Annotated in this window: 57 protein-coding genes and 1 pseudogene (1 of these 58 cut by a window edge); 29 read left to right on the top strand and 29 right to left on the bottom strand. The window is 72.6% G+C overall.

Annotation, left to right across the window (positions count from 1 at the left end):
* On the top strand, positions 1-1,015 hold the 3' portion of the coding sequence (locus tag ACZ3IL_RS24465) for a PP2C family protein-serine/threonine phosphatase (protein WP_467393405.1). 221 nt of this gene lie to the left of the window's left edge; only the last 1,015 of its 1,236 coding nucleotides appear in the window; its start codon lies off the left edge, out of view; the stop codon is at positions 1,013-1,015.
* Between the two features lie 55 nt (positions 1,016-1,070).
* Here the strand turns inward: ACZ3IL_RS24465 and ACZ3IL_RS24460 are convergent, their stop codons facing one another.
* From ACZ3IL_RS24460 to ACZ3IL_RS24445, 4 genes are all read right to left on the bottom strand, one after another.
* A complete protein-coding gene (locus tag ACZ3IL_RS24460; RefSeq protein WP_467393404.1) occupies positions 1,071-1,409 on the bottom strand; it encodes a DUF2516 family protein in 339 nt (112 codons plus the stop codon).
* A 91-nt stretch (positions 1,410-1,500) separates the two neighbouring features.
* Positions 1,501-2,154, bottom strand: a complete 654-nt coding sequence (locus ACZ3IL_RS24455) for a hypothetical protein (RefSeq protein WP_467393403.1) — start codon at positions 2,152-2,154, stop codon at positions 1,501-1,503.
* A gap of 27 nt (positions 2,155-2,181) precedes the next feature.
* Entirely contained in the window at positions 2,182-2,643 is a 462-nt protein-coding gene (locus ACZ3IL_RS24450) for a helix-turn-helix domain-containing protein (RefSeq protein ID WP_467393401.1), read from the bottom strand.
* A gap of 74 nt (positions 2,644-2,717) precedes the next feature.
* Positions 2,718-3,248 carry a GNAT family N-acetyltransferase gene (locus ACZ3IL_RS24445; RefSeq protein WP_467393399.1) on the bottom strand — a complete coding sequence of 177 codons (531 nt, stop codon included), beginning with the start codon at positions 3,246-3,248 and terminating at the stop codon, positions 2,718-2,720.
* 429 nt (positions 3,249-3,677) lie between these two features.
* On the opposite strand from ACZ3IL_RS24445, the pseudogene ACZ3IL_RS24440 reads away from it, so the two are divergent.
* From ACZ3IL_RS24440 to ACZ3IL_RS24430, 3 genes and pseudogenes are all read left to right on the top strand, one after another.
* A pseudogene (locus ACZ3IL_RS24440) lies at positions 3,678-4,580 on the top strand (endonuclease/exonuclease/phosphatase family protein); the annotation flags it as partial.
* Between the two features lie 155 nt (positions 4,581-4,735).
* Complete coding sequence (locus ACZ3IL_RS24435) at positions 4,736-5,131, top strand: helix-turn-helix domain-containing protein (protein WP_467393397.1); 396 nt, start codon at positions 4,736-4,738, stop codon at positions 5,129-5,131.
* 46 nt (positions 5,132-5,177) lie between these two features.
* Positions 5,178-5,912 carry a DUF5710 domain-containing protein gene (locus ACZ3IL_RS24430; RefSeq protein ID WP_467393395.1) on the top strand — a complete coding sequence of 245 codons (735 nt, stop codon included), beginning with the start codon at positions 5,178-5,180 and terminating at the stop codon, positions 5,910-5,912.
* 47 nt (positions 5,913-5,959) lie between these two features.
* Here ACZ3IL_RS24430 and ACZ3IL_RS24425 read toward each other — a convergent pair whose 3' ends face one another.
* Positions 5,960-7,204: a GNAT family N-acetyltransferase gene (locus ACZ3IL_RS24425; protein ID WP_467393393.1), complete on the bottom strand. Its 1,245-nt coding sequence runs from the start codon at positions 7,202-7,204 to the stop codon at positions 5,960-5,962.
* Positions 7,205-7,433: 229 nt separating this feature from the next.
* The gene (locus tag ACZ3IL_RS24420; protein ID WP_467393391.1) at positions 7,434-8,033 is read right to left on the bottom strand and encodes an RsiG family protein; all 600 of its coding nucleotides are present in this window, start codon (positions 8,031-8,033) and stop codon (positions 7,434-7,436) included.
* A gap of 128 nt (positions 8,034-8,161) precedes the next feature.
* Here ACZ3IL_RS24420 and dtd point away from each other — a divergent pair, with 128 nt between their 5' ends.
* Positions 8,162-8,587: a D-aminoacyl-tRNA deacylase gene (dtd, locus tag ACZ3IL_RS24415; RefSeq protein ID WP_467393389.1), complete on the top strand. Its 426-nt coding sequence runs from the start codon at positions 8,162-8,164 to the stop codon at positions 8,585-8,587.
* Between the two features lie 35 nt (positions 8,588-8,622).
* On the opposite strand, the gene ygfZ is transcribed toward dtd, so the two are convergent.
* The 6 genes from ygfZ to ACZ3IL_RS24385 all read right to left on the bottom strand — a co-directional run bounded on the left by ygfZ (position 8,623) and on the right by ACZ3IL_RS24385 (position 14,072).
* A complete protein-coding gene (gene ygfZ / locus ACZ3IL_RS24410) occupies positions 8,623-9,603 on the bottom strand; it encodes a CAF17-like 4Fe-4S cluster assembly/insertion protein YgfZ (RefSeq protein WP_467393387.1) in 981 nt (326 codons plus the stop codon).
* A gap of 10 nt (positions 9,604-9,613) precedes the next feature.
* On the bottom strand, positions 9,614-10,111 hold the full coding sequence (locus ACZ3IL_RS24405) for a Fur family transcriptional regulator (RefSeq protein ID WP_467393385.1): 498 nt from the start codon (positions 10,109-10,111) through the stop codon (positions 9,614-9,616).
* A gap of 82 nt (positions 10,112-10,193) precedes the next feature.
* Complete coding sequence (locus tag ACZ3IL_RS24400) at positions 10,194-10,781, bottom strand: restriction endonuclease subunit S (RefSeq protein ID WP_467393383.1); 588 nt, start codon at positions 10,779-10,781, stop codon at positions 10,194-10,196.
* Between the two features lie 23 nt (positions 10,782-10,804).
* The gene (locus ACZ3IL_RS24395) at positions 10,805-12,460 is read right to left on the bottom strand and encodes an N-6 DNA methylase (RefSeq protein WP_467393381.1); all 1,656 of its coding nucleotides are present in this window, start codon (positions 12,458-12,460) and stop codon (positions 10,805-10,807) included.
* Between the two features lie 11 nt (positions 12,461-12,471).
* Entirely contained in the window at positions 12,472-13,134 is a 663-nt protein-coding gene (locus ACZ3IL_RS24390) for a hypothetical protein (protein ID WP_467393379.1), read from the bottom strand.
* A 365-nt stretch (positions 13,135-13,499) separates the two neighbouring features.
* A complete protein-coding gene (locus ACZ3IL_RS24385) occupies positions 13,500-14,072 on the bottom strand; it encodes a heme-binding beta-barrel domain-containing protein (protein ID WP_467393378.1) in 573 nt (190 codons plus the stop codon).
* Between the two features lie 687 nt (positions 14,073-14,759).
* Between ACZ3IL_RS24385 and ACZ3IL_RS24380 the strand changes: the two genes are divergently transcribed.
* The 3 genes from ACZ3IL_RS24380 (at position 14,760) to ACZ3IL_RS24370 (ending at position 16,653) form a co-directional block, all read left to right on the top strand.
* Positions 14,760-15,122, top strand: coding sequence for a DsrE family protein (locus tag ACZ3IL_RS24380; RefSeq protein ID WP_388688707.1), 363 nt, complete (start codon positions 14,760-14,762; stop codon positions 15,120-15,122).
* Between the two features lie 87 nt (positions 15,123-15,209).
* Positions 15,210-15,413, top strand: a complete 204-nt coding sequence (locus ACZ3IL_RS24375; RefSeq protein WP_467393376.1) for a hypothetical protein — start codon at positions 15,210-15,212, stop codon at positions 15,411-15,413.
* Positions 15,414-15,957: 544 nt separating this feature from the next.
* The gene (locus ACZ3IL_RS24370; protein ID WP_467393374.1) at positions 15,958-16,653 is read left to right on the top strand and encodes a DUF4232 domain-containing protein; all 696 of its coding nucleotides are present in this window, start codon (positions 15,958-15,960) and stop codon (positions 16,651-16,653) included.
* Between the two features lie 315 nt (positions 16,654-16,968).
* On the opposite strand, the gene ACZ3IL_RS24365 is transcribed toward ACZ3IL_RS24370, so the two are convergent.
* The 7 genes from ACZ3IL_RS24365 to ACZ3IL_RS24335 form a co-directional block, all read right to left on the bottom strand.
* On the bottom strand, positions 16,969-17,232 hold the full coding sequence (locus ACZ3IL_RS24365; RefSeq protein ID WP_467393372.1) for a DUF3099 domain-containing protein: 264 nt from the start codon (positions 17,230-17,232) through the stop codon (positions 16,969-16,971).
* A gap of 225 nt (positions 17,233-17,457) precedes the next feature.
* Positions 17,458-17,745: a DUF1416 domain-containing protein gene (locus tag ACZ3IL_RS24360; RefSeq protein ID WP_017242395.1), complete on the bottom strand. Its 288-nt coding sequence runs from the start codon at positions 17,743-17,745 to the stop codon at positions 17,458-17,460.
* Between the two features lie 53 nt (positions 17,746-17,798).
* Positions 17,799-18,644, bottom strand: a complete 846-nt coding sequence (locus ACZ3IL_RS24355) for a sulfurtransferase (RefSeq protein ID WP_467393369.1) — start codon at positions 18,642-18,644, stop codon at positions 17,799-17,801.
* Between the two features lie 146 nt (positions 18,645-18,790).
* Complete coding sequence (locus ACZ3IL_RS24350; RefSeq protein ID WP_467393681.1) at positions 18,791-18,871, bottom strand: putative leader peptide; 81 nt, start codon at positions 18,869-18,871, stop codon at positions 18,791-18,793.
* 376 nt (positions 18,872-19,247) lie between these two features.
* On the bottom strand, positions 19,248-19,934 hold the full coding sequence (locus ACZ3IL_RS24345) for an LmeA family phospholipid-binding protein (RefSeq protein WP_467393367.1): 687 nt from the start codon (positions 19,932-19,934) through the stop codon (positions 19,248-19,250).
* A gap of 110 nt (positions 19,935-20,044) precedes the next feature.
* Complete coding sequence (locus ACZ3IL_RS24340; RefSeq protein WP_467393365.1) at positions 20,045-21,490, bottom strand: hypothetical protein; 1,446 nt, start codon at positions 21,488-21,490, stop codon at positions 20,045-20,047.
* Between the two features lie 10 nt (positions 21,491-21,500).
* The gene (locus tag ACZ3IL_RS24335) at positions 21,501-21,755 is read right to left on the bottom strand and encodes a MoaD/ThiS family protein (protein ID WP_467393363.1); all 255 of its coding nucleotides are present in this window, start codon (positions 21,753-21,755) and stop codon (positions 21,501-21,503) included.
* Positions 21,756-22,216: 461 nt separating this feature from the next.
* Between ACZ3IL_RS24335 and ACZ3IL_RS24330 the strand changes: the two genes are divergently transcribed.
* From ACZ3IL_RS24330 to ACZ3IL_RS24310, 5 genes are all read left to right on the top strand, one after another.
* Entirely contained in the window at positions 22,217-23,038 is an 822-nt protein-coding gene (locus ACZ3IL_RS24330) for a response regulator transcription factor (RefSeq protein ID WP_467393361.1), read from the top strand.
* 24 nt (positions 23,039-23,062) lie between these two features.
* Positions 23,063-24,091, top strand: coding sequence for a LacI family DNA-binding transcriptional regulator (locus tag ACZ3IL_RS24325; protein ID WP_467393359.1), 1,029 nt, complete (start codon positions 23,063-23,065; stop codon positions 24,089-24,091).
* A 200-nt stretch (positions 24,092-24,291) separates the two neighbouring features.
* Positions 24,292-25,293: a S1C family serine protease gene (locus ACZ3IL_RS24320; protein WP_467393357.1), complete on the top strand. Its 1,002-nt coding sequence runs from the start codon at positions 24,292-24,294 to the stop codon at positions 25,291-25,293.
* Between the two features lie 20 nt (positions 25,294-25,313).
* Positions 25,314-26,057, top strand: coding sequence for a response regulator transcription factor (locus tag ACZ3IL_RS24315; RefSeq protein WP_467393355.1), 744 nt, complete (start codon positions 25,314-25,316; stop codon positions 26,055-26,057).
* A 53-nt stretch (positions 26,058-26,110) separates the two neighbouring features.
* Complete coding sequence (locus ACZ3IL_RS24310; RefSeq protein WP_467393679.1) at positions 26,111-27,526, top strand: HAMP domain-containing sensor histidine kinase; 1,416 nt, start codon at positions 26,111-26,113, stop codon at positions 27,524-27,526.
* Here ACZ3IL_RS24310 and ACZ3IL_RS24305 read toward each other — a convergent pair.
* Both ACZ3IL_RS24305 and ACZ3IL_RS24300 read right to left on the bottom strand, forming a co-directional pair.
* The gene (locus tag ACZ3IL_RS24305; protein WP_467393353.1) at positions 27,491-28,345 is read right to left on the bottom strand and encodes a phosphatidylinositol-specific phospholipase C; all 855 of its coding nucleotides are present in this window, start codon (positions 28,343-28,345) and stop codon (positions 27,491-27,493) included. The genes ACZ3IL_RS24310 and ACZ3IL_RS24305 overlap by 36 nt on opposite strands.
* Before the next feature lie 107 nt (positions 28,346-28,452).
* Positions 28,453-30,279 carry a bifunctional metallophosphatase/5'-nucleotidase gene (locus ACZ3IL_RS24300; RefSeq protein WP_467393351.1) on the bottom strand — a complete coding sequence of 609 codons (1,827 nt, stop codon included), beginning with the start codon at positions 30,277-30,279 and terminating at the stop codon, positions 28,453-28,455.
* Between the two features lie 153 nt (positions 30,280-30,432).
* Here ACZ3IL_RS24300 and mshD point away from each other — a divergent pair, with 153 nt between their 5' ends.
* From mshD to pstB, 7 genes are all read left to right on the top strand, one after another.
* A complete protein-coding gene (mshD, locus tag ACZ3IL_RS24295) occupies positions 30,433-31,359 on the top strand; it encodes a mycothiol synthase (RefSeq protein ID WP_467393349.1) in 927 nt (308 codons plus the stop codon).
* A gap of 204 nt (positions 31,360-31,563) precedes the next feature.
* Positions 31,564-33,798 (top strand): RNA degradosome polyphosphate kinase, encoded by a 2,235-nt coding sequence (locus tag ACZ3IL_RS24290; protein ID WP_467393347.1) that lies wholly within the window; start codon positions 31,564-31,566, stop codon positions 33,796-33,798.
* Positions 33,785-34,774: a CHAD domain-containing protein gene (locus tag ACZ3IL_RS24285; protein ID WP_467393345.1), complete on the top strand. Its 990-nt coding sequence runs from the start codon at positions 33,785-33,787 to the stop codon at positions 34,772-34,774. Before ACZ3IL_RS24290 ends, ACZ3IL_RS24285 begins: the two co-directional genes overlap by 14 nt.
* Positions 34,775-35,221: 447 nt before the next feature.
* Positions 35,222-36,364: a phosphate ABC transporter substrate-binding protein PstS gene (pstS, locus tag ACZ3IL_RS24280; protein ID WP_467393343.1), complete on the top strand. Its 1,143-nt coding sequence runs from the start codon at positions 35,222-35,224 to the stop codon at positions 36,362-36,364.
* A gap of 108 nt (positions 36,365-36,472) precedes the next feature.
* Positions 36,473-37,447, top strand: a complete 975-nt coding sequence (pstC, locus tag ACZ3IL_RS24275) for a phosphate ABC transporter permease subunit PstC (RefSeq protein WP_467393341.1) — start codon at positions 36,473-36,475, stop codon at positions 37,445-37,447.
* The gene (pstA, locus tag ACZ3IL_RS24270) at positions 37,444-38,517 is read left to right on the top strand and encodes a phosphate ABC transporter permease PstA (protein ID WP_467393339.1); all 1,074 of its coding nucleotides are present in this window, start codon (positions 37,444-37,446) and stop codon (positions 38,515-38,517) included. Before pstC ends, pstA begins: the two co-directional genes overlap by 4 nt.
* A 25-nt stretch (positions 38,518-38,542) precedes the next feature.
* Complete coding sequence (pstB, locus tag ACZ3IL_RS24265; protein ID WP_388688741.1) at positions 38,543-39,319, top strand: phosphate ABC transporter ATP-binding protein PstB; 777 nt, start codon at positions 38,543-38,545, stop codon at positions 39,317-39,319.
* A gap of 121 nt (positions 39,320-39,440) precedes the next feature.
* Here the strand turns inward: pstB and ACZ3IL_RS24260 are convergent, their stop codons facing one another.
* Entirely contained in the window at positions 39,441-40,439 is a 999-nt protein-coding gene (locus ACZ3IL_RS24260) for an inorganic phosphate transporter (protein ID WP_467393336.1), read from the bottom strand.
* Positions 40,440-40,445: 6 nt separating this feature from the next.
* Entirely contained in the window at positions 40,446-41,066 is a 621-nt protein-coding gene (locus ACZ3IL_RS24255; protein WP_467393333.1) for a DUF47 domain-containing protein, read from the bottom strand.
* A 202-nt stretch (positions 41,067-41,268) separates the two neighbouring features.
* Here ACZ3IL_RS24255 and ACZ3IL_RS24250 point away from each other — a divergent pair, with 202 nt between their 5' ends.
* Positions 41,269-41,616 (top strand): metal-sensitive transcriptional regulator, encoded by a 348-nt coding sequence (locus ACZ3IL_RS24250; protein WP_467393331.1) that lies wholly within the window; start codon positions 41,269-41,271, stop codon positions 41,614-41,616.
* 185 nt (positions 41,617-41,801) lie between these two features.
* On the opposite strand, the gene ACZ3IL_RS24245 is transcribed toward ACZ3IL_RS24250, so the two are convergent.
* Both ACZ3IL_RS24245 and ACZ3IL_RS24240 read right to left on the bottom strand, forming a co-directional pair.
* Positions 41,802-41,999 (bottom strand): hypothetical protein, encoded by a 198-nt coding sequence (locus tag ACZ3IL_RS24245; RefSeq protein WP_467393330.1) that lies wholly within the window; start codon positions 41,997-41,999, stop codon positions 41,802-41,804.
* 117 nt (positions 42,000-42,116) lie between these two features.
* Positions 42,117-42,959 carry an SCO4651 family lipoprotein gene (locus tag ACZ3IL_RS24240; protein ID WP_467393329.1) on the bottom strand — a complete coding sequence of 281 codons (843 nt, stop codon included), beginning with the start codon at positions 42,957-42,959 and terminating at the stop codon, positions 42,117-42,119.
* 118 nt (positions 42,960-43,077) lie between these two features.
* Between ACZ3IL_RS24240 and ACZ3IL_RS24235 the strand changes: the two genes are divergently transcribed.
* Positions 43,078-43,248, top strand: coding sequence for a hypothetical protein (locus tag ACZ3IL_RS24235; protein ID WP_467393328.1), 171 nt, complete (start codon positions 43,078-43,080; stop codon positions 43,246-43,248).
* A gap of 59 nt (positions 43,249-43,307) precedes the next feature.
* On the opposite strand, the gene ACZ3IL_RS24230 is transcribed toward ACZ3IL_RS24235, so the two are convergent.
* Positions 43,308-44,030: a phosphatase PAP2 family protein gene (locus ACZ3IL_RS24230; protein ID WP_467393327.1), complete on the bottom strand. Its 723-nt coding sequence runs from the start codon at positions 44,028-44,030 to the stop codon at positions 43,308-43,310.
* Between the two features lie 214 nt (positions 44,031-44,244).
* Positions 44,245-45,279, bottom strand: coding sequence for a C40 family peptidase (locus ACZ3IL_RS24225; protein WP_467393326.1), 1,035 nt, complete (start codon positions 45,277-45,279; stop codon positions 44,245-44,247).
* Positions 45,280-45,587: 308 nt separating this feature from the next.
* Here ACZ3IL_RS24225 and ACZ3IL_RS24220 point away from each other — a divergent pair, with 308 nt between their 5' ends.
* From ACZ3IL_RS24220 to ACZ3IL_RS24195, 6 genes are all read left to right on the top strand, one after another.
* The gene (locus ACZ3IL_RS24220) at positions 45,588-45,896 is read left to right on the top strand and encodes a hypothetical protein (protein WP_024757447.1); all 309 of its coding nucleotides are present in this window, start codon (positions 45,588-45,590) and stop codon (positions 45,894-45,896) included.
* Between the two features lie 99 nt (positions 45,897-45,995).
* Entirely contained in the window at positions 45,996-46,823 is an 828-nt protein-coding gene (locus ACZ3IL_RS24215; RefSeq protein ID WP_467393325.1) for a DUF8175 domain-containg protein, read from the top strand.
* Positions 46,813-48,135, top strand: a complete 1,323-nt coding sequence (locus tag ACZ3IL_RS24210; RefSeq protein ID WP_467393324.1) for a hypothetical protein — start codon at positions 46,813-46,815, stop codon at positions 48,133-48,135. Before ACZ3IL_RS24215 ends, ACZ3IL_RS24210 begins: the two co-directional genes overlap by 11 nt.
* On the top strand, positions 48,132-49,685 hold the full coding sequence (locus ACZ3IL_RS24205; RefSeq protein ID WP_467393322.1) for an SCO6880 family protein: 1,554 nt from the start codon (positions 48,132-48,134) through the stop codon (positions 49,683-49,685). Before ACZ3IL_RS24210 ends, ACZ3IL_RS24205 begins: the two co-directional genes overlap by 4 nt.
* Before the next feature lie 20 nt (positions 49,686-49,705).
* The gene (locus ACZ3IL_RS24200) at positions 49,706-51,100 is read left to right on the top strand and encodes an ATP-binding protein (RefSeq protein WP_467393320.1); all 1,395 of its coding nucleotides are present in this window, start codon (positions 49,706-49,708) and stop codon (positions 51,098-51,100) included.
* Positions 51,101-51,109: 9 nt separating this feature from the next.
* The gene (locus ACZ3IL_RS24195; protein ID WP_467393318.1) at positions 51,110-52,738 is read left to right on the top strand and encodes a type IV secretory system conjugative DNA transfer family protein; all 1,629 of its coding nucleotides are present in this window, start codon (positions 51,110-51,112) and stop codon (positions 52,736-52,738) included.
* A gap of 10 nt (positions 52,739-52,748) precedes the next feature.
* Here the strand turns inward: ACZ3IL_RS24195 and ACZ3IL_RS24190 are convergent, their stop codons facing one another.
* Positions 52,749-53,222 (bottom strand): MarR family transcriptional regulator, encoded by a 474-nt coding sequence (locus ACZ3IL_RS24190; protein ID WP_467393316.1) that lies wholly within the window; start codon positions 53,220-53,222, stop codon positions 52,749-52,751.
* 98 nt (positions 53,223-53,320) lie between these two features.
* Here ACZ3IL_RS24190 and ACZ3IL_RS24185 point away from each other — a divergent pair, with 98 nt between their 5' ends.
* Positions 53,321-53,752: an HGxxPAAW family protein gene (locus tag ACZ3IL_RS24185; RefSeq protein ID WP_467393314.1), complete on the top strand. Its 432-nt coding sequence runs from the start codon at positions 53,321-53,323 to the stop codon at positions 53,750-53,752.
* On the opposite strand, the gene ACZ3IL_RS24180 is transcribed toward ACZ3IL_RS24185, so the two are convergent.
* Positions 53,638-54,213, bottom strand: coding sequence for a GNAT family N-acetyltransferase (locus tag ACZ3IL_RS24180; RefSeq protein ID WP_467393313.1), 576 nt, complete (start codon positions 54,211-54,213; stop codon positions 53,638-53,640). The genes ACZ3IL_RS24185 and ACZ3IL_RS24180 overlap by 115 nt on opposite strands.
* Between the last annotated feature and the right edge of the window lie 217 nt (positions 54,214-54,430).

The raw sequence follows: 54,430 nt of genomic DNA, 5'->3' as shown, positions 1-54,430 counted from the left end.
CTCCCTGCCCGCTCCCCGGGCCGCCGGGGACGACCCGCTCGCCCCGCTCCGCCACATCCTGCGCCTGGCCCCCCACCACGCCGTCCTCGCCCTGGCGGCCTCGGCCGACGCGGAACTGGCGGCCGAGGCGGTGCGGGTCGGAGCCCAGGACCACCTCTTCCGCGAGGAGCTGGACGGGCGGCTGCTCACCCGGGCCATCCGGTACGCCGTGGAGCGCAAGCGGGCCGACGCCGTCCAGGTGAAACTGGCCGAGTCCCGGCTGCGGGCCCAGGAGAACGCCCGCCTGGAACGCGGCCTGCTCCCGACGCCGCTCCTGGAGGGCTCCGACCTGCGGTTCGCGGCCCACTACCGGCCGGGCCGGTCCCGCGCGCTGCTCGGCGGCGACTTCTACGACGTCGTCCGCACCCCGGACGGCACCGTCCACGCCATGATCGGCGACGTCTGCGGGCACGGCCCCGACGAGGCGGCGCTCGGGGTCGAACTGCGGATCGCCTGGCGGGCCCTGACCTTCGCGGGCCTGTGCGGGGACGAACTCCTCTCGACCCTCCAGCGGGTCCTGGAGCACGAACGGGAGAGCGAGGAGATCTTCGCGACCCTCTGCACCGTGGACATCGCGCCCGACGGGCGCCGGGCGGGCCTGTGCCTGGCCGGCCACCCCTCGCCCCTGATCGCCCGGCGGGGACAGGCCGCACGGCTCCTTCCGTACGAGGACGGCGGCCCGGCCCTGGGACTGCTGCCCCTCGCGCGCTGGCCGCGCCGCCAGGTGGAGCTGGGCGGGGTGTGGAGCCTGTTCCTGTACACGGACGGCCTGATCGAGGGCCGTTCGGCGGGGCCCGGCTCGCCGCGGCTCGGCCAGGAGGGGATGGTCGGCATGATGAACCGGCAGCTGGAGGCGGGACTGCGGGGCGAGGAACTCCTGGAGGCGGCCGTGACGGAGGTCCGCTCCCTGAACGGCGGCGAACTGACGGACGACGTGGCCGTCCTGGCCCTGGAAAGGGAGAAGGCCCGGGGGTGACCCCCGGGCCCTCGTCCACCGCCGTCCCCCGCCGGGCGGGCGGGACTCACACGCCCTAGCGGCCGCCGTTGTAGGGGCCGTACGGTCCGTCGCTGCTGGAACCGCCGCCCCGGCGTCCGCCGCCCGAGACCTGCGCGAGCGCGGGGCGCACGTCCACCATGAAGACGATGGCGGCGATCACTCCGGCGATCTGCAGGAACAGCATCGGCAGGAGCAGGTTCAGGACGAGGTTGACGCCCAGGATGACCAGCCAGAACTTCTTCGTCTGCTTCTCCGCCGCGCGGTAGGCGTCCTCGCGCGCCATGGCGGCGAAGACGAGCGCCGCGACGGCGAATCCGGTGAAGACGAGGAACGTCACCAGGGAGAGAAGGGAATCGAATCCCGCGCGCAACATGCTGGGCACCGCCTAAAGGGGGAGGGGGAGAGAGCGCCTCTCGGTCAAGGTACCCGGTACGGCTTCCCGGCTACCCGCTTCGGTACCCGCCCTACTCCTTCTCGGCGGTGACGGACACCTTCTTGGCGGCCGCCTTGCGGGCGGAGGTCTTCTTCGCGGGCGCCTTGCCGGCCCCGTCTCCGGCCTCGGCCTCGGCCTCGGCCTCGGCGATGATCGTCCCGACCGTCTTGGCCCCGCCGGTCTCCGCCCCGTCCCGCTCCGCCTCCGCGGCGGACGCGGCCTTCCCGGCCGCGGGAGCCTCCGGCTCCGGGTCGGGCTCGACGACGATGGCGATCTCGGTGATCTCCTCGGCGGCCTCGCCGCGCCAGGCGCGGACGGCCTCCTCGCCGTGGGCGGCGACCTCCTCGTACTTCTCGCGCGCCTTGACGGCGTACTCGGCGGCGACGCCGACCCCCCGCAGGGCGAGGTCCTGGGCGGTCTCGCCGAGCTTCTTGAAGTCGGCGTCGAAGCCTCCGACGACCTCGGCGAACTTCGTGCGGGCGGTGGCCTGGGCCTCCTTGGCCTGGGCGGCCACCTTCTCCTGCACGGCCTTCGGGTCCGTCTTCCGGACGGCCTCGATCCGCGCGGGCGCCTCGGTGGCGATCTGCTCGATCAGGCCGGGAACCTTCCTGGCCTGGCGCACGGCGAGATCGGCGGTGCCGGCGGCGAAGTAGAGGGGGGTACGCAGTTCGTCGATGATGGCCATGCTGATGGTCCTCCCGGATGTGGCGTACTAGCGCGAAGGCGGTTCTTCGGCATCGGGCGCCGCGACGGGCGCGGGGGCCCCTTCGGAAACCGCCCCGGAGGCGTCTCCGGCGGTGTTCCCGTCGGCGCTCCCGGCGGTGCTCTCGGCGGCGTTCTCCTTGCGGAACGAGTCGTAGATCTGGAGCAGCACCTGCTTCTGCCGCTCGCTGATCGAGGGATCGGCCAGGATGACGGCCCGCGTCTCCAGCTCCTCCCGCTCCTTCTCGTCGAGGATTCCGGCCCGCACGTAAAGCGTCTCGGCGGAGATCCGCAGCGCCTTCGCGACCTGCTGCAGCACTTCGGCGCTGGGCTTCCGCAGCCCCCGCTCGATCTGGCTCAGGTACGGGTTCGACACCCCGGCGGCGTCGGCGAGCTGCCGCAGGGACAACTGCGCGCTCCTCCGCTGCTCGCGGAGGTACTCACCGAGATTGCCGACGTTGAGCGATGCCATGCTCCGACCATGCCAGCCTTTGCTAACTATTGCAAGCGACTGCTTGCAATAGTCGCGCCGTGTCGCGCCTGGCGTCATGCGCGCCGGAAAACCTCGAGGGGCCGGTGGTACCGGGTGTAGGTCCCGAAGACCTCGACCGCCTCGAAGCCGAGGCGGGCCAGCACGGCGACGCTCCTGTCGTTCCCGTGGGTGACGCCCGCGAACACGTCGGTGACGCCCCGCGCGGTGGCTCCGTGCGCGAGCAGCGCGCGGCAGGCCGCCGTGGCGTACCCGTGTCCCGTCGCCCCGTGGTCGAGCCAGTAACCGAATCCGTACCCGGGCGGGTTCACGGCCACGAGGTCCACGCGGCCGACGAGGGCGCCGTGGAGGAGGATGCCGCAGCGGAGGGACGGGTGGGGGTCGGTGAGCAGTTCGGCGCGCATCGCCTCGCGGGTCGCCGCGACCGTCTCCCGGTAGTCGCCGTACCGGGTGAGGTGTTCGCGGTTGCGGGCGACGAGCGCCTCGTACGCGTCGGCCCGGTCGGCGGTGAGCCCGCACAGGGTCAACCCGGGTACACCCGTGCCGAGTTCGGGGAAGGCGTGCGGGTCGCGGTGGCTGCCGGTCATGCCGGCCGACCCTACGACGGGGCCGGGCCCCTCGCCACGGCTTTCCGGAGGCCGTACGACGACCGCGTGCACCGGTCGCGTGCGCCGGCCCCGCCCCGAACGAAAGCGACCGGCCCAGGTGAAAGGCCCCGCCCGGATCGAAAGGGACCGCGCCGGGCGAAAAAGCCCGTCCTGCGGGCAGCGGCGCCGGTGCCGGTGGGACGGCCGCCGTGGCGGCCCGGCACCATGGCGGCGGAGGAGCCGGGGAGGGGAGCGCGGATGAGCGGTGGGACGAGGGCGACGGTGCGGCGGTGGATACGGGCCCGGGGGCGCGGCGACCGGGAATCGGCGTGGACGCGGGGGCGGGGCAGCGAGGGCCGGACGAGGACGCCAACGCGGGCATGGAGGCGAGGTGGCGAGGGGACGGCGGGGGTGTGGGCGCGGGGCCGGGTGCTCGCCGGGTGCGCGGTGGTGACGGCCGGGCTGCTGGTCTTCCACCGGGCGGTGCCCACCTCCCCCCTGCGGGTGGGGAGTCTGCTGGAGTCGTTCCTGCCCTGGCTCGGCGCGGTGGCCGCGGTGCTGTTCGTCCTGGCGTTGCTGCGCCGTTCCGCGACCGCGCTGGTGGCCCTGCTGCTGCCGGCGGCGGCCTGGGCGCACGCGTTCGGCGGGCTGCTGCTGCCCGGGGACGGGGCCGGGCCGGGGCCGTACGACCTGCTCGTGGCGCAGCACAACGTGAGCGACGAGAACCCCGACCCGGCGGGTACCGCCCGCGCCCTGGCGGACGCCGGCCCCGACCTCGTCGCGCTGCAGGAGCTGGTGCCCCCGGCGCTGTCCGTCTACGAGAGGACCCTCGCGCCCGCGTACCCGTACCACGCGGTCCGGGGCACGGTCGGGCTCTGGTCGAAGCGCCCGCTCACGGAGGTCCGCCCGGTGGACATCAGGCCCCGCGGGATCACCGGCACCTGGGAGCGGGGGCTGCGGGCCGTGGTCGGCGGCCCGCACGGCGGCGTCGCGGTGTACGTCGCGCACCTGCCCTCGGTCCGGGTCCGGGCGACCGGCCTGGCGTCCGCGCTGCGCGACGAGAGCGCCGTCCTGCTGGGGCGGGCCGTCGCCGCCGAGGAGCGGGGGACGGTGATCCTGCTCGGCGACCTCAACGGCACGGTCGACGACCGCGGTCTCGCCCCGCTGACCTCCCGTCTGAACACGGCCGAACGCGGCTTCGCCCCCAGTTTCCCCGCCGCCTTCCCGGTGGCCCGCATCGACCAGGTCATGGCCCGTTCGGCGGCCGTCGGCCGCGTCCGCGCCCTGCCTCCCACCGGCAGCGACCACCTGCCGGTCACCGCGCGGATCGCCCTGCGCCGGGAGGACCGCGGGCCCCGGGAGCCGCGCCCGGCCACGTCCTCGCCGGCCACGTCCTCGCCGGTCCCGTCCGGCCGGAGCCCCGTCGGCGCCACCGGTCTCTCCGGAATCCCGGTCCCCCGGGGCCCGCACCGTGCCATCCTGGGAGGGTGAATCCGGAGGACCTGGTACGGCTGAGGCGGGCGCGCGACACCATGGACCGCGACTACGCGTCACCGCTGGACGTCCCGGCGCTGGCCCGGGTGGCCCTGATGTCGACCGGGCACTTCGCCCGGAGTTTCCGCGCGGCCTTCGGGGAGACCCCGTACGGCTATCTGATGACCCGGCGCGTCGAGCGGGCCAAGGCGTTGCTGCGGCGGGGCGACCTGAGCGTGACCGAGGTCTGCTTCGCGGTGGGCTGCACCTCCCTCGGGTCGTTCAGCTCGCGCTTCACCGAACTCGTCGGGGAGACGCCGAGCGCGTACCGGGCCCGTGCCCACGAGGAGGGCACCGGGGTCCCCGCGTGCGTCGCCAAGGTCCTCACCCGGCCCGTCCGGAACGCGTAGCGCCGACGAGCGGGCCGGCACGGGGCCCGGACGGGGAGGGGTGGAGATGGCGGCCGCACGCGTCTGGCTGGACGTTCCGTACGCCGAGAAGGACGAGGCCAAGCGCCGGGGCGCCCGCTGGGACCCGGCGGCCAGGCGGTGGTACGCGCCCCGGCCCGGGATGGACGGCCTGGCCCGGTGGGCCGGCGCGCCCGACGTGCCCGAGCTGCTGCCCGGGGAGGACCGGAGCCTGGGCAGCGGCCTGTTCGTCGACCTCGTGCCGCGCACCTGCTGGTTCACCAACGTCCGGTCCTGCGTCGCGCCCGCCGACTGGGAGCGGCTGCGCCGGATGATCACCGGCCGGGCCGGGCGGCGCTGCGAGGCGTGCGGGGCGCGGGAGGACCGCGGGGCACAGCGGTGGCTGGAGGCCCACGAGCGCTGGACGTTCGACGAGGCCGCCCGCGTCCAGGCGCTCAGGCGGCTCATCTGCCTGTGCACCGACTGCCACACGGTCACGCACTTCGGGTTCGCCCAGGTGCGGGGCCTGGAGGACCGGGCCCTCGCCCACCTGCGGAAGGTCACCGGGATGAGCGGGGCCCAGGCCCGCGAGCACGTCGACGTCGCCTTCGAGGTGTGGGAGCACCGTTCCCGGTACGACTGGGAGCTGGACCTCGGCATCCTCACGGGCGCGGGCGTCACCCTCGCCGCGCCCCCGGGCGCCGGTGAACGCGCCCGGGTCGCGGTGGAGACCCTGAACCGGTCCGCCGGGGGCGGGAACCGCCTCCCCCGGGACCCGCGCTGACGGCCGGGCGGCCGGACCGGGGGCGGCGGGCCCCTCAGAAGACGTCGTCAGAAGATGTCGGGCGAGAACGGCCGCAGCGGGGTGCGGAACAGCAGGTCCGCGCGGGCCGCCGCGCCGGCCGTCGGCTCCTCGGCGCGCCCGAGCCGGGCCAGCCGCACCGCCGACACGTCGCCGAACGCCAGCCCTCCCACGTCCGCGACGTCGAGGACGAGGTCGGCGGACGCGTCCGTACGGACGCAGGAGGCGCCCTCCGGGGAGGCGTCGAGGCGGAACCGCCCGCCCGCCGGGCCGCCCGCGTCCCGCACGTCCAGGACGAGGCCGTCCGCCACCGGGTACGTCCTGCCCTCCAGGAGCGCGGGCACGTCCAGGACCCGGACCCACAGCATGTCCGCGTGGGACACCGTCCTCGCCGCGCGCGGGTCCGGCAGGAGGTCCGGCAGGAGGTCGTCGGGCGCACGGTGGCCGGTGCGGACGGTGGTGACCCAGTCGATCGAGCAGAGGTAGAGCCACAGGGCCCGCTCGGCGGCCGGGGTGACGGCGATCAGGTCCTGCACGGTCGCGGTGTTCACCGGCTGCTTGCCGTCGTCCCACTTGTCGTCGGAGCGGTACGCGACGTACCCCTCGGCCTCGCCGGACTCCGCGCGGTAGACGGCGTAGAAGGGCTCCGTCCACGGGTCGATCTGGAACCCGAGCCCGGTCTCCCGCGCCCAGTCGCGTTCGGTGCGGCTGGTGACGCCCGCCCGGACCCCGGCGAGCCGGCGGTGCAGACCGGGTCCGGTCTTGCGGATCTCGTCGCCGTCGCTCAGGTCGACGCGGCCGCCGTCCCCGGGGCGCCCCGAGCGGCGCGGGTCGAGCCCGGCCCGCCGCAGGTCCACGCTCCACTCGGTGGTCCAGCTCGCCGGGCCGAAGCCGAACCGGCCGTAGATCGGGTACTCGGCGGAGATCAGCGTCGCGATCGTGTCGCCCCGCTCCTTCGCGGCGGCGAGGTCCTTCTCCATCATGCGGCCGAGCAGGCCCCGGCGCCGGTGCGTCGGGGAGACGGTCACCTGGGTGATCGCGTCGGCCGCGAGGCTGCCCCCGCCGACCGTGCTGACCCGCTGCGGGAACGAACGGAAGGTGGCGACGGTCCGGCCCCGGTCGAAGGCCCCGAGCGTCCGCTCCAGGCACATGTGCGGCAGCCGGTCGGTCACGTCCTCGTCCGGCACGACGGGTGGGCGGAGGAAGCCGGTGCGCAGGGCCCGCAGCCAGTCGGGGACCTCGGACTCCGTCACCGCGCGTACGTCGACAGTCATCCCGCGACCCTATGCGGGGCCCTCGCGGGCCCGCATCCGGGTTTTTCCGGGCCCGGCGTCCGGGCTTTCCGGGGTCCCGCGTCCGGGTTTTTCCGGGGGTCCGCGTCCGGGCCTTCCCGGGCCCGGCGTCCGGACTTTCCGGGGTCCCGCGTCCGCGCTTTCCCGGACCTCGCATCCGGGTCTTCCCGAGGTCCCGCATCCGGATTCTCCCGGGCCCCGCGTCCGGTGCTCAGGCCAGCAGGTCGTCGACCTGCGCCTCCCCCTCGCGGTAGCGGCGGGCGATCTCCGCGCCGCAGTCGTCGGCCGTGCGCTGGAGGTGCTGGCGGCGCCGGGAGACCTGCTGCTCGTACCCGGCGAGCCGTCCCATCGCCGTGTGCAGTTCGTCGTCCGTGCGGGCCGACAGGTCCGACAGCTCGACCTCGGACAGCATCCCGTCCGCGAGCCGCCGGTACTCCTCCCCGCGCGGCGTCGACAGCGTCACGTGCCGGGCCGAGCTGCGGTGCCGGGACGGCAGGTCGGCCAGGATCTCGGAGAGCCGGTCGAGGACCGGTGCCTCCGGGTCGGTCCGGCGCGCCAGCTCGGCCCGCAGGATGTCGATCCTGCCCTGGAGCATCCGCCGCACGTAGCTCAGGTCGGCCTCGTCGTTCTGGGCGTCCCGGCGCAGCGCGCGCAGTTCGGGCAGCCGCAGCGCGGTGAGGTCCGGACGCTCCCGTTCCGGCAGGGCGGGTTCGGAGGTCCGCTGCACGGGCGGGCGCGTCACGGCGGAACCACCGGACCGCGTCAGCGGTACGGAGCCGGACGGCGTCGGCCCGGTGCCAGGTGCACTCATGAGATTCGTCCCCTCGACCGGTGCGGAGCCGCACCGCCTGACAGGCATGGTGCCACTCCCGCCCCCGCCCGTGCAGGCGCTCTGCACCCGTTCGGCCCCGCCCGCTTCAGGTCGGTAGGTTGATGCGCATGCGAGCAGTGGTGCAGAGGGTCGACGGCGCGAGCGTCGTCGTCGCAGGGGAGACCGTCGGTGAGATCAAGGGCGAGGGGCTGTGCGTGCTGGTGGGGGTGACCCACGACGACACCCCCGAGAAGGCCGCCCAATTGGCCAGAAAGCTCTGGTCCGTCCGGGTGCTGGACGACGAGAGGTCGTGCTCCGACGTGAACGCGCCGCTGCTCGTCGTCTCCCAGTTCACGCTCTACGGGGACGCCCGCAAGGGCCGCCGCCCCACCTGGAACGCGGCCGCGCCCGGCCCGGTCGCCGAGCCCCTCGTGGACGAGGTGGTGCGCCGGCTGCGCGAGCTGGGCGCGCACGTGGAGACGGGCCGCTTCGGAGCGGACATGCGCGTCTCGCTCACGAACCACGGCCCGTTCACGGTGCTGATCGAAGTCTGACCCCCGTCCCCGTAGGGGCCCGGGAGCCCCGGCCCCTACGGCTCGACCACGACCTCCTGCGCGGCCGCCGTCGTCCCGACGATCAGCGGGGCGTCCACCGGGACGTTCCGCTTCACCAGGGCCAGGGCGATCGGGCCCAGCTCGTGGTGGCGGACGGCGGTCGTCACGAAGCCGAGCTGCCGTCCCTCCTCGCCGTCGGCCGCGAGCCGCACCGGGGCGCCGTGCGCCGGGAGGTGCACCTCGCTGCCGTCCAGGTGCAGGAAGACCAGGCGGCGCGGCGGCTTCCCCAGGTTCTGCACCCGGGCGACGGTCTCCTGGCCCCGGTAGCAGCCCTTCTGGAGGTGGACGGCGCTGCCGATGAGGCCGATCTCGTGCGGGATGGTCCGGTGGTCGGTCTCCAGGCCGAGCCGCGGCCGGTGCGCCTCGACCCGCAGCGCCTCGTACGCGAGGAGCCCGGCGGCCGGGCCGTGCGACGCGGCGAAGTCCTCCAGGCCGGCCCGGGGCAGGAACAGGTCGCGGCCGTACGGGGTCTCCCGTACGACGACGCCCTCGGGCACCCCGGCGATGGAGCCGGCCGGGAGGTGGACGACGGCGACGTCGTCCGTGCGGTCGGCGACCTCGACCCGGTAGAAGAACTTCATCGACTCCAGGTACGCGATCAGCTCCTCCCGCGTGTCCGGCTCGACGTGCGCCCACACCGTCTCGCCGTCGTCGACGAGGGAGAGGGCGTGCTCGATGTGCCCGTTGGCGGAGAGGATCAGCGCCTCGGTCGCGCGGCCGGGCGGCAGGTCGGTCATGTGCTGGGTGAGCAGCAGGTGCAGCCAGCTCAGCCGGTCGTCGCCGGAGACGGTGACGACGCCGCGGTGCGAGAGGTCGACGAAACCCTCCCCTCCGGAGAGGGCGCGCTGTTCCCGGAACAGGTCGCCGTAGTGCGCGGCGACACCTTCGTCGCGGCCTTCGGCGGCGACGGCGCCGGGAAGGGACAGCAGAGGGCTGGTCGTTGAATGTCGCTGCATACGGGAAAGCCTACGGCCCGGTGTCCCCGGACCGCCCGGCCGCCGGGGGGCGCCCGCCCGCCGGGGACTCCCCGTCCCGGGATTCCGGGGCCTTCCGCGCGCACTCCCCGCACCGGCCGAAGATCGCGAAGTGCTTCATGTCCGTCTCGAAACCGAAGGTCTCGCGGAGCTTCCCGGTGAAATCGGCGGCCACCTCGACGTCCGCCTCGATCACCCCGGAGCAGTCGCGGCAGACCAGGTGGAGGTGGTGGTGCCGGTCGGCGAGGTGGTACGTGGGTGCGCCGTGCCCCAGGTGCGCGTGGCTGACGAGCCCCAGCTCCTCCAGGAGCTCCAGGGTCCGGTACACGGTGGAGATGTTCACCCCGGAGGCGGTCCTGCGGACCTCGCAGAGGATGTCGTCGGGCGTCGCGTGCTCCAGCGCGTCGACGGCCTCCAGGACAAGCTGGCGCTGCGGCGTCAGCCGGTAGCCGCGCTGCCGCAGGTCGCTCTTCCAGTCGGTGCTCACCACGCCCCCCAGTGTAGGAGGGCGACTCCGGTACGGGCTGCCCCTTCGGGCTTCCTCCCCGGCCGCCCATCCGTTTCCCGGAGCGCTACGCCCCTTCGCCCGTCGTCATCGTGTCGGCCAGGACGTCCCGCAACGCGCGCGTCGTACGCACCACGTCCTCGTGCGCGCGGATCTTCTCGTCGAGGGCCCCGAGCACGCGGCCGACCCGTAGCTGCTCCTCCGGAGAAGGCAGATGTACGGGGAGTTCGCCGAGCAGCCGGAGGGAAAGATGCTGGACCCCGGTCGATCCGGCAACGGCGCTCCGCATCCACGCCTGCGCGGGGGTGGAGGAAAGAAAAGCCAGCAGGTACCCGGGGCTGACGGATTCAGGCGCGACCCTGAGCCGTATCAGGGAAGGACCGCAGAGCCAGCCCTCCTCGTCCGGAGTGACCAGCGCGACCCGCCCCACCGTCCCGGACCTGGTCATCAGGAGGTCGCCGGCGACAAGGGCGTAGTTCCCCCATCGGAGCGCGTCTTCCGCGGCGATGTGCCGGGACGGGGGCGATGCCAGTCGGTGACTTCCGAGGTCCACCGGCCGTACGACCGGCAGCCCGGTGTCCGCGTACTGACCGGGCTTCAACCCGGGCATCCCGCTCTGGATGTCGCACAGCTCGGAGAGGGGTACGGTCTTCACGCGCCGCGACGGACTCGTTCCGCTCACGTGTTTTCCCCTTCGAACTCGGACAGGACTTCATCGGCGTGCCTGTCGGCCCTTCTCGCCCGCTCGTCCCGGCGCGCGAGGTCCGCGATCAGCCGGCCGACCCTCGCCCCGTCCACGCTTCCCGCGCGCACCGGCTTCACGGCCCCGACGTGGAGAACGGGACTGAGCAGCCAGTCCCGGGCGGCCAGAGTGCCGGCGGACACCGACGCGCTGAAGCCCTTCTTCCCGGAAAACGGCTCCCCTCCTCCTCGCGCCGACCGCCACCGGCGGCATACGCCGACGATGGAGTCGACGTCCGTCGCGGAAAGGGTGCGCCGGACCCGACCGGACATGGAGCCGAGCGAGGCGGCGTCGACGAACAGCACTTCACCGGCCACACCGGTCGGACTGCGCAGCAGCCACAGGGTCACCGGGATGCCCGTGGCCTTGCCGAAGAGCTGCGGTGGCAGGGCCACCAGCGCTTCGACGGCGCCATCCTCGACCATGGCGGCACGAAGGACACGCTCGGCACGGCTCACGGACTGCGCGGCGATGTTCGGCATGAGCACGGCGGCCCTTCCCCCGGGAGCGAGGACGGAGAGGGCGAGTTGCAGCCAGGCGAAGTTGGCACTGCGCGGAGGAGGCGGGCCGTACCGGAAGAGCCGTGTGTCCCAGCCCACTTCCGTGCGCTGGTTGAAGGGCGGGTTGCTCACCACGCCGGTGAACCGCTCACCGGTCTCGTACCACCGTGCGCCGGGCGTGCCGATCGCCTCGACCGTATGAGGCACGTCACGGAGGAGCAGGCGCATCCGGGCCAGCGCCGCGTCGGCCGACTCGCTGCACGCCCCGTGCGTGAAAAGCGCTGCCCCGGGCGCCCTGTCCGCGACGGCGGCGCAGGCGTCCAGGATCTCCCCCGTACGGCAGAAGGGGTCAAGGATCGTCCGGCGTCGGCCCTTGAGGTCCGGCTCGTCCGCGCCATCGGCCTCGGGCCCGAAAACCAGCTCCGCCATCAGTCGGCGGACGGCGGCGGGTGTGACCAGGTCGTTGCCGCGCCGGCCCTCGGTCCCGCTGCGTTGTTCGATCAGCCAGTCGAGCGCCTCGACAGCTGTGTCCCGGTCCCAGTTCGCCTCCGCGACGAGGCCGGCCGAGTGCGTGACGAGCCCGTCGTACCGGCGTCCCTCGGTCCGCGACGGTCCGAGGTGCGCTCCGTCGATGCCGTCTTCCGCGAGCATCCGCTTCACGGCCCACCAGGCACCGCCGGTCGACGGCGGTGCCTCGCCCCGCCGGGCGACGACGTACGTGACCGCGATCAGCAGGTCAAGGACCTGTTCCACGGTGCCCTCGCCCCGGAAGTCGTCCAGGAGCCGCGTCAGCAAAGCCTGCGGACGAGTGCGCTGTTCGCTCCCGAGAGAAGCCAGGAAGCGGTCCCCGTAGGTCGTGCCTTCCGGCTCGTCGGCTCGCAGGCCGTTGGCCGGGACCCGTCGTGCCGCCAACCACGCGGCCACCTCGGAGACGCGGAACCGGTCCGCCTCTCCCGTGCCGGTCGGCACGCTGTCGACAGGACGGGGAAAGTCGTCGTGGCGCCGGGACCAGTTGGTGACGGCCGGCCGGTTCACGCCGGTGAGCCGGGCGATCTCCGACCGGGTGACCAGCCTCTCGGGGGAGGCGTGCACGGTGTCCCCTTTCAGAACTGTGGTGGCCGTCGGCCACCCAACGCGTCGGGCTTGGCAGCCAGGACCGCGGGGAACCGGTCCATCGAACGGACCTCCTTGGCGAGGTCCTGGTTCACGTACCCCATGATCCGGTAGAGCTTGACATGGTCCTCCCGGAGATCGCGGTGGTGGATCGGCTCGTGGTGCATGATGCGGTTCCGCAGCAGCACCAGCGAGTGGACCTGATCGTCCAGGACGCTCCTGCGCCCCTGGTATCCGGGGAACGCCTTGTGCACGGCGGGTACCCAGAAGTACCGGTCGTTCGGCCTGGTCAGCAGGTGCCGCCAGAAACCGAAGGACAGTTCGGCGACGATCTCGTCCGGCGTACCGGCCTTGCCCCGGCTCCGGCAGACCCGCCGGGCCTCGTCCACCTTGCTCGTCCCCCGGCTGCCGAGCCGGGCCACGGCCCACCAGTCCGCGCGCCCGTGGAGGTCGGACAGCCGACGGTGGACGGAGTTGCGCAGGGCGACCTCGAGACAGTGGAACGGACCGTAGAGCGCGGCCGATGCCTCGGTGTTCCACCAGTACAGACGGATGCCGGCCGTACGGTCCCCCCGCATGAACTCCGTGTACGCACGAAGCCTGGCCTCGGAAAACGCCTCGGACATCCATGCGGGCAGATCGTCGTCCTTCATGCTTCCCCCTTGTAGATCCACGGATCGGTGAACGGCCTGTGGCCCACAGCAACGACAGGCGTTATAGTTCTGGGGAACGCTTCAGGATCGCCTCTGCTTCGGCACGCCCCCTGGAGCACGGCTTGTGAAGCCCCCGGCCACGCCTCATGCGGCCGGGGGTTTCGCGTTTCCGCCGCCCCCGTGTTCATGACGGTAGCTCAGGCGACCACACGTCCGCAAGTGGACTGCGGTCAACTGGAAACTGTTAACCCTCTCTCCTGTGGACGGGCCCTGGACCGCCCTGATGAAGCACGATGAACCACCACACACGAAACAGGGCCCGTCCCTCTGGACGGACCCTGTCGGTCACGGGAAAACGCGTCGGCCTAACGGAAGAAGGCGATGCCGTCGTCCGGCATGTCCGGCAGGTTGCGGGCCATCTCCGCGACCTCCTCCGGCGTGACGACCTTCTTCAGGTGCGCCGACATGTACGGGCGCAGCGGGACCTCGGGGGTCGCCTTCTCGCCCACCCACATCAGGTCGCTCTTGACGTAGCCGTACAGCCGCTTGCCGCCGCTGTACGGGCCCGAGGCGGCCGTCCGGGCGACGGCGTCGGTCGCCAGGTCGATCTGCGGCTTCTGGTCGGCCAGCTCGCCGTACCAGATCTCCACGACGCCCTGGTCACGGACCATGACGACCTCGACCTTGCGGTCCTTGTCGATCCGCCAGTAACCGCTCTCGCTCTCCAGCGGGCGGACCTTCTCGCCCTTCTCGTCCAGGACCCAGGAGTGCGACTGGTACTCCAGGAAGTCCCGGCCGTCGTGGCTGAAGGTCACGGACTGGCCGAAGTTGCACTTCTCCGCGCCGGGGAAGTCGGAGACGCCCGCGCCCTCCCACGTACCGAGCAGGAACGCGAGGGGGACGAGGTCCGGATTGAGGTCGGACGGGATCTCGATCATGAGCAGCTCTGGCGTTCTCTAGAGGGGGATTACCGCTGGCCCTGGTACAGCTTCTTCACGGTCAGCCCCGCGAAGGCGAGCACGCCGACGCAGACCAGGACCAGCAGAGCTTCGAAGAAAACGATCACGGGGTGCTCCTCGACTGAGGTGTGAAGGCGGAACGGGCCGGACCCCAGCTTAGTGCGCCGGGGTCCGGCCCTCTCGGTGAGGTGGCCCTCGCGCGGGGCGGTCAGCCGATCAGCTGCGCCTGGAGGGCCACGGTCTGCTGGAACGGCACGGCGAGCGCCTCGCCCCCGGCGGGCCCGGGTGATCGGCGCGAGGGCGTCCCCGGCCCGGACGTGGGCCCAGCGGGTCTGCTCGGGTCCGTACGGCTTCTCCTCCCGGAAGGCGTACGGGCTCGTGCCGGGTACGTCGACATCGTCCGCGAAGGCCTCCGGGACGGTGCCCCGCGCCCCGTCCGGCAGGGCCTTCGGGCCGGGCGTCGCGCCGACGGGGCGGGCAGCAGCAGGTCACACATGCCGGCGCGGTGGATCTCGCCCTCGTCGCCCTCGGTGAAGTTGCCCTCGGTGAAGGGGCGGGGGCGGTCCGGTCGGCGCGGTCGATCGTGACGGCGGTGTACGCGACACCGCCGCCGACCGGCACACGAGGGACGCATGAGGCGGGGTGCTTCGCATTACAGTTCGGTGCATGGCGAAGAAGCTCGTGATCAAGGTGACCGCGGGGGCCGATGCCCCCGAACGCTGCTCGCAGGCCTTCACGGTGGCCGCCGTCGCCGTCGCCAGCGGCGTCGAGGTGTCGCTCTGGCTGACCGGGGAGTCCTCCTGGTTCGCCCTCCCGGGCCGGGCCGCCGAGTTCGACCTCCCGCACGCGGCGCCGCTGCCGGACCTGATCGACTCGATCCTGGCGGCCGGACGCGTGACGCTCTGCACCCAGTGCGCGGCCCGCCGCGAGATCACGGAGCGGGACGTCCTGGAGGGCGTCCGCATCGCCGGCGCGCAGGTCTTCGTCCAGGAGGCGATGGCGGACGGGACGCAGGCGCTCGTCTACTGAGGCGCGGCCCCGGAGCACCCGTACGAACGCCCCACCGGACCGGAGCAGGCTCCGGACGGCCGGCGTCCACCCGCTTCGAGGAGAGTCGTGAGAACAGGTCACCGTGCTCCCCTGATCGAGGTCCTGGTGCTCATGGCCGGGCAGACGGCCGTGCTGGCGCTGTTCTGCTTCCTCGTCGTCCCCCTGCTCGCCGGCGGGCTCGGTCCCGACGACCTGGAGGGCGCGGGGGCGGCCGCCGAGGCCCGGACCGTGGCCTTCTCGATCGCCTGCGGGATCGCGGGGCCGCGGTGAACGCCTGGGTGTGCCACGAGCTCGGGCGGGCGTTCGCCGGGGCCCTTCCGCCGCGCACGGCGCTCGGGCGCACCGAGGCCGCCCAGGCGGTGACGCTCGTGGCGTGCCTGGCCGGGGTGCGACGCCGCTGGCCGTGATCGTCGGACCTACCCTCGCCCTGCTCCTGGCCTGGCACCTCACCGTCCGCGAGCGGCGCGGGCGGAGGGTCGCCGTCTGACGCGGCCCGGCACGCACCCCGAGCCGTGTCCAGAAAAGTCCGGACCGAACCGCGACGCCCAGGACGTGTACCGAAAGTCCCTTCTGCCCGGCGGCGCCCGGCACGCACGCCCCAGGGTATGTCGTTTGGATCACCGTGCGGTCCAGAGGAAGGGCGGGTGCCGCCGTGCCGAGGGACGGCAGCAGGACGTAAGGGAGGCGGTAGCCAAACGTGAGCGACGGGCGGAATGCTTCAGGTGTCAGCCGTCCAAGCACGTAGCGGCTCCCCGCGCCTTTCGGGCCGCGACTGCACCTCCGTACTCGACCGCCATATATTCGGGGAATTCACATGCGTACGATGCTCCGCTCCCGCAAGCGCACCGCCACCATCGGCGCAGCACTCACCGCTGCCCTCGCTCTCGCCCTCACCGCCTGCAACGGCGACGACAGTGCGATGGGCAGCCCGCAGACCGGCCCCACCGCGTCGGCGGGCAGGGCGGACGGTACTGGCGGGGCGGGCAAGGCGGGCGGCACCGGCGGGGCGGGCAAGGCGGACCAGAGCGCCGGTGCCGGCACCGGCGGGAGCGACCGGGGCGCCGGCACCAACACCGGGGGCAAGGTCGACATGTGCCGCTCCGGCGTGCTCAACGCCACCGCCGCCAACAACACCACGGACGAGACGAACGGCGTCGTCACCGTCACCTTCAAGAACGTCGCCGGCGCCGACTGCCGCATCAGCGGCTTCCCGGGTGTCGATCTCAAGACGTCCCTGGGCGACACCTTCTCCGTGCACCGCAACGGCGAGCAGGCCGTACCGCAGATCCTCAAGGAAGGCGAGACCGCCGCCTTCAACATCACGTTCCCGGTCAACAACACCGGCGGCTCCGGTGTGCGGCTGACCGACATGGTGGTGACGCCCCCGAACGAGACCGAGCCCTTCACCCTGAGGTGGCCGGCGGGCACGCTCGCCGTCACCGACGGCGAGGGCGACGGGAAGATGGAGATCAGCCCGGTGAGCAAGGTCAGCGACTCACCGGCCGGCTGACCCCGCTCAGGAACTGCTGCGGGGGCGCCGCCATGATGTCGAACGCGTGCGCCTCACCCCTCCGCCACCCCGGAGAACAGCAGCGCGAAGTGCTCCTGCCCACGTCGCCCCCTCGCCGGTTCCCGCACTTCTCCGGCATATGGGCCCACTGCGATCCGGTCTTGACCTTCCAGGCGATCGCACCGATCACCTCACGGTGGTCCCGCCACCGCCCCGTCCGGGCGTCCGGCTCGGCAACAACGGCTCGATCCGCGACCGCTGTACACCGCTTAACGGCTCACCCGGAACAACGACGGATGATCTGAACGAAACGGCCTACCGCTCCCGGCGCTTCCTGCCGTCCAGTTCGTCCCACCACTCGTCCGACTCCGGGTCCCCGGAGGGATCGTCCCACCAGCGGTCCTCGGGGCCGCGGCGGTTGGCGACCACCGCCGCGACCGGGGGGATGAGCATGGCGACGACGCACATGGCGACGGCGGCCGGCGTCGAGAAGAGGCGTACGACGGCCCAGGCGCCCACGAAGAGGACCAGGCAGGCGGCCATCATCCAGAAGTAGACGTGCCGGCGGCGTGCGTACACGCCTCCAGCGTACGTCCGGCCCGGTGTGCCCGGCAGGGCGCGCGGGCAGACCGGAGGGCCGTGCCTCGAGTCCCGGAATGGCGTCCAACCCCCCAGGAGGCACGGCCCTCGGGCCGGTACACGGGGCCTCGCGGTGCCGGACCGGCCCGGGGCCGGCGCGGCGCCGCGGGGCCCGCGAGGTGTCCCCCGGCGCCGGACGGGCGCGGGGGGACGCGTCGAAAGGTGTCAGACCGCGATGGCGACCTCCGCCAGGCCGCCCTTCTGGGCCACGACCTGACGGTCGGCGGTGCCGCCCGGGACCAGGGCACGGACGGTCCAGGTGCCCTCGGCCGCGTAGAAGCGGAACTGTCCGGTGGCGGAGGTCGGGACCTCGGCCGTGAACTCGCCGGTCGAGTCCAGGAGGCGGACGTAACCGGTGACGGGCTCGCCGTCCTTGGTCACGAAGCCCTGGATGGTGGTCTCACCGGGCTTGATCGTCGAGGCGTCGGGGCCGCCGGGCTGCGCTCCGCACATGGTGTTTCCGTCCTTACGGTCGAGGGGTCCGGGTGAAGGGAGGTCCGGAGGGGTTACTTGGCGGGGCCGAGCTCGATCGGCACGCCCACGAGGGAGCCGTACTCGGTCCACGAGCCGTCGTAGTTCTTGACGTTCGGGACGCCGAGCAGCTCGTGCAGGACGAACCACGTGAGCGCGGAGCGCTCGCCGATGCGGCAGTAGGCGACGGTGTCCTTCGCCAGGTCGACCCGCTCGGCCTCGTAGAGGGCCTTCAGCTCCTCGTCCGACTTGAAGGTGCCGTCGTCGTTGGCGTTCTTCGACCACGGGATGTTGCGGGCGCTCGGCACGTGGCCGGGGCGCTGCGACTGCTCCTGCGGGAGGTGCGCCGGGGCGAGCAGCTTGCCGGAGAACTCGTCGGGCGAGCGGACGTCGACCAGGTTCTGGGTGCCGATCGCGGCCACGACGTCGTCGCGGAAGGCGCGGATCGAGGCGTCCTGGGGCTTGGCCTTGTACGTGGTGGCCGGGCGGTTCGGGACCTCGGAGCCGTCGACCAGGTCGCGGGAGTCCAGCTCCCACTTCTTGCGGCCGCCGTCGAGGAGCTTCACGTCCTGGTGGCCGTAGAGCTTGAAGTACCAGTAGGCGTAGGAGGCGAACCAGTTGTTGTTGCCGCCGTAGAGGACGACCGTGGTGTCGTTCGCGATGCCCTTGGCCGAGAGGAGCTTCTCGAAGCCCTCCTGGTCGATGAAGTCGCGGCGCACCGGGTCCTGGAGGTCCTTGGTCCAGTCGATCCGGATGGCGTTGCGGATGTGGTTCTTCTCGTAGGCCGAGGTGTCCTCGTCGACCTCGACGAGGGCGACCTGCGGGTTGTCGAGGTTGGCCTCGACCCAGTCCGCGTCGACCAGGACGTCGCTGCGAGCCATGCTGTTCTCCTCCGGGGCAGTGTGCGGCGGTGCGGTGCGAGTGGTGCGGGTACGCGTCGGACGTGCGTACGACGGCGTACGGCTACACAGGGGTGGCCCCGACGTCGGTCGGCGGGCCGTGAGGAAGGGCGGGGTCGGCGTCCCGCTCAGAGGGGGCGACAGAGCATGGCGGCGACGCGGCACAGGTCTACTGCCCGCCGCTTCGTGAGGTCCGCCTGTCGCTTCATGCCCTCGATCGTAGGGACGGACGGGCGGCCGTGTCACCGGCGTGTCGCATGATGAGACGCGATCGTCCGAGATGCGGGACGCGCTCACCGTCCGGGGTGGTGCCGGACACCTCCGCGCGGGGGTGTCCGCGTTCTGTTTCTGCGGGTCGGACGGTGTCGTCTCAGCATGTGGCCGGACGGCGGCGCGAGGGGCCGCGCGGCGCCACGGGACGCCACCGGGAGCGCCCGCGCGTCCGGTACGCGGAGCCGCGGGGCCTCGACGACCTGGCCGGCCGCCGGAGCACCCGCGCGCCGTCCGGTACGCGGACGTCCCTCCGCCGCGCGCCGCCGCCCCGGACCGCCGGGGCCGGGACGGACCGCCGGGGCCGGGACGGGGTCAGCCCGCCAGGGCGATGTCCGTGCCCGTCACCGTGACCGCCAGGCCCTCCGGGCGCGGCTCGACCTCCTGCACCTTCAGGCCGGGCAGCACGCGCAGCGTGCTCTCGAAGTCGGTGCGGGTGCGGACCAGGTCCTCCACGCCCGGGATGCCCTCGCCGGGCACCTCGTCGGCGTGGAACCGGATCGTGTCGCCGTTCACCACGGACACCGTCGAGAGGACCGTGCGGGTCAGGGAGCGGCCCAGGACCTTCACGCTGCCGGTGACCTTCACCTTGCCGCCGCCGCCGTAGGCGACGGTGGCCCGGCGCTCGGAGGCGGTGGTGAGGTCCGCGTACGAGATGAGGGCGGTGCCGTGCGCGGTGCCCGCCTTGGCGCCCGTCCAGTCGCCGGTCACCGTCACGTCCCGCAGGGAGACGTTCAGCTCGCCGACCCGGATCTTCCGGTCGCCCGCCTGCGCCTGGATGCCGGTCGCCCTCACGTCGACCTCGTCGAGCCGCCTGGCCGCGACCTGGGTGAGGAAGGGGAAGCCCTTGATGTCGACCTCGATCGACTCGCTCCGCGCTCCGGAGAGCTTCACCCGGCCCGCCGCCTCGGACTCCGCGTACGCCACGGCCAGGCGGTCGACCCCCACGAAGATCCCGCCGAGGACGACGGCCAGGACCAGCAGAATCCGCAGTGCTCGCATGGGCTGTGCGACCCCCCGTGAAAAGATTTCGGCCCCCCGACACGAAGATCGACGTGTCGGGGGGCCGGTTGGTTCCCGTGCCCGGACGCCCTCCGGGCGGGACCGGGGTCTCAGACCAGGAAACGGCCGAGCAGGTACACGGCGGGCACGGCGGCGGTCAGCGGCAGCGCGACGCCCGCGGTCATGTGGACGAAACGGGACGGGTAGTCGTAACTGGCGACCCGCAGGCCGATCAGCGCGCAGACCCCGGCACCGAGACCGAGCAGCGCCCCCGGCACCCCGAGGCCCGTGAGCCCGCCGGCCGCGAACCCGGCGCCCGCCGACGCGAGCAGCGCGGCGGCGAAGGGAACCGGCCCGGGCAGCGGGAGGGCCTTGGCCAGGACGGCGGCGGCGACCGCGGCCCCGCCCACGACCACCGCGTCCGGCGCGGCGCCGAGGTGTCCGGTCGCCATGACGGTCAGCGCCGCCGAGGTGACGGTCGCCGTCAGGCCGTACATCCGCTCGTCCGGGTCGGCGTGGCTGCGCAGCTGGAGGACGAGGCAGAGCAGCACCCAGACGCCGAGCGTGCCCAGGATCGCGGCGGCCGCGTGCTCCCGGCCGCCGGCCAGCAGGGCCGCGTCGGCGGCGAGACCGCCGGCGAAGGCGAGGGCGATGCCCTGCCGGGCGGGCCACATGCCGTTGAGCCGGAACCAGCCGGCGGCGGTGAGGCCCTGGAGCAGGACGAGCGGGAGGAGGAGGCCGTACGGGCCGAGGGCGGCGCCGCCGGCCAGCAGCAGGCCGAGCGCGGCGGTCAGGACGGCCGGTCGCGTTCCGGGCTCGATGACCGGCGAGCGGCCTTCGGCCCGGGCGCGCTGGGCGTCGGTGACGCGGGTGTTCCCGGAGGTGGTGGGCGAGGAGTAGGCGGGCCCGCCGTCGGCCACGGACACGGGGGCGGGCGCCTCCGCGTGGACCGGGGCGGGCGCTTCCCCGTGGACCGGTGCGGGGGCGGGCGCGGCGGCGGGAGCCGGGGCGCTCGACGGGGACGGGGCGGCGACCGGCTGGGGCTGCGGCTGGTACGCGCCCGCGTACGGCTCGTGCGCGTGCTGGGCGGGGGCGTGCGCGGGCGCCTGCGCCTCGTACGCGTGCTGCCCGTACGCCTGCGGCTCGTGGACCTGGGACCCGTACGACGGAGGACCGTACGCCGGGGACCCGTAGGACTGGTCCCCGTAGGACTGGTCCCCGTAGGACTGGTCCCCGTACGGCTGGGTCCCGTCCGCCCGGGGTCCGTACGCCTGCGCCTCGTACGCCTGGGACCCGTACGCCTGCGACCCGTAGGACTGGTCCCCGTACGGCTGCCGGGTCCCGTACGTCCGCTCCTCGTGCCGCCGGTCGTACGGCGTGCCCTGCGGAGCCCCGTGCCCCGTGTCGTACGGGGACGGCGCCGGCTCCGGGGCCTGCGCCCGGGGCCGGACCGCCGGCTGGTACTGGGTGTCCCAGGTCTGGCCCTCCCACGTCTGCGCGACGTCGGGGCCCGGCTGCCCCTGCGCGTACGGGTCGTGGTGCTGGTCGTTGCTCATGCTCTGGGGTTCACCCTCCTGCGAACGGGGGGAGCACCTCGACCGTGCCGCCCTCGGCAAGCCGTACCGTCTCATGGCTCCGGGTGCCCACCGGGTCGCCGTCGACCAGGAACGAGCACCGCGGGAGGACCCGGACGAGTTCGCCCGGGTGCTTCGCGCGGGCCGCGTCCAGGGCCTCGGCCAGGTGCTCGGCGGCGTACGGCTCCTCGGCGACGCCGGCGGCGGCCTTGGCCGCGGCCCAGTAGCGGATGGTCCCCGCTGCCATAGCGGCGCTCCCTTCGTTCGTGTGCGCGCCGCTCCCATGATGGGCCATGCGCGCGCGGGCCGGTCTCCGAGCCGTACGGGCGGTGCCGCGTCCGCCGGGGGCACCGCCCGTACGGCCGGTCCGGGCACCCTCCCCCCGCGCGGCGTGACCCGCGGGGAACGGGAAGTGAGCGAGGAGACATCCGCCATGTGACATCGCTCCCCTCCCCCGGAAGACATGTGGGCTATCCTGCTGGGCAGAGGACCGGGCGACGCAGCCGCCGGGTCCTTTTGCGTTTTCCGGCCGTTGTTACGGACGGGTGAACAGAAGCTCTCAGGACGTGGGAGCCACCGGCGACCAGCAGCGCGCGAACCGTACGAAGCAGTGCCACGACGTCCTCGCAGGGACCGAGGAGGAACCGACCTTATGGGCGAGCGAACCGAGCACGCATGCACGACGACGATCCGGGCAGGTGGTGGGCGATGAGTTCTCTGCTCCTCCTCACCAACGCCCTCCAGCCGTCGACCGAGGTGCTTCCCGCACTCGGTCTGCTGCTGCACAACGTCCGGGTGGCCCCGGCCGAGGGCCCGGCCCTCGTGGACACCCCCGGCGCGGACGTGATCCTCGTCGACGGCCGGCGCGACCTCCCGCAGGTCCGCTCGCTCTGCCAGCTGCTGCGCTCCACGGGGCCCGGCTGTCCGCTGCTCCTGGTCGTCACGGAGGGCGGCCTCGCGGCCGTCACCGCCGACTGGGGCATCGACGACGTGCTCCTCGACACGGCGGGACCGGCCGAGGTCGAGGCGCGGCTGCGGCTCGCGACGGGCCGCCGGCAGATCGTCTCCGACGACTCCCCGATGGAGATCCGCAACGGTGACCTGTCGGTGGACGAGGCGACGTACAGCGCGAAGCTGAAGGGCCGGGTCCTGGACCTGACCTTCAAGGAGTTCGAGCTGCTCAAGTACCTCGCCCAGCACCCGGGCCGGGTCTTCACGCGCGCGCAGCTCCTCCAGGAGGTGTGGGGGTACGACTACTTCGGCGGCACCCGTACGGTCGACGTGCACGTGCGGCGGCTGCGGGCGAAGCTCGGCCCCGAGCACGAGTCCCTGATCGGCACCGTCCGGAACGTCGGCTACCGGTTCGTCACCCCCGAGAAGGTGGAGCGGGCGGCGGAGGAGGCCCGCGCGGCCGGGCGCGCCGGGAAGGGGACCCGTACGGGCGCCCGCGTCAAGGACGCCACGGAGGACGTCACCCCTCTGGAGGACAGAAACGTGGCGGACGCCACAGTACGGCCTGCCGGCAGGTAGGTCCCCCCGCGTAGACTTCCGCGCGTGGCCAAGGTGACGCGGGATGACGTAGCTCGACTGGCGGGTACTTCGACCGCGGTCGTGAGCTACGTCATCAACAACGGACCCCGGCCGGTCGCCCCGGCCACGCGCGAGCGTGTCCTCGCCGCCATCAAGGAGCTGGGCTACCGCCCCGACCGGGTGGCCCAGGCGATGGCCTCCCGGCGCACCGACCTCATAGGCATGATCGTCCCGGACGCCCGCCAGCCCTTCTTCGCGGAGATGGCGCACGCGGTCGAACAGGCCGCGGCCGAGCGCGGCAAGATGGTCCTGGTCGGCAACTCCGACTACCGGACCGAGCGGGAGATCCACTACCTGCGCGCCTTCCTCGGCATGCGGGTCTCCGGACTGATCCTGGTCAGCCAGGGCATGAGCGAACAGGCCGCGAGCGAGATCGAGGCCTGGGACGCGCGCGTGGTGCTGCTGCACGAGCGGCCCGAGGCGATCGACGACGTGGCCGTGGTCACCGACGACATCGGCGGCGCCCAGCTCGCCACCCGGCACCTCCTGGAGCACGGCCACCCGTACGTGGCGTGCCTCGGCGGCGTCCCGAACACCCCGGCGGTCGGCGACCCGGTCGCGGACCACGTCGAGGGCTGGCGGCGCGCCATGCTGGAGGCGGGCCGCTCCGTCGAGGGCCGCCTCTTCGAAGCCCCGTACAACCGCTACGACGCCTACCGGATCGCCCTCGGCCTGCTCGCCGGCCCCGACCGGCCCCCGGCCATCTTCTGCTCCACCGACGACCAGGCCTTCGGCGTGCTCCGGGCGGCGCGCGAGCTGCGGATCGAGGTGCCCACGGAACTCGCGGTGGCGGGCTTCGACGACGTGAAGGAGGCGGCGCTCACCGATCCGCCGCTGACCACCGTCTTCTCGGACCGTCCGGCGATGGCCCGGGCGGCGGTGGACCTGGTCCTGGACGACTCGCTGCGGGTGACGGGCTCGCGCCGCGAACGGGTGAGGCTCTTCCCGTCGGCCCTGATCGTACGGCGCTCCTGCGGGTGCGACGGGGGCTGACGCCTCCGCACCGGCCGCCTCCCGGCGGAGCGCGGCGGCACCGGCGGAGCGGGCGCTTCCCCGGCCGTCCCCCGCACACGAGGGCGACACCCGTCCGGCGCTCCCCTCCACCCCTTCTTTATATCGGGCATACGGCCTTCTGCCGGACTTCTCAGCCGGTCCTCAGACGGCTCTCATGTACGGCTCCGAGAGTCGTTCCCATGACGGACCACCACCAGCAGCCGCAGCCCTTCCACCCCCCGAGGCCGCCGTACGACCCGGCGCCCCCGTACGGGCCGGCGCCGTACGGCCCGGCCCCCGTCACCACCGCCTCCCCCGCCCCGGGCCCCCGCCGGGCGCGGCGCGGGACGGGGCTCCTCGCGGCCGTGGCCATCGCCGCCGCGGCGGTCGGCGGCGGCACGGCGACGCTGGTCGGGCGGCTCGTCCCCGACGGGACGCCCGTCGCGGCCTCCGCCCCCGTGACCGGCACGAACGTGGCGGCGCGCGGCACGGGCACGGTCGCCGGGGTCGCCGCCGCCGTCTCCCCGTCCATCGTGGAGATCTCCGCCCGCTCGGACTCCGGCGGGTCCACCGGCTCGGGCGTGATCATCACCGCCGGCGGCGAGATCATCACCAACAACCACGTGATCGCGGGCGCCTCGTCGGTCACCGTGCGGCTCGGCGACGGCAGCACCCACCCGGCCGGGGTCGTCGGCACCGACCCCGGCAAGGACCTGGCGCTGATCAGGGTGAAGGGCGCCTCCGGCCTGAGGGCCGCCGCGCTCGGGAACTCGAAGGACGTGCGCGTCGGCGACCAGGTGGTGGCCATCGGCTCCCCCGAGGGCCTGACCGGGACCGTCACCAGCGGCATCGTCTCCGCCCTGGACCGGGACGTGACCGTGGCCAGGGACGAGGGCGGGGACCGGTCCTACGACTCCCGGCAGGGCTGGCCGTTCGAGTTCGGCGGACAGCGGTTCAACGGCGACACCGGTGCGTCGAAGACGACGTACAAGGCGCTCCAGACCGACGCCTCGCTCAACCCGGGGAACTCCGGCGGCGCGCTGATCAACATGAGCGGGCAGATCGTCGGGATCAACTCGGCCATGTACGCGCCCGCTTCCGCGAGCGGTTCCACGGCCGGGAGCGTCGGCCTGGGGTTCGCGATCCCGGTCGACACGGTGAAGGCCGACCTGAAGGCCCTGCGCGCGGGCGGTGCCGGCTGACCGCGTGGGACGCTGCCCCCATGACGGGACACACGACCGGACACGTGACGGGACAGCGGGACGGGGCCGAGCGCATCCTCGTCGTGGACGACGAACCCGCCGTGCGGGAGGCCCTGCGGCGCAGCCTCGCCTTCGAGGGGTACGGGACGCGGGAGGCCGTGGACGGCCTGGACGCGCTCGGCGCCGTGGAGTCGTACGCCCCCGACCTCGTCGTCCTCGACGTCCAGATGCCCCGCATGGACGGGCTCACGGCCGCCCGCCGGATCAGGGCGTCCGGCTCGACCGTGCCGATCCTGATGCTCACCGCCCGCGACACCGTGGGCGACCGGGTCACCGGCCTCGACGCGGGCGCGGACGACTACCTCGTGAAGCCCTTCGAGCTGGACGAGCTGTTCGCCCGCGTCCGGGCGCTGCTGCGCCGCAGCTCGTACGCGTCGGCGACCGCCCCGGCCGGTGACGTCCTCGCCTTCGAGGACCTGCGGATGGACCCGGCCACCCGCGAGGTGACCCGGGGCGGCCGGCCCGTGGAGCTGACGCGGACCGAGTTCGCGCTCCTGGAGATGTTCCTGGCGCACCCGCGCCAGGTGCTGACCCGGGAACAGATCCTCAAGGCGGTGTGGGGCTTCGACTTCGAACCCAGCTCGAACTCGCTGGACGTGTACGTGATGTACCTGCGGCGCAAGACGGAGGCGGGCGGCGAGCCGCGCCTGGTCCACACGGTGCGGGGCGTGGGGTACGTGCTGCGCGGAGGGGGCGGGGAGTGACGGTCCCTCCGGCGCGGCCCCCGCACCCGAAGCCCGGCGCCCGCTTCGCCCCCCTGGCCTGGTTCCGCTCCCGGCCGCTGCGCTCCCGGCTCGCCCTGCTGACCGCCGTCGCGGTGGCGGTCGCGGTGGCGGCGGTGTCGCTGGCGTGCTGGTTCGTGACGCGGGAGCAGCTGGAGGCCGAGCAGGACTCCTCGCTGCGCACCGCCCGGGTCGACGCGGCCGGGGTGCAGAGCCTCCTCTCGTACTGCCGCCGGGGGACCGCGCCACCGCTGGTGCCGGGCCCGTACACGGTGCAGGTGCTCCTCGCCGACGGAAGCGTGTGCTCCTCGGGGAAGGCCCCGATCCCCGCCGGGGCCGACGACCTCGCGGTGGCGCGGGGCCGGCTGGACTCCGTCCTGCACACTCTCGGGGACACCTCCGGGCGCGAGATGCGCGTCTACACCTACGCGCAGGACGGCCCGCCCGGTCTGGCGGTCTCCCTCGCCCGGCCGCTCTCCGAGATCGACAACTCGATGTCCACGCTGCGCTGGGTGCTGCTCCTGGTCTCCGGGATCGGGGTCGTCGGCGCGGGGGCGGCCGGCCTGTGGGTGGCGCGGACGGGGCTGGCGCCGGTGGACCGGCTGACCGGGGCGGTCGAGCACGTGGCGGCGACCGAGGACCTGACCGTCCGCATCCCGGTGGAGGGCGAGGACGAGATCGCCCGTCTGTCGCGCTCGTTCAACGCGATGACGGCGGCGCTGGCGACCTCCCGGGACCGGCAGGCGCGGCTGATCGCGGACGCGGGGCACGAGCTGCGGACGCCGCTGACCTCGCTCCGCACCAACGTCGAGCTCCTCGCGCGCAGCGAGGAGACGGGCCGGGCGATCCCGCCGGAGGACCGGCGGGCCCTGATGGCGTCGGTGAAGGCGCAGATGACGGAGCTGGCGTCGCTGATCGGCGACCTCCAGGAGCTGGCCCGGCCGGACGCGGTGCGGCCGGGGCCGCTGGAGGTGGTCCCGCTGCACACGATCCTGCGCGCGGCCCTGGACCGGGTGCGGCTGCGCGGCCCGGAGCTGGTCTTCGTCACGGACCTGGCGCCCTGGTACGTACGGGCGGAGGGGGCGTCGCTCGAACGGGCCCTGGTGAACGTCCTGGACAACGCGGTGAAGTTCTCGCCGCCCCGGGGCACGGTCGAGGTGACCCTGACGCGGGGCGAGCTGACGGTCCGCGACCACGGCCCCGGCATCCCGCCCGACGAACTGCCGCACGTCTTCGAGCGCTTCTGGCGCTCGCCGTCGGCCCGCAGCCTGCCCGGTTCCGGCCTGGGCCTGTCGATCGTGGCGCGCACGGTCCGGCAGGCGGGCGGCACGGTCGCGCTGGCCCCGGCGGAGGGCGGCGGCACGGTGGCGACGGTCCGGCTGCCGGGGGCGCCGGCGCCTCCGCCGGGCGGGGGCTCAGTTGTGCCGCAGGAGGGCCTCGACCAGTCCTGACCGGGTGTTCGGGAAGTCCAGGGGGACGATTCCGAGCCCGGTCCGGCCGGCCAGCTCGACACCGTCGAGGAAGCCGTGGACGAGGGGGTTGAGCCGGTCGGAGTTCCAGCGGGGCGGGAGGTACGCGGAGGTGCTGACGAAGTTGACGTAGAGCTTTCCGGGCCGGGCGACGGCGGCGCGGAAGTGGTCCTGGATCTTGGGGTACTTGGCGTCGGGCAGGGCGTTCCAGTCGTCCTGGAGGGCGATCTGCGAGCCGTCCCACCACTTGAGGCCGGGGAGGCCGCCGTTGTCGGCGACGAGGACGACCTTCCCGCGGGCCTCGCCCAGGAGCGGCAGCCGGTCCCCGATGCGGAAGAGGGGGCGCCAGCCTCGGTTGTCGAGGTAGTCGTCGAAGACGGCCCGGAAGGCGGCGTCGGACTCCTCGGAGTACTCCTGCCTGACCCGCATGAGGACGGTCTCGGAGGGGTGGGCGGCGAGGAAGTCCCGGCAGGCGAGGAGCACGTCCCCGAACATCGCGTTCTGGTACGAGGCCCCGTGGTGGATGGCGAACGATCCGCCGGTCACCCGGCAGCGCACGTCCAGGAACCGGATGCCGCTGTCCAGCTGCTGGGCGATCGTGGTGTTCTGGCACTCGCTCCAGGGGCCGCCGAACCGGGCGCCGGAGTCGTGCGTGCCGGGGATGGTGAGCCGGCTCAGCTCGGTCCCGTCCCCGTGCGCGGCCATCCACGCCCGTACGTCCACGGCCGAGGCGGCGGGCGCCCCGACGAGCAGGGCGGCGCCGGCGGCCGCGGTTCCCACGAGGAATCGTCGTCGGTCCATGGCACCGCACTATGACAGGTCCACTTCAAGAACCGCCAGGGTGCGGCACGGGGGAACGAGAAGGGGCGGCGGCCCGCCGAAACGGTCCGCCGCCCCTCCCCCACGGCCTACTTGACGACCGTGATGCGGTCCGCGGCCGGCACCGGCAGCGGGGACGCCGCCGAGGAACGGGCCGCCAGGTAGGCGTTGAAGACGTCCAGGTCCGAGGCGCCGACCAGCTTGTTCGTACCGGTGGCGAGCGCCGGGAAGCCGTCGCCGCCGCCCGCGAGGAACTCGTTCATCGCGACGCGGTAGGTCTTCGCCGGGTCGATCGCCTCACCGTTCAGCCGGACCGAGCCGTCGACGACGCGGTCCGCGCCCGTCTTGGTCAGGTCGAGCGTGTAGGTGAAGCCCCTCGACACCTGAAGGATCTTGATCGAGTTCAGGTTCGCGCCGCTGACCTGCTGCTTCAGGGCCGCGATCAGGTTCGCGCCGGTCAGGTCGACCACGTTCATCATGTTGGTGAAGGGCTGCACGGTGAAGGACTCGCCGTACGTCACCACACCGTCGCCCTCGGCGCCGGACGCCTTGTACACCAGGTCGGACCGGATGCCGCCCGGGTTCATCAGGGCCAGCTGCGCGCCGCCCTTGTCCGCCGGGGCCAGGCCCTCCAGCTGCGCGTCGGCGATCACGTCGCCGAGCGGCTTCTCGTACGCCGTGGAACCGCGGCCGTTGATGTCGGCGGCGATGAAGCCCTGCGGCCGGTTGGAGACCGGGGCCGCGAGCGCCGTCCAGTCCTGGATCAGCTTCGTCATGTCCGCGGCCTTCGGCACGTCGCGGGAGACGACGTGGTTGGCGGAGTCCACGGCCGTGCGCACGATGTCCTTGGTGGCGCGGTCGTACGTCAGCGTCGTGTCCGTGTACACCTTGCCGAACGAGGACGCCGAGGTGACCAGGCGCGGCTTGCCCGCCGGGTCCGGGATCGTGCACACGTACGCCTGGTGCGTGTGGCCGGTGACCAGCGCGTCGACCTGCGGCGAGACGTTCTTGGCGATCTCGGTGATCGGGCCGGAGATGCCGTCGCCCGGACCGGGGCTGTCGCAGTCGTAGTCGTACGAGGACGAGGCCGGCGCGCCGCCCTCGTGGACCAGGGCGACGATGGACTTGACGCCCTTGCGCTCCAGGATCTTCGCGTACTTGTTGATCGTCTCGACCTCGTCGCCGAACTTCAGGCCCTTGACGCCCTCGGCGGTGACGATGTTCGGGGTGCCCTCCAGGGTCACGCCGATGAAGCCGATCCGGACGCCGTCCTTCTCCCAGACGAAGTACGGGTCGAGCAGCGGCTTGCCCGTCTTCTCCCGCGTCACGTTCGCGGCGAGGTACGGGAAGTCGGCGCCCTTGAACTCCTTGCCCTCGACGAAGCAGCCGGCGGTCGGGTGGCAGCCGCCGTTCTGCATGCGGGCCAGCTCGGCGGCGCCCTCGTCGAACTCGTGGTTGCCGACCGAGGTGACGTCCAGGTCCAGCTCGTTCAGGGCCGCGATGGTCGGCTCGTCGTGGAAGAGCCCGGACAGCAGCGGGGAGCCGCCGACGAGGTCGCCGGCCGCCGCCGTGACGGAGTAGCGGTTCCCCTGGCGCGCCTGGCGCAGGTGCGTGGCCAGGTACTCGACGCCGCCCGCGTCGATCTTCTCGGTGGTGCCGTCCTCCTTGGTCCGGACGACCTGGCCGGACGACCCGGCCGGCGGCTCCAGGTTGCCGTGGAGGTCGTTGAAGGAGAGCAGCTGGACGTCGACCATCCGGCCCCAGCCCTTGCCGTTCCCGTACCCGGCGGCGGCCTCTCCCCCGGCGGCACCGGCCGACGACGGCATCGCGGCGACGAGCGCCCCGACCGTCGCGAGCCCCGCCCCGGCGGCCAGAAAGCGCCGTGCCGTCTTGTTCTTCCTCGGTGTCGCTGCCATCTCTCCCACTCGTCCCCTTGCCCCACTACGCGGCGTCGATCTGCTTCCCCGTTGCGCGTGCAGCCTAGAGTCAACGCGCGTAGCGCAACAGGGGGTGGCCGGTTACAAGACAGTTGCCGTCGGCTGACGAAGCGTCGCCGTAGGCTCGTTCCCATGACTTCCGACGCGGCACCGGCCCTCGAACCCGGACGGCAGATCCACACGTACGACGAGCTCACGCCCGGACAGGTCCAGGACGTACTGGAACTCCTGGCGGCCGCGGACCGCGCCGACGGTCTGCACGCCGTGTCCGAGCAGGGACGGCTCTACCTGCGCAACGGCGGACGCGAGGGGGTGCGGCACTTCCTGCTGACCGCCGGCCCCCGGCTGTACGGCTACGCCCAGCTGGAGGAGACCGACCCGATCGAGGCCCCGGCCGCCGAGCTGGTCGTCCACCCCGACCGGCGCGGGCGCGGACACGGCCGGGCGCTCGGCACCGCCCTGCTCGACGCCTCCGGCAAGCGGCTGCGCGTCTGGGCCCACGGCGGCAAGCCCGCCGCCCGCCACCTCGCCCAGGTCCTCGGCCTGACCCTCTTCCGCGAACTGCGCCAGCTCCGGCGCCCCCTGGCCCCGCTCGACCTGCCGGAGCCCGTGCTGCCCGAGGGCGTGACCGTCCGCACCTTCGTCCCCGGGCAGGACGAGGAGGCCTGGCTCGCCGTCAACGCCACCGCCTTCGCCCACCACCCCGAGCAGGGCTCGCTCACCCGGCGGGACCTGGACGACCGCACCGCCGAACCGTGGTTCGACCCGGAGGGCTTCTTCCTCGCGGAGAAGGACGGCCGGCCGGTCGGCTTCCACTGGACGAAGACGCACGCCGGGGAACGGCTCGGCGAGGTGTACGTGGTCGGCGTCCTGCCCGAGGCCCAGGGCGGCGGCCTCGGCAAGGCGCTCACCACGATCGGCCTGCGGCACCTGGCGGCCCAGGGGCTGCCGACGGCGATGCTGTACGTGGACGCGGACAACACGGCGGCGGTGACGGTCTACGAACGGCTCGGCTTCACCACGCACGAGGTGGACCTGATGTACCGCACGGAGTCGTAAGCCCTGCCGGGAGGGGGCGCGGGGCCCGCGCACGGCCCCGCCCCCGATTCCCGTACGTCATGTCGCCGTTACCGGCCATTCAGACACGCTTGCGACCCTCACGCAATGAAGCGCTCCGTGTCCGGCCTTCCCAAAGGGAGGCTCCCCTCCCCCGCGGCCCGCTCCGACGCGCCCGAGCGGCCTCCCGCGCGGAAGAATGGGGTCATGAGCCAGCAGCCCGCAGAGGTCCCGGTCCAGCACTCCGCCACGCCGTCGTCCACGCCCTCCGCCTCCGGTTCCCCGGCCGCGCACCGCCCCCGGGTGGTCGACGGCGCCGTCGTGACCGCTCCCGACACCGCCCCGGACGCCCACGAGGACGGCACGGTCCTCGGCGACGAACTGCCACAGGGCCGGTTCCTCGACCGGGAGCGCAGCTGGCTCGCGTTCAACGAGCGCGTCCTCGAACTCGCCGAGGACCCCACGACCCCCCTCCTCGAACGGGCGAACTTCCTCGCGATCTTCGCCTCGAACCTGGACGAGTTCTTCATGGTCCGGGTCGCCGGACTCAAGCGCCGCATCGCCACCGGCGTCGCCACCCGCTCCGCCTCCGGCCTCCAGCCCCGCGAGGTGCTCGACCTGATCTGGACCCGCTCGCGCGAACTCATGGCCCGGCACGCCGCCTGCTACCAGCAGGACGTGGCCCCGGCCCTGGCCGACGAGGGCATCCACCTGATCCGCTGGCCCGAACTCACGGAGAAGGAACAGGCCCGTCTCTTCACCCTGTTCCGCCAGCAGATCTTCCCCGTCCTCACCCCGCTGGCCGTGGACCCCGCGCACCCCTTCCCGTACATCTCGGGACTCTCGCTCAACCTCGCCGTCGTCGTGCGCAACCCGGTCAGCGGCCACCGCCACTTCGCGCGCGTGAAGGTCCCCCCGCTGCTCTCCCGCTTCCTGGAGGCCTCCCCCCAGCGGTACGTCCCCCTGGAGGACGTCATAGCCGCGCACCTGGAGGAGCTGTTCCCCGGCATGGAGGTGCTGGCGCACCACATGTTCCGGGTGACCAGGAACGAGGACCTGGAGGTCGAGGAGGACGACGCCGAGAACCTCCTCCAGGCCCTGGAGAAGGAGCTGATGCGGCGCCGCTTCGGGCCCCCCGTCCGCCTGGAGGTCGAGGAGTCCATCGACCCGTACGTCCTCGACCTGCTCGTCCGCGAGCTGAAGGTCTCCGACGCCGAGGTCTACCCGCTGCCCGGCCTGCTCGACCTGACCGGCCTCTTCAGGATCGCCGGACAGGACCGGCCCGAGCTGAAGTACCCGACGTTCGTCGCCGGCACCCACCGCGACCTCGCCGAGGTCGAATCCGCGTCCGCGCCCGACGTCTTCGCCGCGCTGCGCGAGCGGGACGTGCTCCTGCACCACCCGTACGACTCGTTCTCCACCTCCGTCCAGGCGTTCCTGGAGCAGGCGGCGGCCGACCCGGACGTCCTGGCGATCAAGCAGACGCTGTACCGGACCTCCGGCGACTCCCCGATAGTGGACGCCCTCATCGACGCCGCCGAGTCCGGCAAGCAGGTCCTCGTCCTCGTCGAGATCAAGGCCCGCTTCGACGAGCAGGCCAACATCAAGTGGGCGCGCAAGCTGGAGGAGGCCGGCTGCCACGTCGTCTACGGCCTCGTCGGCCTCAAGACCCACTGCAAGCTCTCCCTGGTGGTCCGTCAGGAGGGCGAACTCCTGCGCCGGTACTCGCACGTCGGCACCGGCAACTACCACCCCAAGACGGCCCGGCTCTACGAGGACCTCGGCCTGCTCACCGCCGACCCGCAGGTCGGCGCGGACCTCTCCGACCTGTTCAACCGGCTCTCCGGCTACTCCCGCCGCGAGACCTACCGGCGGCTCCTGACCGCCCCGAAGTCGCTGCGGGACGGGCTGGTCTCCCGGATCAACAAGGAGATCGCCCACCACCGCTCCGGACGGCCCGCGTACGTGCGGATCAAGGTGAACTCGCTGGTGGACGAGGCGGTCATCGACGCCTGCTACCGGGCCTCGCGGGCCGGCGTCCCCGTCGACATCTGGGTCCGCGGCATCTGCGCCGTGCGCCCCGGGGTCGCCGGCCTCTCCGAGAACATCCGGGTCCGCTCGGTCCTCGGCCGCTTCCTGGAGCACTCCCGGATCTTCGCCTTCTGCAACGGCGGCGAACCCGAAGTCTGGTTCGGCAGCGCCGACATGATGCACCGCAACCTGGACCGCCGGATCGAGGCCCTGGTCCGGGTCTCCGACCCGGCGCACCGGGCGGCCCTCACCCGGCTCCTGGAGACCGGGATGTCCGACACCACCTCCTCCTGGCACCTCGGCCCGGACGGCAACTGGACGCGGCACGCGACCGACCCCGAGGGACGGCCCCTGCGGCACGTCCAGGAGATGCTCATCGACGCGCGGAGGCGCAGGCGTGCACAACCCTGACCACACGCAGGACGTCACGGCGGGCGAGGTCCTGGCCCCGTACCTCCACGCCCGGGCCGCGGACTTCCTCCGCGGCCTGCGCCTGCACGGCGAGAGCGGTTCCGACACGGCCGGGGCGGAGGAGGCGGCCCGGACGCTGCGGGCCGCCGCCCGCCGGATCGGCGGCACCCTCCACACCTTCCGGCCGCTGCTCGACGGCGCCTGGGCCGACCAGCTCCGCTCCGAGCTGGCCTGGCTGTCCGGGACCCTGGCCGTGGAACAGGCGTACACCTCCCGGCTGGTCCGGCTGGTGGACGCGCTGTCCCGCCTGTCGAGCGCCCCGGGCGGCGGGCCCGTCCCCGCCGCCCGGGGCGGCGAACCGGCCGGGCTCTCGGTGGGCGCGGCCCGCGCCGGGGCCCTGCTCGAACGCCAGCTCACCCTGGCCCGTACGCGCGCCCACTCGGCGGTCCTCCAGGCACTCGGCTCCTCCCGCTTCCACGCGGTCGCGGACGCCGTCGCCCTCCTCGCCTCCGAGGTGCCGCTCGGGCCCGCCGCCTCCGCGCCCGCCGCCGAGGTCCTCGACGCCTCCGCCGGGGTCGCCGAACGGCGCCTCCTGGACGCGGTCGCCGCCCTCCCCCTGAACCGGGCGGCCCACCCGTACAACGCCGAGGCCCTCGCGCTCGCCGCCGGCGAGTCCCAGGACGCGCCCTGGCACCACACCCGGCTCCTGCTCCGCCTCCACCGGTACGCCGCCGAGGCCCTGCGCACCGGCGGCGAACCGGACCCCGTCCTGTACGAGGCGGCCCGCGCCCTGGACCGGCACCGGGACGCCGCCGAGGCCGCGGCGGCCGCCGCCACCGCCGCCCGCACCCCCCGCATCGCCCCGGCGACGGCCTACGCCCTCGGCGTCCTCCACGCCGACCAGCGCCACGAGGTGGAGGCCTCCCGCTTCGCCTTCCAGCGCGCCTGGCGCAGAACGGCGGCCGCGGTCCCGTGACCGTCCGGGCCCCGGCGGCGGGCCCGGCCCCGGTGGCGGGCCGCGCCCTCCGCCCCACGGCGGTTTCCGGACACGACGACGGCCCGGCGCCGGGGCGGTAGCGGTCCTGGGGCCGGTGCGGTGCCGGTCCTACGCCCGGGGCATGAGCGGTACGGGGGCGGTGGCGGTCCCGAAGCGGGGCGGTCCCGAAGCGGCACCGCCCCGAGGCCGCACCGGCGTGCCCCGGGCCCCCGCCGCCGCCCGCCCCGGAGCCCCGCACCCGGGCTTACGGCACGGTTCACTTCCCGTTCACCCTTCCCCGCAGACCACTTCACCTGTTCTGCCTAATTTCGGCCTTACGAGGTGCTCGGCGCAGAGTGAAGCACCCGCCCAACCGACACACGCCGCCGCAGAACGTTCGGGACACACGGTCCGCGACAGGGCGGCTTCTGGAAGGAACACCCGAAAGTGAAGCTTTCGCGCAAGAACGGGCTTCGCGCCTCCGCGATCGGTGCCCTCGTCGTCTCCGGCGCCCTGGTCCTCTCGGCGTGTGGCTCGGACAACAACACGGAGACCCCGGCCAAGGGAGGCGGCACCAAGGCCTCCGCCGCCGCCTCCAACATCGCCTGCGAAGGCGCCAAGGGCCAGCTCCTCGCCGCCGGCTCCTCCGCCCAGAAGGGCGCGATGGACCTGTGGGTCAAGAACTTCCAGGCCGCCTGCTCCGGCGTCGAGATCAACTACCAGGGCATCGGCTCCGGCGGCGGCATCACCAAGTTCAACCAGGGCCAGGTCGCCCTCGCGGGCTCCGACTCCGCCCTGAAGGACGAAGAGGTCGCCGAGTCCCAGAAGATCTGCAAGGGCGGCAAGGGCGTCAACCTGCCCATGGTCGGCGGCCCCATCGCCATCGGCTACAAGCTGGAGGGCGTGGACAACCTCGTCCTGGACGCCTCCACCATCGCCAAGATCTTCGACAACAAGATCACCAAGTGGAACGACCCGGCGATCGCCAGGCTGAACCCGGGCGCCAAGCTCCCCGACTCCACCATCCAGGCCTTCCACCGCTCGGACGAGTCGGGCACCACCCAGAACCTCGGCAAGTACCTCTCGACGGCCGCCCCGGCCGACTGGAAGCACGACCCGAAGTCGAAGTCGTGGCCGGCCCAGGGCGGCCAGGCCGCCAACGGCTCCTCCGGCCTCGCCGCCGCCGTCAAGGACGCCGAGGGCTCCATCGGCTACTTCGAGCTCTCCTTCGCCAGCGCCAGCAAGATCTCCACGGTCAGCATCGCCACCGGCGCCTCCGCCCCGGTCGCCGCCACCACGGAGAACGCCTCCAAGGCCATCGCCGCCGCCAAGGTCAAGGGCACCGGCAACGACGTCGCCCTCTCCCTCGACTACGCGACCAAGGCCGAGGGCGCCTACCCGCTGGTCCTCGTCACCTACGAGATCGCCTGCGACAAGGGCAACAAGGCGGAGACCCTGCCGACCCTGAAGGCCTTCCTGAACTACGCGATCAGCGAGGAGGGCCAGAAGGTCCTCACCGACGCCGACTACGCCCCGATGCCGGCCGAGATCGCCGCCAAGGTCCGCGCGATCGTCCCCACCCTGTCCTGATCCCGGCCGGGTCCGGTCCTCCCGCCGCGGAGGACCGGACCCGGCATCCGGTGCACCGCCGCCAGGAGCCCGTACACCCCGTACCGGCCCCGCAGACCGGAGAAGCAGATGGCCACCACCACACCAGAGCTCAAGAGGAGCCCGGAAGCCAGGGGCGCGACCCGCCCCGGGGACCGCGTCTTCAGCGGCCTCTCCCGAGGTTCCGGCATCACCCTCCTCGTCATCATGGCCGCGATCGCGGTCTTCCTCAGCTACCGCGCCGTCCTCGCGATCTCGAAGGACAGCACGAACTTCTTCACCACCTTCGAGTGGAACCCGGCCGGCAACCCGCCGGTCTTCGGCATCGCCGTCCTCGCCTTCGGCACCGTCGTCTCGTCGGTCGTCGCGATGGTCGTCGCCGTGCCGGTCGCGATCGGGATCGCCCTGTTCATCTCGCACTACGCACCGCGCAGGCTGGCCAAGCCGCTCGCGTACGTCGTCGACCTGCTCGCCGCCGTGCCCAGCATCATCTACGGCCTCTGGGGCGCGATCTTCCTCGTCCCGTACCTGGACGGCCTCAACAAGTGGCTCGACCAGTACCTCGGCTGGACGTACGTCTTCGACAAGTCCCAGGACGGCGTCGCCCGCAACCTCTTCACCGTGGGCATCCTCCTGGCGATCATGATCCTCCCGATCATCACCAACGTGACCCGCGAGGTCTTCCTCCAGGTCCCGAAGATGCACGAGGAGGCCGCCCTCGCCCTCGGCGCCACGCGCTGGGAGGTCATCCGCATGTCGGTGCTGCCCTTCGGCCGCTCCGGCATCATCTCCGCCTCCATGCTGGGCCTCGGCCGCGCGCTCGGCGAGACCATGGCCGTCGCCGTGGTCCTCTCCCCCAGCTTCCTCGTCTCGGGCCACCTCCTCGACCCGGGCGGCGGCACCTTCGCCCAGAACATCGCCGCCAAGTTCAACGAGGCCGACGAGTACGGCCGGGACGCCCTCATCGCGTCCGGTCTCGTCCTCTTCGCCATCACCCTGCTCGTCAACGGCGCGGCCCGCTGGATCATCGGCCGCCGCAAGGAGTACTCGGGGGCAGCGGCATGAGCCACGCCATTCAGGAACGACCGCTCGCGGTGGTCCCGCGCCGCGGAACCCTCTCCCACGCACGGCTGCCCCGCTGGACCCCGGCGGCCGTCGCCGCCGGCTCGATCGTCGCGGGCACCGGCACCGGCCTCGCCGCCGGCTGGCACAGCAAGGTGCAGTGGGGCCTGGTCTCCGCCCTGCTCTTCGTCCTCGTCACCTACGTCCTGACCAGCAAGGTCGAGGGCAGCCGCCAGGCCAAGGACCGCGTCGCCACCAGCCTCGTCTGGGTCTGCTTCGTCCTCGCCGTCGTCCCGCTGCTCTCCCTCGCCTGGGTCACGGTCAGCAAGGGCGCCGCCGTCCTCGACGGCTACTTCCTCAGCCACTCGATGAACGGCGTCCTCGACGCCGAGGCCGGCGGCGGCGTCTACCACGCGCTGCTCGGCACCGTCGAGCAGGTCGGCATCGCGACCCTGATCGCCGCCCCGATCGGCCTGCTGACCGCCGTCTACCTCGTGGAGTACGGCGGCGGGAGGCTGGCCCAGGCCGTCACCTTCTTCGTGGACGTCATGACGGGCATCCCGTCGATCGTCGCCGGCCTCTTCGTCCTCGCCACCTGGAACCTGATGCTGGGCTTCGGCCCCTCCGGCTTCGCCGGCGCGATGGCCCTCGCCATCCTGATGGTGCCGGTCGTGGTCCGCTCCACCGAGGAGATGCTCAAGCTCGTCCCGAACGAGCTGCGCGAGGCCTCCCTCGCCCTCGGCATCCCCAAGTGGCGCACGATCCTGAAGGTGGTCCTGCCCACCGCGATCGGCGGCATCACCACGGGCGTCATGCTCGCGGTCGCCCGCATCACCGGCGAGACGGCCCCCGTCCTGCTCCTCGTGTTCGGCACGAAGCTCATCAACCCGAACCCCTTCGAAGGCGCCCAGTCCTCCCTGCCGCTCTACGTGTACGAGCAGTACTCGGTCGGCACCGACGCCGCCGTGGCCCGCGCCTGGGGCGCCGCGCTCGTCCTGATCGCCTTCGTCATGATCCTCAACCTGGTGGCCCGCGGCATCGCCCGCTGGAAGGCCCCGAAGACCGCCCGCTGACCAGCGGCAATTGGAAGTGATTCACATGGCCAAGCGCATCGACGTCAGCGGCCTCTCCGCCTACTACGGCGCCCACAAGGCGATCGACGACATCTCGATGACCGTCGAGCCCCGCTCCGTGACGGCCTTCATCGGCCCCTCCGGCTGCGGCAAGTCCACCTTCCTGCGCACCCTGAACCGCATGCACGAGGTCACCCCCGGCGGCCGCGTCGAGGGCAAGGTGCTCCTGGACGACGAGAACCTGTACGGGGCGAACGTCGACCCGGTCGCCGTGCGCCGCACGGTCGGCATGGTCTTCCAGCGCCCGAACCCCTTCCCCACCATGTCGATCTTCGACAACGTGGCGGCGGGCCTGCGCCTCAACGGAAGCTACAAGAAGTCCGAGCTGAGCGACGTCGTCGAGAAGTCCCTCAAGGGCGCCAACCTCTGGAACGAGGTCAAGGACCGCCTCAACAAGCCGGGCTCCGGCCTCTCCGGCGGCCAGCAGCAGCGCCTGTGCATCGCCCGCGCCATCGCGGTCGAGCCCGACGTCCTGCTGATGGACGAGCCCTGCTCGGCCCTCGACCCGATCTCGACCCTCGCGATCGAGGACCTGATCGGCGAACTGAAGGAGCGCTTCACGATCGTCATCGTGACGCACAACATGCAGCAGGCCGCCCGCGTCTCGGACCGCACGGCCTTCTTCAACCTGGCGGCCGTCGGCCAGCCCGGCAAGCTGATCGAGCTGGACGACACCGAGCGCATCTTCTCCAACCCGAGCGTCCAGGCGACCGAGGACTACATCTCCGGCCGCTTCGGATAACCCAGACCCCATGCGGCTCCGCCGCGTGGCCGTCCTGCGGTGCTGCATGGCGGTGCCACCGCACGACGAAGGGCCCGGCTCCCCGCGAGGGGAACCGGGCCCTTTTCCGTACGGCCGTCCGTCAGCCGAAGACCAGCCGCACCACGTAGTAGCTCACCGCGGCGACCAGAGCCGCCGCCGGCATCGTGATGAACCAGCCGAGGATGATGTTCTTGGCGACGCCCCACCGGACCGCGTTGACGCGCTTCGTCGCGCCCACGCCCATGATCGCGGAGGTGATGACGTGCGTGGTCGAGATCGGCGCGTGGAACAGGAACGCCGAGCCGAACATGATCGACGCGCCCGTGGTCTCCGCCGCGAAGCCCTGCGGCGGGTCCAGCTCGATGATCTTCCGGCCGAGCGTCCGCATGATGCGCCAGCCACCCGCGTACGTGCCGAGGGAGAGCATCAGGGCGCAGGCGATCTTCACCCACACCGGGATGTCGTCGCCCGCGTCCTGCACGTCGGCGATGACCAGGGCCATCACCACGATGCCCATCGTCTTCTGCGCGTCCTGCAGGCCGTGGCCGAGCGCCATGCCGGCCGCCGACACCGTCTGCGCGATGCGGAAGCCGCGCTTGGCCTTGTGCGGGTTGGACTTGCGGAACAGCCACAGGATCACGCACATGACCAGGTAGCCGGCGACGAGGCCGATCACCGGCGAGACGAACATCGGGATGACGACCTTGTCGAGCACGCCTCCCCAGATCACCTCGGTGCCGCCGGCCAGGGCCGCGCCCACCATGCCGCCGAAGAGGGCGTGCGAGGAGGAGGACGGCAGGCCGAAGTACCAGGTGATCAGGTTCCAGATGATCGCGCCGACGAGGGCGGCGAAGAGGATGCCCATCCCCTTGTCGCCGGTCGGGGTCGCGATGAGCCCCTCGCTGACGGTCTTGGCGACCCCGCTGCCCATGAAGGCGCCCGCGAGGTTCATCACCGCCGCCATCGCGAGCGCCGCCCGGGGGGTCAGCGCCCGGGTCGACACCGAGGTGGCGATGGCGTTGGCGGAGTCGTGAAATCCGTTCGTATACGTGAATCCGAGCGCGACGCCGACGGTCACGATCAGGGCGAAGGTGTCCACGAAGCCTCAGGACTCCTTGACCGCGATGGTCTCCACCGTGTTCGCCACGTGCTCGAAGGCGTCGGCCGCCTCCTCCAGCACATCCACGACCTGCTTGAGCTTCAGCACCTCGATGGCGTCGTACTTGCCGTTGAAGAGCTGGGCGAGCAGCTTGCGGTGGATCTGGTCCGCCTGGTTCTCCAGCCGGTTGACCTCGATCCAGTACTCGGTGAGGTTGGACATCGTCCGCAGGTTCGGCATGGCCTCCGCGGTCAGCTCCGCCGCCCGGGCCAGCACCTCGATCTGCTGCTCGACGCCCTTGGGGAGCTCTTCGATGTTGTAGAGGACGACGAGGTCGACGGCCTCCTCCATGAAGTCCATGATGTCGTCGAGCGACGAGGCGAGGGTGTAGATGTCCTCGCGGTCGAACGGCGTGATGAAGGAGGAGTTCAGCTGGTGGAAGATCGCGTGGGTGGCGTCGTCACCGGCGTGTTCCGCTGCCCGCATCCGCTCCGCGATCTCGGCCCGGGCGGAAGGTTCCGCTCCGAGCAGTTCCATCAGGAGTTTCGAGCCCGTGACGATGTTGTCCGCGGACGCGGCGAACATGTCGTAGAAGCTCGTCTCCCTGGGGGTCAGACGAAATCGCACGTGAGGTCCTCGGGGTGCTGGGTTGGGTCAGGCTGATGCTAGGCGCATCATCCGGCCACGGCTAACCGGCGTCCTCTCAGTGTCGCCCATCAGGCACAGTGAACCGCACGGACCCCCGCCCGGTACGGCGAGGATCGGTACCATATACCCGCGAGGGGTATCCATCGCCCCTCGGACGACGGCAGGACAACGGGAGGACGCGATGACGACCACCGAGACGGACCAGGTCACCCCCGAGGCCGCCGGGACGGCCGGCCACGAGCACGGTGTGCACGGCTACCACCAGCAGAAGGACGAACACCTCAAGCGCCTGCGCCGGATCGAGGGCCAGATCCGGGGCCTCCAGCGGATGGTGGACGAGGACGTCTACTGCATCGACATACTCACGCAGGTCTCCGCCTCCACGAAGGCCCTCCAGTCCTTCGCGCTCCAGCTCCTGGAGGAGCACCTGCGGCACTGCGTCGCGGACGCGGCGGCCAAGGGCGGCGACGACGTCGACGCCAAGGTCGAGGAGGCCACGAAGGCCATCGCCCGCATGCTGCGCACCTGAGCCGCCCGGGAGGGCCGCCGCGAACGGCGCGGCACCGGGCTCTCCCGTACGTCCTCCTCCGTCAGGGTTCCCCCCGTCGCTGTCCTCCCGCCCCCGGTCCTCCCGCGCCGCTGTCCTCCCGCGGGCTCCGTCCCGGGGACCCGCTCAAGGGGCCCGCTCAAGGGTCGGCGTTCAGCGGGCGGCGTTCAGCGGGCGGCGTCGCGGGCGGCCCGCTCCTCCGCCGCCGCGACCCTCAGCACCTCGTCTATCCGGTCGGCACTGAGCCGCTCCCCGTCGGCGGCGGAGGCGGCGATGATGAGTTCGCCGCAGAGTTCTATCTCGGCGAGGGCGATGTACTCCGTGTCCGTGGGCACGGTCGCTGTACCGGGCGGGGCCACGCGCATCCACCTCTTCCTGCCGGCGTCGGTCTCCCAGCGGTCTCCCAGCGTAGGGACGGCGACACGCACCGCGCATGACACGTCCGGACCATTTGCCGATGGTCCACACCACCCCCCGCGGGGTCAGGCCTCGATCTTCCCGTCGTAGAGGTCCCGGCGGTCCGGCAGCGTGAACCGCACGGGCACCCCGAAGCCGTACAGCAGGGTCGTCGACGCGACCGCGACCGTCCGGCCCCGGTTGCTGAAACTGAACTGGTGGCGCACCTTCCGCAGCCGCCCCTCCCCGTCCAGGTACGCGTCGAACGGCACCGCGTCGTCGGAGAACCCTTTCGCCGCGGCGGCCAGCGCCCCGCGCAGCTGCGGCGAGGCGGCCCGGGCCGCGCGCGCGATGTCCGTGACCCCCCGGTAGTGGCCGACCCTCACCCCCGCCAGCTCGATCTCGCCGAGGTACGTCACCTTCCGGACGCCCTTCAGCAGCTCCGCCGCGGCGGCCGGGTCGGTGGCGCCGCCGGTGACGAGGTTCCCGTCGTCCAGGGCGGTGGTGTCGACGCGGACCCACTTGTCGGCGGGCACCCCGGCCCCCCGGTTCTTCATGTACAGGGTGCCGGGGGTGAGGAGCTCGGTGATCGGCCGGTGCCCGCTCGCCCCGGCCGGGTCCTTCGGCAGCACCACCTGGAGGTGGCCGGCGCGGCGCCGGAAGTCGTAGCCGCCCTCGCCCCGGATGGTCACCCGGGTGCCGCCCGCCGCCATCTCCAGGGCGGTGCTGGTCTTGGAGGTGCCGGCCCGGGTCAGCGCGTCGGCGGCGCTCCGCACCGCGAGCGCCGGGTCGGCCACGGGCCCGGCCTCCGGGGAGGCGGCGCACCCGGTGACGGCCAGGGCCCCGGCGAGGGAGCCGGCCAGGACGGCGGCGACGGCGGACGCCCCGCCCTCGCGTCCGTGCGGACGTCCGTACCGCTGCTTCACCATCGCCTGCCAACCCCCGACTCGTCGCTGTCGGCCCGTGATCCGCCTTCCCCGGCCCCGGGGACGTCCGATCCGCATAACGACGGCTCCGGCGTGCCGTCACGCGCAGTACGGTGGACGCGTGCACGCGGAAGCCCCCTCCCACACGGTCACGACGACGGAGCGCGGTTCGTTCGCGCTGGCCCGGTGCGACTGCGGCTGGACCGGTCCGGCCCGCAGATCGAGGGACCGGGCACGTACGGACGCGGCGGACCACGTCCGCGCGGCGACGGGCGAAGCGCACCCGGCCTGAGCCCGTCGGTTCCGTGAGGGGCCGTCGGGGCCGTGAGGGGCCGTCGGTTCCGCGGTCCGTCAGGCCGCGAGGCCGTTCCGGCCCGCGCCCGGGGCCGGGCCCCCGACGCGGGGCTCGGGGATGCCGACCGCCTCCGGGTGCCGGACCGCCTCGGCCCGCCGGGAACGGACCAGGCGGGCCCCCCGGCCCGAACGGGCGACGGCGGAGACGACCGGGGTCAGCACGGCGAGCGCGAGCGGGGCGAGGAGCAGCGCCACCGCCGTGCCGAGGGCGAAGCCGCCGATCACGTCGGTCGGATAGTGGACGCCCATGTAGACCCGGGCGAAGCCCTCCACGAGGGCGAGGCCGATCGCGGCGAGGCCGAACCTGCGGTGGGCGACGAAGAGGCCGACGCCGAGGGCCATCGTCAGGGTGGCGTGGTCGCTGACGAAGGAGAAGTCGGTCTTCCCGGCCACGAGGACCTCCAGGCCCTGGTGGTCCCTGAAGGGGCGGGGGCGCTCGACGAAGCCGCGGATGGGAACGTTGACCAGGAGGGCGATGCCGGCGGCCAGCGGGGCCCAGACGAGACCGGCGACGGCCGAGACGGAGTCCCCGAAGGTGCCGCGGCGGCGGACGCTCCACCAGCACCAGAGCACGACGAGGACCGACGCGAGCACGATCCCGTACTCTCCCGTGAACTCCACGACCCGGTCGAACCACGGCGGAGCGGCCTTGGCCAGTCCGTTGATGTCGTAGAGCAGGCCGACATCGGGGTTCGAGCCGTCCGATGCGAGTACAGCCATCTGCCTCGGCCCCTTGCTCTCGTGTCTGTGTCTTCCCACCCCCGTGGTCAGAGCGGTCGGATCAGGGAACGAATCGCCTGAGGCGTACGTTCCGCTCTCTCCGGTGGATCATGACGACGTTACCCAAGAACGACGGTCCGACGCAGCCCAGGGCCCACGCATGACGGAGAGTTCCGGCCATGTCCCGTACGCCCCGAAGGACGGTCCCCTTCCGTCACGTCCGCGGAGGGTGCGCGGGCAGCGCCGCCGCGCCCTCCGCGGTGACCCGGGTGGCGCCGAAGTAGTCCGGGGTGTCGATCCGGTCGAAGCGGATCACCGCCCCGGTGCGCGGGGCGTCGATCATGTAGCCGCCGCCGACGTAGATGCCGACGTGCCGGATGGCCCGGGAATCGGTCAGGTCGTCCGAGAAGAAGACCAGGTCCCCGGGTAGCAGTTCCTCCCGCGAGGGGTGCGGACCGGCGTTGTACTGGTCGTTGGCGACGCGCGGGAGCGGAATGCCGACGCTGCCGTACGCGGCCTGGGTGAGACCGGAGCAGTCGAACCGGCCGTTCTGCGCGGCCGTTCCCGTACCGCCCCACAGGTAGGGCGTGCCGAGCTTCTGCTGCGCGTAGTGGATGGCTCCGGCGGCCAGCCGGGACGGCTCGACGCGGCCCAGGGGCCGGGCGAAGCTCTTCTCCAGCGAGCGGATGATGCGCACGTAGTTCTGCGTCTCGCTGATGGGCGGCACCCCGCCGTGCCGGATCACCCGGTACGCGCCCGCGTTGTACGCCGCGAGCATGTTGCTCGCCGGGTCCCCGGGCACGTCCTTCACGTAACCGGCGAGTTCGCAGTCGTACGAGGCGGCCGACGGGATCGCGTCCCCGGGGTCCCAGATGTCCCGGTCCCCGTCCCCGTCCCCGTCGATGCCGTGCCCGGCCCAGGTGCCGGGGATGAACTGGGCGATGCCCCGGGCGTCGGCCGGGGAGACTGCCCTCGGGTTCCAGCCGCTCTCCTGGTAGAGCTGCGCGGCGAGCAGGGCCGGGTTGATGGCGGGGCAGAGGTTCCCCCACTTCTGCACCAGCCCCTGGTAGAGGGCGGGCACGGCGCCCTTGGCGAGCCCCACGGTGCCGTTCTTCCCGCTGCCCGCGCCGGCGGCGAGCCCCGTGGCGGCGGAGTACGTGCCGACCACGAGCAGGGCGAGGAAACCGAGACAGACCCCGACGGCTCCGCCGGCCACCAGCCATGCCCTGCCCGCTCTACGCACCGTCAACCACCCCTCGGCCCATGGCAGTACGTCCCGCGCCAGTCTAGGCGAGCGAAAGGCGCCCAAGAGTGGAACAACGACAATCATTGCCCGGAGTCACACCCCGTGATACACAGAGTGACCATACGCTTCTTCACCACGAAACCGGCCGCACCACCGCAGGTCAAGACGGTCAGACCGGTCACGTGTACGAGGATCGGGCAAAGAGACCGGCCAAGCCGTCACACCTGAGCGGTTTCATCAGCGAAGATAGAGCGATGACCCGTGCCGTCCGGGAGGGGCGGCCAACAACCCATACAGGGGCGGTGAGTTACATGTACCTGGCGGCTGAAAAGGGCGACATCACCACCATTATCGGTGGAATCGCCCCGAACTGGGGGCCCTTCGGGAGCCTGGGCAACGAGGCCAAGGTGATGATCGAGGTCGTGATGGCCGTGGCCATCCTGCTCTGCCTGGGCATCGCCATCTGGGGAGCGGCCAAGCAGCGCATCGGCGCGACCGCCCTCCGCGACACCTTCAGCGCGGAACAGGGCAAGGGGCTGATCGTCGCCGGCCTGACCGGCGTCTTCATCATCGGCTCACTGGGGACCCTCTTCACCATCGTGTACGGGATGGCCGTCTGACCCCCCGTCGGACGAAAACCCCCCGAGATTGCCTGACCTGATGCCCAGACCTGTTGAAGCACGGCCGTACCCGCGAACGAGTGAGGGGGCGTACCCGGCATGAGTCCCGGCGACGAGCACGACGGCTTCGGCGGCACGGGCGGCACGGGCCAGACCCGGACCCGCCTGCCCGAGGGCAACAGCGGCGACTTCCACGGGGCCCGCCGGCCCGCCCGCGGCCCCCGCTCCCTCCTCACGGTCGTGGGCGTGGTGGTCCTCCTCGTCGGAGCCATCGCCCTCGCCAACCGAGGCGGCGGCGACCCGTCGAAGAAGGCCACCGCCGGCACCCCGGGCGGACCGGCCCCCACCGCGGCGACGGGCGTCCGCCCCGTCACGGGCGGCAACGGCACGGTCCCCACCGGATACGCCCACGACGAACAGGGGGCACAGAGCGCGGCGACGAACTACGCGGTGGCGCTGGGCTCGACCGACATGTTCCAGGACGGCCCCCGCGAGGCCGTCGTGCGCGCCACCCACGCCCCCGCCGTCGTGGACAACCTGCTGAAACTCCTGGACGCCTCCTACTCGGCCGACTTCATGAGAAGCATCGGACTCGACCCGAACGGCACCGCCCCCACCGGCCTGACCTTCGTGTCGCGCACCGTCCCGATCGGCGCGAAGGTCCGCGACTACAAGGGCACTTCCGCCACCGTCGACGTCTGGTGCACCGGCCTGGTCGGCCTGGCCGGCCCCGGCTCCACCAAGCCCGTCACCTCCACCTGGTTCACCCTCACGCAGAAGCTGACCTGGGTCGGGGGCGACTGGCGGGTGGTGTCCTCCGACCAGGTCGAGGGCCCCACGCCGGTCAACGGCGACAACCGCGCCTCCACGGCCGACGAGATCGCCGGAGCCGTCGAGGGATACGGAGGGTTCACCTATGCCCGCTGATCGAAGCCCGGTGAAAAGCGCGTCGATCGCGGTCTTCGCCGCCCTCCTCCCCCTGTTCCTCCTGGTCGCGCCACCGGCCCAGGCCGCTCCCACACCGACTCCGTCGGCACCCACACCGTCACCGAGTGCCAGTGACAACGGCTGCGGTTTTCTTGTGGGACAGGCCCGGGAACTCTGCGAGAGGAGCGAGTCCGTCGATGGAACCGGCCAGCCTCCCCTCAACGACCCCAACGCCGCCCTCGACCCCCTCTCCTCCCTGGCCCGCGGCTTCTCCGACGCCGCGACCGCCACCCTCGACTACCTCTCCAAGGCCGTCAAAGAGACCGCCGACGTGGACTTCACCAACCCGGAGTTCCTCGGCCGCTACGCCATCGTCTTCGCCGCCTCCACCGTCCTCACCCTCCTCCTCTGGCTCCTCGCCGTCGCCAAGCGGGCCGTCCGGGGCGTCCCCCTCACCACCGCCCTCTCCGAAGCCATCGGCTTCCTCTGGCTGACGGTGCTCGCCTCCGCCTTCACGCCCCTGATCCTCTACACCGTCGTCAACGCCACCGACGCCGTCACCGAGGTCATCGCCTCCGGCACCGGGCAGCAGACCGACGTCTTCTTCGGCAGCTTCCGGCAGGCCCTCCAGAAGGGCGACAGCATCGGCGGCGGCCCGATCATGCTGATCATCGTGTCCCTGGTGACCGTGATCGCCGCCGGCGTGCTCTACCTGGAGCTGTTCCTCCGCGCCGTCATGCTGTACGTCGGCGCCCTCCTCGGCGTCGTCGTCTACTCCGGCCTCGTCGACAAGAACATGTGGGGCCACGTCCGCCGCTGGGCCGGCATCATGATCGCGATCATCCTGGTCAAGCCGGTCATCGTCATCGTCCTCGGGCTCGCCGGCGCCCTCTCCTCCGGCACCGGCCCCGACTCCTTCTCCGCCGTCGTCTCCGGCCTCGCGATCATCCTGCTCGCCATCTTCGCCTCCGCCGCGATCTACCGCTTCGTCCCCGGCTTCGGCGACGAGATCGCCGCCTCCCGCAACAACCGTCTCCACCGCGCCGGCGAGAACACCGCCGCGGCCGTCATCTCCTCTCCCGCCTCCCTCGTCTCCCAGGGCATCAAGACCCACAGTTCCCGCGGTGACGGCGGCGGCGCCTCCCAGCCTCCCCGTCCCGCCAACCCGCTCTCCGGCGGCATGGCCGCCCACGGCGGCCGGGGCGGGAGCGGCGGCACCGGCGCGACTCCCCCGCCCGCCCCCCGCAGCAGCAGTCCCACCGCGGGTACCCCGCACGGCAACCGCAAGAACTCTGGAGGTGCAGGGCGTTGACGACCCAGTCCCAGCCGGTCGCGCCCCGCCGCACGTATCTCATCGGCCGCGCCAGGCCGAACGCGATCGTCGGCAAGAACCGCGAGACCGGCGAGATCGCCCTGATCATCGTCGGCGCCTTCCTCGGCATGATGAGCGGACTCCTCGTCCCCCTCCTCCCCCTGCGGATCGCGCTCCTCGCCGGCCTGCCCATGCTCGCGATCGCCGCCGTGTACCTCCCGTACAAGCAGCGCACGTTCTACAAGTGGTTCGAGATCAACCGCAGCTACAAGCGCATGCTCAAGCGCGGCACCGCCTACCGTTCCGTGGCCGCCGAGGCCGGCACCCGTCTCGACGGCCGCGAGGTCGAGGTCGGCCCGCCTCCGGGCATCGGCCGCGTCGGCTGGCTCGCAGCCCCCTTCGGTCCCGACGAGATCGCCGTCCTCCTCCACGCGGACCGCCGCACCGTCACCGCCGCCATCGAGATCGAGGGCCCCGGCGTCGGCCTGCGCGACAGCGAGGACCAGGAGGCCCTGGTCGACCGCTTCGGCACCCTCCTCAAGCACGTCGCCAACGGCGACGGCTTCGTCACCCGCATCCAGATGCTCGCCCGCACCCTCCCCGCCGACCCCGACGCCCACGCCAAGGACGTCGCCCAGCGCGGCGACCCGCACGCGCCCGGCTGGCTCCAGGACTCCTACGAGCAGCTCCAGTCCATGGTGTCCACCTCCAGCGAGCAGCACCGCGCCTATCTCGTGGCCTGCATGCACTACACCCGCGAACTGGCCGCCGAGGCCAACGCCATGGCCCGGGCCGCCCGCCACGCCACCGGCGCCCGCCGCCTCGACCGCGACGCCGGCCTCGCCGTCGTCATGGCCCGCGAACTCACCGACATCTGCGCCCGTCTCGCCGAGGCCGACATCCGCGTCCGCCAGCCCCTCGGCCAGTCCCGGCTCGCCTCCCTCGTCCACTCCATGTACGACCCGGACCATCCCATCGACCACATCCAGGCCATGTCGAAGAGGAACGCCTGGCCGGCCGAACTGGACGCGATGGAGCCGACGTACCTCCAGGCCAAGACCCGCGAGTCCTCCACCCGCGCCCCCTGGTGCCACGCCACGGCCTGGATCAAGGAGTGGCCGATGACTCCCGTCGGCGTCAACTTCCTCGCCCCGCTCCTGGTCCACACCCCCGACGTCATCCGCACGGTCGCCGTCACCATGGACCTGGAACCCACCGAGGTCGCCATCGAACGCATGCTCACCGAGAAGACCAACGACGAGGCCGACGCCAGCCGCGCCGCCAAGATGAACCGCACGGTCGACCCGCGCGACATCGCCGCCCACGGCCGGCTCGACCAGCGGGGTGAAGATCTCGCCAGTGGCGCTGCCGGGGTGAACCTCGTCGGGTACATCACGGTGTCGTCGCGTTCGCCCGAGGCCCTGGCCCGGGACAAGCGCACGATCAGGGCCTCGGCGGGCAAGTCGTACCTGAAACTGGAGTGGTGCGACCGCGAGCACCACCGGGCCTTTGTGAACACCCTGCCGTTCGCGACCGGCATCCGCCGCTGAGGCCGAAGGGGCACCGACCCATGCGAGATCCGCTGTCCGTCCTCTCCGAGGCCTTCACCTCCTTCCTCTTCGGGAAGGTGGAGACGACCCGTCTGCCCGTCCGCACCTCCACCGGGCAGGCCCAGGCCGTCTACCTGCCGACCGCGGCCCCGGGCCTCGGCGACTCCGGCGTCATCATCGGCCGCGAGGTCTACAGCGGCAAGGGCTACATCTACGACCCCTTCCAGCTGTACGGGCAGCAGCTCCCCGCCCCCCACTGGCTGGTCCTCGGCGAGTCCGGCAACGGCAAGTCGGCCCTGGAGAAGACGTACGTCCTGCGCCAGCTCCGCTTCCGCGACCGGCAGGTCGTCGTCCTCGACGCCCAGGGCGAGGACGGCGTCGGCGAGTGGAACCTCATCGCCCAGGAGCTGGGGATAACCCCCATCCGCCTGGACCCGATGGTCGCCAACGACGCCGGAATCCGCCTCAACCCGCTCGACCCCTCGATCACCACCACGGGCCAGCTCGCGCTGCTCCGCACGATCATCGAGGTGGCGATGGGCCACGGCCTCGACGAGCGTTCCGGCTTCGCCCTCAAGGTCGCCCACGCCCACGTCACCGACCACGTCACCGACCGCCAGCCGATCCTCACGGACATCGTGGAACGGCTGCGCCACCCCGAGGCGGAATCGGCGGAGGCCATGAACGTCGACATAGACGACGTTCGGGCCTGGGGGCTGGACGTCGCCCTCGTCCTGGACCGCCTGGTCGACGGTGACCTGCGCGGCATGTTCGACGGTCCGACGACCGTCGGCATCGACCTCGACGCGCCCCTGATCGTCTTCGACCTCTCCCACATCGACCGCAACTCCATCGCCATGCCGATCCTCATGGCGATCGTCGGCGTCTGGCTGGAACACACCTGGATCCGTCCCGACCGGAAGAAGCGCATCTTCCTGGTCGAGGAGGCCTGGCACATCATCAACAGCCCGTTCGTGGCCCAGTTGTTCCAGCGCCTGCTGAAGTTCGGCCGCCGCCTCGGCCTGTCCTTCGTCGCCGTCGTCCACCACCTCTCCGACGTCGTGGACGGAGCGGCCGCCAAGGAGGCGGCGGCGATCCTCAAGATGGCGTCGACCAGGACGATCTACGCCCAGAAGGCCGACGAGGCCCGCCACACGGGCCGGGTCCTGGGCCTGCCCCGGTGGGCGGTGGAGATCATCCCGACCCTCACGCCCGGCATCGCGGTCTGGGACGTCAACGGCAACGTGCAGGTGGTCAAACACCTCATCACCGAGAAGGAACGCCCCCTCGTCTACACCGACCGCGCCATGACCGAGTCCTCACCGGTCGATCCGGAGCTGGAGTGGGAGACGGAGCAGCGGGCGGTCCTCGCCGAGCGGCAGATGAACGGTTCCTCGCAGTCGACGGTGGCGTAGGTGGCGTAGATGGACACGGCACGGAAGGGGGGAGGGGTCTCGGACGGGCTGCTGCTCAGCCTGTTCGCCCTCCTCCTCTGTCTCACGTTCCTGGTGTGGACGGCGACCGGCCTGGCGGGCCTGTTCGCCCACGGGTCCTGGCCGGACGGCGTCGCCTTCACGGACACGCCCCCGGCCCTGCGTTCCCTGGCGACGGCCCCCACGGACCTGTCCGCCGCCTGGCCGGCCGCCCCGCCGGACCAGCTGTCGGGGTACGGCCTCTTCTGGGGCCTCCTGATCGGCGAGGCGATGGTCCTGACGGTCCTCGCGGTCTTCGTCCTGGGCACCCTGGCCCGGTGGCGCGCGGTCCGCGCCCACCGGAAGGCGGGCCCGTACGGGACGCCGGCGGGACGCGCCGCGGAGGAAGCCCGCCACCCCGTACGGGAGACCCACGAACCCGTACGGGACGAACGTCCGCCGCCCGTACGCGCCCACGCCCCGGCGGCCGCCCCGCCCGCCGCGTCCGGCCCGGACGACCCGAGCGGCTGGAACGGTCCGGGCGGCAGCGCCGAGCACGCCAGGGAGCCCGCTCCCGCCCCCCTGGAGCCCGTACGGGAGACCCCGAGGCCTCCGTTCTCCCGCTCCGGGCCCCACGTCCCCCCGCAACCCCGGCCGGCCCCTCCCGTCGTCCCTGCCGTCGTCCCTGCCGGGGGCGCCCCGGCCGATCCCCTGCCCGGCACCGTCTTCGGACCGCCCGGCGTCCGCCGCCCCGCAGCGGTCCGGGCGGTGCGGGACGCCGACGGGCCGGTCCTCGTCGTCACCTCGGACCCCGCCGTCTGGGCGGACACCAAGGACGCGCGCGGCAAGCTCGGCCCGGTCCTCGTCTACGACCCCGGGCACCTCTGCGACACCCCCGCCCGCCTCCACTGGTCACCCGCCGAGGGGTGCGAGGACCCGGAGACCGCCCAGGCCCGCGCCGCCGCCCTGCTGGCCCCGGTGCGCCCCCACTCCCGTCTGGACGCGACGACCGCCGAGACCGCCGAAACGCTCCTGCGGTGCTGGCTGCACGCCGCCGCCATCGACAGCCGTCCCTTCCGGCAGGTGCACCGCTGGGCGCAGGGCGCCGACGCCACCGAACCCGTACGGGTCCTCCGCGGCCACCGCGGAGCCGCCTCTGGACTGGCCGGGCTCCTCGAATCGGCCCTCACCGCCCACCCCGAGACCCGCCGTCTGGCGCAGGAGCTGACGGCCCGCGCGTTCTCGGCGCTCTCCACGGTCCACATCAGGGAGGCGTGCACCCCGAACCGGACGGATTCGCTGGCGCTCGCATCTTTTCTCCCCGAAGGGGGCACCCTCTACGTGGTGGGTGAATCCATCGAGGACCCCCGCACCCGCCCCGGCGCGATGCCGCTTCTGACGGCCCTCGCCGCAGACGTGGTCGAGCACGGCCGCCGCATGGCCGCACGGTCATCCGACGGTCGGCTCGACCCACCACTCACCCTCGTCCTGGACGACGTCGCCGCCGTCGCCCCGCTGCCCGCGCTTCCGGCGCTCCTGGCCGACGGCGGGTCCCGGGGCCTGCCCACCCTGGCCCTGATGCGCTCCCGGGAACAGGCGAGGACCCGCTGGCCGAACGACGTGCTGGCCCCCGGGGTCTGACGACCCCTCGTCAGCGGGTGCGCAGGGCGTCGAGGTGCGCCCGGGCCGCCTCGGCCGCGTGGGCGAACCAGTCCGCGATGACGGCCGTCTCCTCCGGGGTGTACCGGGCGAAAACCTCCTCCAGGCGCGCGTAGAACGGCCCGTACAGCTCGACGAGGCGCGCGGCCGCGTCCGGGTCGGCCACGACCCTGACGCGGCGTCGGTCGCCCGGATCGGGGACGCGGTGGGCGTACCCGGCCTTCTCCAGGCGGTTGAGCACACCGGTCACGGCACCGGTGGTGAGGTTGGCGCGTTCGGCCAGGTCCCCGGCGGACAGGGGCTCCTCGCCGGCGCCGAGGACGTGCCCGAGGCAGGTCAGGTCCGTCACGTTCACGCCGAGGGCCTGCGCGACCTCCTGCTGTCCGATCAGGCCCAGGGCCACGTACGCGTCCATCCGCTGGATCGCCTCGCCGGCGGTGGCCGGAGGGAGGCTCTTGCCCTGCACCCGGATACTCCTTAGCATCTAAGTTACTTAGCTCGTGAGATTAATTTTCTCTCGTGCGCCTTCATCCTGCCTGCCCCGAACCCCTGCGGGAGTCACCCATGAGTGCCCACGGCGACGTCGATCTCGGCCACACCCCGGCCGGCTGGACCGGAACCGGCCTCGTGACCCTGGGCGCCACCGCCGCCGGGGCCGGAGTCTGCCTGGACCGCGCCTGGGCCCTGTGGCTCGGAGCGGCCCTGACCGTCCTCGCCGCCTTCGCCACCTGGGTCCTGCACCTGGCGGGCTGGGGCAAGCCCTCCGGACCCCGCCCCGCCGACCAGTGGGACTGGCGGGTCCGTGACGCCACCGCTCGCAAGGGCCACACCGGCTGCCTCGGCTGCCGCCTGGCGGGCCGCCGGACTGCGGCGGAGCCCGCCTACCGCGTCCCGGAGCCCTCCGGCCGCCTCAGCTCGTACTCCACCTCCACCGCCGTGTCGCTCCCCGGCACCGCCATCCGCTCACCCGTCTCCGTGAACCCGAACCGCCGGTAGAAGGCCGCCGCCCGCGCGTTCTCCCCGTGCACGTACAGCCGCACCCGCTCGACCACCGGTTCCGCCAGCGCCCAGGACCATTCCACGCCCGCCCGGAACAAGGCGTCGATCACCCCCGACCCGCGCGCCTCGGGGCGCACGTACACCCCCACGACGTGCGTCTGGTCGACCTTCGCCGGCTCGCCGAATCGCACCTCGTCCGAGGGCCGTTCCACCAGCAGCGTGATCGTGCCGGCCCAGGAGCCGTCCGGCTTCTCGGCCACGAACTGCCGCACCTTGCCGCCGCCGCTCTCGGACGAGTCCTCCGCCCGTTCCCGCCAGAAGGAGTCGGGTCGCTCGACGGCGGCCTCGTAGGTGTCGAGGAACGCGAGGTGCGCGACCGGGTCCCGGAGGGCGGCGAGACGGATCTCGCGGGCCTTCTCCCACTCGTCGGCGCGGATGACACGTATCGAAAAGTCCATGATCCCGATCCTGACGAGGGACGGCCGCTCCCGACAAGACGTTTTCCGGGAGGCGGGCCCTCCCCGTCCGCGTCGGCGGTTCCCGGTGCGGAGCATCCGGCCGGCCCCACCGTCCCGGGTCCGAAAAGGTTCTGGAACGCAGAAAAGCCCCGCACCATGAGGTGCGGGGCTTTCCCACAATGATTGTTCGGCGGTGTCCTACTCTCCCACAGGGTCC

Source organism: Streptomyces sp. NPDC014907 (genome assembly GCF_055562975.1).
This window is presented reverse-complemented; position numbering and strand designations above follow the sequence as displayed.

Excerpts from the sequence above, each read along its gene's own strand:
- ACZ3IL_RS24460 (WP_467393404.1), bottom strand. The coding sequence starts at position 1,409 with ATGTTGCGCGCGGGATTCGATTCCCTTCTCTCCCTGGTGACGTTCCTC.
- ACZ3IL_RS24455 (WP_467393403.1), bottom strand. The coding sequence starts at position 2,154 with ATGGCCATCATCGACGAACTGCGTACCCCCCTCTACTTCGCCGCCGGC.
- ACZ3IL_RS24450 (WP_467393401.1), bottom strand. The coding sequence starts at position 2,643 with ATGGCATCGCTCAACGTCGGCAATCTCGGTGAGTACCTCCGCGAGCAG.
- ACZ3IL_RS24445 (WP_467393399.1), bottom strand. The coding sequence starts at position 3,248 with ATGACCGGCAGCCACCGCGACCCGCACGCCTTCCCCGAACTCGGCACG.
- ACZ3IL_RS24430 (WP_467393395.1), top strand. The coding sequence starts at position 5,178 with ATGGCGGCCGCACGCGTCTGGCTGGACGTTCCGTACGCCGAGAAGGAC.
- ACZ3IL_RS24425 (WP_467393393.1), bottom strand. The coding sequence starts at position 7,204 with ATGACTGTCGACGTACGCGCGGTGACGGAGTCCGAGGTCCCCGACTGG.
- ACZ3IL_RS24420 (WP_467393391.1), bottom strand. The coding sequence starts at position 8,033 with ATGAGTGCACCTGGCACCGGGCCGACGCCGTCCGGCTCCGTACCGCTG.
- dtd (WP_467393389.1), top strand. The coding sequence starts at position 8,162 with ATGCGAGCAGTGGTGCAGAGGGTCGACGGCGCGAGCGTCGTCGTCGCA.
- ygfZ (WP_467393387.1), bottom strand. The coding sequence starts at position 9,603 with ATGCAGCGACATTCAACGACCAGCCCTCTGCTGTCCCTTCCCGGCGCC.
- ACZ3IL_RS24390 (WP_467393379.1), bottom strand. The coding sequence starts at position 13,134 with ATGAAGGACGACGATCTGCCCGCATGGATGTCCGAGGCGTTTTCCGAG.
- ACZ3IL_RS24385 (WP_467393378.1), bottom strand. The coding sequence starts at position 14,072 with ATGATCGAGATCCCGTCCGACCTCAATCCGGACCTCGTCCCCCTCGCG.
- ACZ3IL_RS24380 (WP_388688707.1), top strand. The coding sequence starts at position 14,760 with ATGGCGAAGAAGCTCGTGATCAAGGTGACCGCGGGGGCCGATGCCCCC.
- ACZ3IL_RS24370 (WP_467393374.1), top strand. The coding sequence starts at position 15,958 with ATGCGTACGATGCTCCGCTCCCGCAAGCGCACCGCCACCATCGGCGCA.
- ACZ3IL_RS24360 (WP_017242395.1), bottom strand. The coding sequence starts at position 17,745 with ATGTGCGGAGCGCAGCCCGGCGGCCCCGACGCCTCGACGATCAAGCCC.
- ACZ3IL_RS24355 (WP_467393369.1), bottom strand. The coding sequence starts at position 18,644 with ATGGCTCGCAGCGACGTCCTGGTCGACGCGGACTGGGTCGAGGCCAAC.
- ACZ3IL_RS24350 (WP_467393681.1), bottom strand. The coding sequence starts at position 18,871 with ATGAAGCGACAGGCGGACCTCACGAAGCGGCGGGCAGTAGACCTGTGC.
- ACZ3IL_RS24345 (WP_467393367.1), bottom strand. The coding sequence starts at position 19,934 with ATGCGAGCACTGCGGATTCTGCTGGTCCTGGCCGTCGTCCTCGGCGGG.
- ACZ3IL_RS24340 (WP_467393365.1), bottom strand. The coding sequence starts at position 21,490 with ATGAGCAACGACCAGCACCACGACCCGTACGCGCAGGGGCAGCCGGGC.
- ACZ3IL_RS24335 (WP_467393363.1), bottom strand. The coding sequence starts at position 21,755 with ATGGCAGCGGGGACCATCCGCTACTGGGCCGCGGCCAAGGCCGCCGCC.
- ACZ3IL_RS24330 (WP_467393361.1), top strand. The coding sequence starts at position 22,217 with ATGAGTTCTCTGCTCCTCCTCACCAACGCCCTCCAGCCGTCGACCGAG.
- ACZ3IL_RS24320 (WP_467393357.1), top strand. The coding sequence starts at position 24,292 with ATGACGGACCACCACCAGCAGCCGCAGCCCTTCCACCCCCCGAGGCCG.
- ACZ3IL_RS24315 (WP_467393355.1), top strand. The coding sequence starts at position 25,314 with ATGACGGGACACACGACCGGACACGTGACGGGACAGCGGGACGGGGCC.
- ACZ3IL_RS24305 (WP_467393353.1), bottom strand. The coding sequence starts at position 28,345 with ATGGACCGACGACGATTCCTCGTGGGAACCGCGGCCGCCGGCGCCGCC.
- ACZ3IL_RS24300 (WP_467393351.1), bottom strand. The coding sequence starts at position 30,279 with ATGGCAGCGACACCGAGGAAGAACAAGACGGCACGGCGCTTTCTGGCC.
- mshD (WP_467393349.1), top strand. The coding sequence starts at position 30,433 with ATGACTTCCGACGCGGCACCGGCCCTCGAACCCGGACGGCAGATCCAC.
- ACZ3IL_RS24290 (WP_467393347.1), top strand. The coding sequence starts at position 31,564 with ATGAGCCAGCAGCCCGCAGAGGTCCCGGTCCAGCACTCCGCCACGCCG.
- pstC (WP_467393341.1), top strand. The coding sequence starts at position 36,473 with ATGGCCACCACCACACCAGAGCTCAAGAGGAGCCCGGAAGCCAGGGGC.
- pstA (WP_467393339.1), top strand. The coding sequence starts at position 37,444 with ATGAGCCACGCCATTCAGGAACGACCGCTCGCGGTGGTCCCGCGCCGC.
- pstB (WP_388688741.1), top strand. The coding sequence starts at position 38,543 with ATGGCCAAGCGCATCGACGTCAGCGGCCTCTCCGCCTACTACGGCGCC.
- ACZ3IL_RS24250 (WP_467393331.1), top strand. The coding sequence starts at position 41,269 with ATGACGACCACCGAGACGGACCAGGTCACCCCCGAGGCCGCCGGGACG.
- ACZ3IL_RS24245 (WP_467393330.1), bottom strand. The coding sequence starts at position 41,999 with ATGCGCGTGGCCCCGCCCGGTACAGCGACCGTGCCCACGGACACGGAG.
- ACZ3IL_RS24240 (WP_467393329.1), bottom strand. The coding sequence starts at position 42,959 with ATGGTGAAGCAGCGGTACGGACGTCCGCACGGACGCGAGGGCGGGGCG.
- ACZ3IL_RS24230 (WP_467393327.1), bottom strand. The coding sequence starts at position 44,030 with ATGGCTGTACTCGCATCGGACGGCTCGAACCCCGATGTCGGCCTGCTC.
- ACZ3IL_RS24220 (WP_024757447.1), top strand. The coding sequence starts at position 45,588 with ATGTACCTGGCGGCTGAAAAGGGCGACATCACCACCATTATCGGTGGA.
- ACZ3IL_RS24215 (WP_467393325.1), top strand. The coding sequence starts at position 45,996 with ATGAGTCCCGGCGACGAGCACGACGGCTTCGGCGGCACGGGCGGCACG.
- ACZ3IL_RS24210 (WP_467393324.1), top strand. The coding sequence starts at position 46,813 with ATGCCCGCTGATCGAAGCCCGGTGAAAAGCGCGTCGATCGCGGTCTTC.
- ACZ3IL_RS24200 (WP_467393320.1), top strand. The coding sequence starts at position 49,706 with ATGCGAGATCCGCTGTCCGTCCTCTCCGAGGCCTTCACCTCCTTCCTC.
- ACZ3IL_RS24195 (WP_467393318.1), top strand. The coding sequence starts at position 51,110 with ATGGACACGGCACGGAAGGGGGGAGGGGTCTCGGACGGGCTGCTGCTC.
- ACZ3IL_RS24185 (WP_467393314.1), top strand. The coding sequence starts at position 53,321 with ATGAGTGCCCACGGCGACGTCGATCTCGGCCACACCCCGGCCGGCTGG.
- ACZ3IL_RS24180 (WP_467393313.1), bottom strand. The coding sequence starts at position 54,213 with ATGGACTTTTCGATACGTGTCATCCGCGCCGACGAGTGGGAGAAGGCC.